General features: G+C 73.7%; 49 protein-coding genes and 1 pseudogene (1 of these 50 running past the window's edge). 19 read left to right on the plus strand and 31 right to left on the minus strand.

The window, feature by feature from the left end; translation table 11 throughout:
• The 11 genes and pseudogenes from ACFFJG_RS08735 to ACFFJG_RS08785 form a co-directional block, all read right to left on the minus strand.
• Positions 1 to 410 (minus strand): annotated as a pseudogene (locus ACFFJG_RS08735) (anthranilate synthase component I family protein); the annotation flags it as partial.
• Positions 403 to 966 (minus strand): anthranilate synthase component II, encoded by a 564-nt coding sequence (locus ACFFJG_RS08740; RefSeq protein WP_378518215.1) that lies wholly within the window; start codon positions 964 to 966, stop codon positions 403 to 405. The pseudogene ACFFJG_RS08735 and the gene ACFFJG_RS08740, both read right to left, overlap by 8 nt.
• 15 nt (positions 967 to 981) lie before the next feature.
• Entirely contained in the window at positions 982 to 2,454 is a 1,473-nt protein-coding gene (locus ACFFJG_RS08745) for a sulfatase-like hydrolase/transferase (protein ID WP_378518216.1), read from the minus strand.
• A 514-nt stretch (positions 2,455 to 2,968) separates the two neighbouring features.
• Positions 2,969 to 4,864 (minus strand): anthranilate synthase family protein, encoded by a 1,896-nt coding sequence (locus ACFFJG_RS08750; RefSeq protein ID WP_378518217.1) that lies wholly within the window; start codon positions 4,862 to 4,864, stop codon positions 2,969 to 2,971.
• A 57-nt stretch (positions 4,865 to 4,921) separates the two neighbouring features.
• Positions 4,922 to 6,001 (minus strand): NAD-dependent epimerase/dehydratase family protein, encoded by a 1,080-nt coding sequence (locus ACFFJG_RS08755; RefSeq protein ID WP_378518218.1) that lies wholly within the window; start codon positions 5,999 to 6,001, stop codon positions 4,922 to 4,924.
• A 10-nt stretch (positions 6,002 to 6,011) separates the two neighbouring features.
• On the minus strand, positions 6,012 to 6,932 hold the full coding sequence (locus ACFFJG_RS08760) for a hypothetical protein (RefSeq protein WP_378518219.1): 921 nt from the start codon (positions 6,930 to 6,932) through the stop codon (positions 6,012 to 6,014).
• The gene (locus tag ACFFJG_RS08765) at positions 6,929 to 9,127 is read right to left on the minus strand and encodes a HelD family protein (protein ID WP_378518220.1); all 2,199 of its coding nucleotides are present in this window, start codon (positions 9,125 to 9,127) and stop codon (positions 6,929 to 6,931) included. The genes ACFFJG_RS08760 and ACFFJG_RS08765 overlap by 4 nt, the downstream gene beginning before the upstream one ends.
• Before the next feature lie 124 nt (positions 9,128 to 9,251).
• Entirely contained in the window at positions 9,252 to 9,677 is a 426-nt protein-coding gene (locus ACFFJG_RS08770; RefSeq protein WP_378518221.1) for a hypothetical protein, read from the minus strand.
• Positions 9,674 to 10,369 (minus strand): SDR family NAD(P)-dependent oxidoreductase, encoded by a 696-nt coding sequence (locus ACFFJG_RS08775; RefSeq protein ID WP_378518222.1) that lies wholly within the window; start codon positions 10,367 to 10,369, stop codon positions 9,674 to 9,676. The genes ACFFJG_RS08770 and ACFFJG_RS08775 overlap by 4 nt, the downstream gene beginning before the upstream one ends.
• 68 nt (positions 10,370 to 10,437) lie before the next feature.
• Positions 10,438 to 11,229, minus strand: a complete 792-nt coding sequence (locus tag ACFFJG_RS08780) for an enoyl-CoA hydratase-related protein (protein ID WP_378518223.1) — start codon at positions 11,227 to 11,229, stop codon at positions 10,438 to 10,440.
• 31 nt (positions 11,230 to 11,260) lie between these two features.
• On the minus strand, positions 11,261 to 11,974 hold the full coding sequence (locus ACFFJG_RS08785) for a class I SAM-dependent methyltransferase (RefSeq protein WP_378518224.1): 714 nt from the start codon (positions 11,972 to 11,974) through the stop codon (positions 11,261 to 11,263).
• A 137-nt stretch (positions 11,975 to 12,111) separates the two neighbouring features.
• Here ACFFJG_RS08785 and ACFFJG_RS08790 point away from each other — a divergent pair, with 137 nt between their 5' ends.
• The 3 genes from ACFFJG_RS08790 (at position 12,112) to ACFFJG_RS08800 (ending at position 17,674) form a co-directional block, all read left to right on the plus strand.
• On the plus strand, positions 12,112 to 14,079 hold the full coding sequence (locus tag ACFFJG_RS08790; RefSeq protein ID WP_378518225.1) for a glycosyltransferase family 4 protein: 1,968 nt from the start codon (positions 12,112 to 12,114) through the stop codon (positions 14,077 to 14,079).
• Complete coding sequence (locus ACFFJG_RS08795; RefSeq protein WP_378518226.1) at positions 14,076 to 14,963, plus strand: NAD-dependent epimerase/dehydratase family protein; 888 nt, start codon at positions 14,076 to 14,078, stop codon at positions 14,961 to 14,963. Before ACFFJG_RS08790 ends, ACFFJG_RS08795 begins: the two co-directional genes overlap by 4 nt.
• Before the next feature lie 92 nt (positions 14,964 to 15,055).
• Complete coding sequence (locus ACFFJG_RS08800) at positions 15,056 to 17,674, plus strand: glycosyltransferase (protein WP_378518227.1); 2,619 nt, start codon at positions 15,056 to 15,058, stop codon at positions 17,672 to 17,674.
• Here ACFFJG_RS08800 and ACFFJG_RS08805 read toward each other — a convergent pair.
• Complete coding sequence (locus ACFFJG_RS08805) at positions 17,656 to 19,749, minus strand: acyltransferase family protein (protein WP_378518228.1); 2,094 nt, start codon at positions 19,747 to 19,749, stop codon at positions 17,656 to 17,658. The genes ACFFJG_RS08800 and ACFFJG_RS08805 overlap by 19 nt on opposite strands.
• A 125-nt stretch (positions 19,750 to 19,874) precedes the next feature.
• Here ACFFJG_RS08805 and ACFFJG_RS08810 point away from each other — a divergent pair, with 125 nt between their 5' ends.
• From ACFFJG_RS08810 to ACFFJG_RS08860, 11 genes are all read left to right on the plus strand, one after another.
• Entirely contained in the window at positions 19,875 to 21,428 is a 1,554-nt protein-coding gene (locus ACFFJG_RS08810; protein WP_378518229.1) for a molybdopterin-dependent oxidoreductase, read from the plus strand.
• 206 nt (positions 21,429 to 21,634) lie between these two features.
• On the plus strand, positions 21,635 to 22,300 hold the full coding sequence (locus ACFFJG_RS08815) for a fasciclin domain-containing protein (RefSeq protein WP_378518230.1): 666 nt from the start codon (positions 21,635 to 21,637) through the stop codon (positions 22,298 to 22,300).
• A gap of 35 nt (positions 22,301 to 22,335) precedes the next feature.
• Positions 22,336 to 22,941, plus strand: coding sequence for an ECF RNA polymerase sigma factor SigK (sigK, locus tag ACFFJG_RS08820; protein WP_378518231.1), 606 nt, complete (start codon positions 22,336 to 22,338; stop codon positions 22,939 to 22,941).
• Positions 22,938 to 23,669, plus strand: coding sequence for an anti-sigma factor (locus tag ACFFJG_RS08825; RefSeq protein WP_378518232.1), 732 nt, complete (start codon positions 22,938 to 22,940; stop codon positions 23,667 to 23,669). Before sigK ends, ACFFJG_RS08825 begins: the two co-directional genes overlap by 4 nt.
• The gene (locus tag ACFFJG_RS08830; protein WP_378518233.1) at positions 23,666 to 25,666 is read left to right on the plus strand and encodes an FAD-dependent oxidoreductase; all 2,001 of its coding nucleotides are present in this window, start codon (positions 23,666 to 23,668) and stop codon (positions 25,664 to 25,666) included. The genes ACFFJG_RS08825 and ACFFJG_RS08830 overlap by 4 nt, the downstream gene beginning before the upstream one ends.
• Complete coding sequence (locus ACFFJG_RS08835) at positions 25,663 to 27,006, plus strand: class I SAM-dependent methyltransferase (RefSeq protein WP_378518234.1); 1,344 nt, start codon at positions 25,663 to 25,665, stop codon at positions 27,004 to 27,006. The genes ACFFJG_RS08830 and ACFFJG_RS08835 overlap by 4 nt, the downstream gene beginning before the upstream one ends.
• Positions 27,007 to 27,011: 5 nt before the next feature.
• Positions 27,012 to 28,334 (plus strand): class I SAM-dependent methyltransferase, encoded by a 1,323-nt coding sequence (locus ACFFJG_RS08840; RefSeq protein WP_378518235.1) that lies wholly within the window; start codon positions 27,012 to 27,014, stop codon positions 28,332 to 28,334.
• Between the two features lies 1 nt (position 28,335).
• The gene (locus ACFFJG_RS08845) at positions 28,336 to 29,112 is read left to right on the plus strand and encodes a DUF1295 domain-containing protein (RefSeq protein ID WP_378518236.1); all 777 of its coding nucleotides are present in this window, start codon (positions 28,336 to 28,338) and stop codon (positions 29,110 to 29,112) included.
• Positions 29,113 to 29,136: 24 nt separating this feature from the next.
• Positions 29,137 to 29,586, plus strand: a complete 450-nt coding sequence (locus tag ACFFJG_RS08850; RefSeq protein WP_378518237.1) for a helix-turn-helix domain-containing protein — start codon at positions 29,137 to 29,139, stop codon at positions 29,584 to 29,586.
• A gap of 10 nt (positions 29,587 to 29,596) precedes the next feature.
• The gene (locus ACFFJG_RS08855; protein ID WP_378518238.1) at positions 29,597 to 30,055 is read left to right on the plus strand and encodes a VOC family protein; all 459 of its coding nucleotides are present in this window, start codon (positions 29,597 to 29,599) and stop codon (positions 30,053 to 30,055) included.
• Complete coding sequence (locus ACFFJG_RS08860) at positions 30,052 to 30,531, plus strand: cupin domain-containing protein (protein WP_378518239.1); 480 nt, start codon at positions 30,052 to 30,054, stop codon at positions 30,529 to 30,531. Before ACFFJG_RS08855 ends, ACFFJG_RS08860 begins: the two co-directional genes overlap by 4 nt.
• Before the next feature lie 4 nt (positions 30,532 to 30,535).
• Here ACFFJG_RS08860 and ACFFJG_RS08865 read toward each other — a convergent pair whose 3' ends face one another.
• From ACFFJG_RS08865 to ACFFJG_RS08935, 15 genes are all read right to left on the minus strand, one after another.
• Positions 30,536 to 31,042: a hypothetical protein gene (locus tag ACFFJG_RS08865; RefSeq protein WP_378518240.1), complete on the minus strand. Its 507-nt coding sequence runs from the start codon at positions 31,040 to 31,042 to the stop codon at positions 30,536 to 30,538.
• 32 nt (positions 31,043 to 31,074) lie between these two features.
• Entirely contained in the window at positions 31,075 to 31,455 is a 381-nt protein-coding gene (locus ACFFJG_RS08870) for an MmcQ/YjbR family DNA-binding protein (RefSeq protein ID WP_378518241.1), read from the minus strand.
• Between the two features lie 139 nt (positions 31,456 to 31,594).
• Entirely contained in the window at positions 31,595 to 32,770 is a 1,176-nt protein-coding gene (locus ACFFJG_RS08875) for a ScyD/ScyE family protein (protein WP_378518242.1), read from the minus strand.
• 82 nt (positions 32,771 to 32,852) lie between these two features.
• Entirely contained in the window at positions 32,853 to 34,016 is a 1,164-nt protein-coding gene (locus ACFFJG_RS08880; protein WP_378518243.1) for an acyl-CoA dehydrogenase family protein, read from the minus strand.
• Positions 34,013 to 35,986, minus strand: a complete 1,974-nt coding sequence (locus ACFFJG_RS08885) for an ATP-binding protein (protein ID WP_378518244.1) — start codon at positions 35,984 to 35,986, stop codon at positions 34,013 to 34,015. The genes ACFFJG_RS08880 and ACFFJG_RS08885 overlap by 4 nt, the downstream gene beginning before the upstream one ends.
• Positions 35,983 to 37,614, minus strand: coding sequence for an acyl-CoA carboxylase subunit beta (locus ACFFJG_RS08890; protein ID WP_378519468.1), 1,632 nt, complete (start codon positions 37,612 to 37,614; stop codon positions 35,983 to 35,985). The genes ACFFJG_RS08885 and ACFFJG_RS08890 overlap by 4 nt, the downstream gene beginning before the upstream one ends.
• A gap of 26 nt (positions 37,615 to 37,640) precedes the next feature.
• Positions 37,641 to 38,111: an SRPBCC family protein gene (locus tag ACFFJG_RS08895; protein ID WP_378518245.1), complete on the minus strand. Its 471-nt coding sequence runs from the start codon at positions 38,109 to 38,111 to the stop codon at positions 37,641 to 37,643.
• A gap of 55 nt (positions 38,112 to 38,166) precedes the next feature.
• A complete protein-coding gene (locus ACFFJG_RS08900) occupies positions 38,167 to 39,303 on the minus strand; it encodes an acyl-CoA dehydrogenase family protein (RefSeq protein WP_378518246.1) in 1,137 nt (378 codons plus the stop codon).
• Positions 39,300 to 41,009 (minus strand): acyclic terpene utilization AtuA family protein, encoded by a 1,710-nt coding sequence (locus ACFFJG_RS08905; protein WP_378518247.1) that lies wholly within the window; start codon positions 41,007 to 41,009, stop codon positions 39,300 to 39,302. The genes ACFFJG_RS08900 and ACFFJG_RS08905 overlap by 4 nt, the downstream gene beginning before the upstream one ends.
• A complete protein-coding gene (locus ACFFJG_RS08910; protein WP_378518248.1) occupies positions 41,006 to 41,785 on the minus strand; it encodes a TIGR03084 family metal-binding protein in 780 nt (259 codons plus the stop codon). Before ACFFJG_RS08910 ends, ACFFJG_RS08905 begins: the two co-directional genes overlap by 4 nt.
• A complete protein-coding gene (locus ACFFJG_RS08915; RefSeq protein ID WP_378518249.1) occupies positions 41,782 to 42,381 on the minus strand; it encodes a TetR/AcrR family transcriptional regulator in 600 nt (199 codons plus the stop codon). Before ACFFJG_RS08915 ends, ACFFJG_RS08910 begins: the two co-directional genes overlap by 4 nt.
• A gap of 417 nt (positions 42,382 to 42,798) precedes the next feature.
• Positions 42,799 to 44,379, minus strand: a complete 1,581-nt coding sequence (locus tag ACFFJG_RS08920) for a hypothetical protein (RefSeq protein WP_378518250.1) — start codon at positions 44,377 to 44,379, stop codon at positions 42,799 to 42,801.
• Positions 44,363 to 45,058, minus strand: coding sequence for an ABC transporter ATP-binding protein (locus ACFFJG_RS08925; RefSeq protein WP_378518251.1), 696 nt, complete (start codon positions 45,056 to 45,058; stop codon positions 44,363 to 44,365). Before ACFFJG_RS08925 ends, ACFFJG_RS08920 begins: the two co-directional genes overlap by 17 nt.
• Positions 45,059 to 45,207: 149 nt before the next feature.
• The gene (locus tag ACFFJG_RS08930) at positions 45,208 to 47,427 is read right to left on the minus strand and encodes a 3-hydroxyacyl-CoA dehydrogenase NAD-binding domain-containing protein (RefSeq protein WP_378518252.1); all 2,220 of its coding nucleotides are present in this window, start codon (positions 47,425 to 47,427) and stop codon (positions 45,208 to 45,210) included.
• Between the two features lie 17 nt (positions 47,428 to 47,444).
• Positions 47,445 to 48,656 carry an acetyl-CoA C-acetyltransferase gene (locus ACFFJG_RS08935; protein ID WP_378518253.1) on the minus strand — a complete coding sequence of 404 codons (1,212 nt, stop codon included), beginning with the start codon at positions 48,654 to 48,656 and terminating at the stop codon, positions 47,445 to 47,447.
• Between the two features lie 108 nt (positions 48,657 to 48,764).
• On the opposite strand from ACFFJG_RS08935, the gene ACFFJG_RS08940 reads away from it, so the two are divergent.
• The 3 genes from ACFFJG_RS08940 to ACFFJG_RS08950 are packed head-to-tail and all read left to right on the plus strand — an operon-like array spanning position 48,765 to position 51,680.
• Complete coding sequence (locus tag ACFFJG_RS08940; protein ID WP_378518254.1) at positions 48,765 to 49,379, plus strand: helix-turn-helix domain-containing protein; 615 nt, start codon at positions 48,765 to 48,767, stop codon at positions 49,377 to 49,379.
• Between the two features lie 19 nt (positions 49,380 to 49,398).
• Positions 49,399 to 50,736: a cation:proton antiporter gene (locus tag ACFFJG_RS08945; protein WP_378518255.1), complete on the plus strand. Its 1,338-nt coding sequence runs from the start codon at positions 49,399 to 49,401 to the stop codon at positions 50,734 to 50,736.
• A 35-nt stretch (positions 50,737 to 50,771) separates the two neighbouring features.
• The gene (locus ACFFJG_RS08950; protein WP_378518256.1) at positions 50,772 to 51,680 is read left to right on the plus strand and encodes an NAD(P)H-binding protein; all 909 of its coding nucleotides are present in this window, start codon (positions 50,772 to 50,774) and stop codon (positions 51,678 to 51,680) included.
• Positions 51,681 to 51,703: 23 nt separating this feature from the next.
• On the opposite strand, the gene ACFFJG_RS08955 is transcribed toward ACFFJG_RS08950, so the two are convergent.
• The 4 genes from ACFFJG_RS08955 to ACFFJG_RS08970 form a co-directional block, all read right to left on the minus strand.
• Positions 51,704 to 52,387 carry a CPBP family intramembrane glutamic endopeptidase gene (locus tag ACFFJG_RS08955; protein ID WP_378518257.1) on the minus strand — a complete coding sequence of 228 codons (684 nt, stop codon included), beginning with the start codon at positions 52,385 to 52,387 and terminating at the stop codon, positions 51,704 to 51,706.
• A gap of 20 nt (positions 52,388 to 52,407) precedes the next feature.
• Positions 52,408 to 53,538 (minus strand): carboxylate-amine ligase, encoded by a 1,131-nt coding sequence (locus ACFFJG_RS08960; protein WP_378518258.1) that lies wholly within the window; start codon positions 53,536 to 53,538, stop codon positions 52,408 to 52,410.
• A gap of 125 nt (positions 53,539 to 53,663) precedes the next feature.
• Positions 53,664 to 55,193 carry a DEAD/DEAH box helicase gene (locus ACFFJG_RS08965; RefSeq protein ID WP_378518259.1) on the minus strand — a complete coding sequence of 510 codons (1,530 nt, stop codon included), beginning with the start codon at positions 55,191 to 55,193 and terminating at the stop codon, positions 53,664 to 53,666.
• Positions 55,194 to 55,507: 314 nt separating this feature from the next.
• Positions 55,508 to 55,921: an ArsI/CadI family heavy metal resistance metalloenzyme gene (locus tag ACFFJG_RS08970; RefSeq protein WP_378518260.1), complete on the minus strand. Its 414-nt coding sequence runs from the start codon at positions 55,919 to 55,921 to the stop codon at positions 55,508 to 55,510.
• Between the two features lie 30 nt (positions 55,922 to 55,951).
• On the opposite strand from ACFFJG_RS08970, the gene ACFFJG_RS08975 reads away from it, so the two are divergent.
• Both ACFFJG_RS08975 and arsB read left to right on the plus strand, forming a co-directional pair.
• A complete protein-coding gene (locus tag ACFFJG_RS08975) occupies positions 55,952 to 56,353 on the plus strand; it encodes a metalloregulator ArsR/SmtB family transcription factor (RefSeq protein WP_378518261.1) in 402 nt (133 codons plus the stop codon).
• Positions 56,350 to 57,324, plus strand: partial view of an ACR3 family arsenite efflux transporter gene (gene arsB, locus ACFFJG_RS08980; protein ID WP_378518262.1) — the 5' portion only. 132 nt of this gene lie beyond the right edge of the window; the window shows 975 of its 1,107 coding nt (coding positions 1-975); the start codon lies at positions 56,350 to 56,352; its stop codon lies off the right edge, out of view. Before ACFFJG_RS08975 ends, arsB begins: the two co-directional genes overlap by 4 nt.

The following is a 57,324-nucleotide window of genomic DNA, read 5'->3' on the forward strand; positions in this document are numbered from 1 at the left end:
TTCCCCCGGCTAGGCGGGGGAACCCGGGACGAGCCCACCCCCGCCACCGGGTGCTCGAAGACCCGCACCCCGCGCGGGCGCATCCAGACGGCGTCGGGCAGGACCGGATCCGGGGTGGCGGGGAGGTCGGCGCGGGAGGCGGCGCCGAGGTAGCCGAACCACTGCTCCCCCGGCGCCAGCACGGACTCCAGCAGCGCGAAGACGTCGTCGCCGACGACCTCGGTCGTGCCGCCGGAGTGCCGGGTGACCTCACGCCGGGCGGCCGACCACGACAGCGAGACGTCGTCGTCGTCGAGCCAGCCGATGATCGAGCGGCGTCCCGACCACGCGCGGGCACCGCCGCCGTCGAGCCAGAAGCAGCGCCGGTGCTCCGCAGCCACGGCGCGGAAGACCTCGACGGGGTCATCCATCGAGGAAGCTCCGCACGATGTCGGCGCCGTGCGACGACAGGATCGACTCGGGGTGGAACTGCACGCCCTCCAGCGGGAGGTCGCGGTGCCGCACGCCCATCACCACCCCGTCCTCGCTCCAGGCGGTGGCGACGAGCGGCTCGGGCAGGTCGACGACCGCGAGCGAGTGGTAGCGCACGGCGGCGAAGCCCTGCGGCAGCCCGGCCAGGACGCCGCGCCCGTCGTGGGTGACCGTAGCGACCTCGCCGTGCGCGGGCCGCACCCGCTCGACCCGGCCGCCGTACGCCGTCACCAGGCCCTGCATGCCCAGGCACACCCCGAGCACGGGGCGGGTGCCGGAGAGCAGCACGTCGCGGCCGACGGCGAAGTCGGTGGGCGACGCCGGGTGGCCGGGCCCCGGGGAGAGCACGACGTGGGTGTGGCGCAGCACGTCGTCGGCGCCCACCTCGTCGTGCTGGACGACGCGCGGAAGGACGCCGGTGACCGCGGCGACGAGGTGCACCAGGTTCCACGTGTAGGAGTCGTGGTGGTCGACCACGATCACGTCCGGGTGCACGCGCCGAGGGTAGTGCTACTGCCTCAGCGCACGGCAGGCGTCGCTGACCGGCTGGGCACCGCGCTCACGACACCCGTCGAACGCCGTCAGCCGCGCCATCAGCGCGTCGACCTGCGGCTTGCTGCGCGGGCTCGCGAACGTGTTGCGACGCTCGAAGGGGTCGCGGCGGTAGTCGTAGAACTCGTAGCCCCACGACGTGTGCCCACGGCGCGGGTCGAGGTCGAAGCGGGCGAGCAGCGCCGTCCGGCTGCGGATCGCGGTGAACGACGGGATCCGGTCGAGCTCGGCGCCGGTGAACGCGGCGTCCGGGTCGTCGCCGGTGAGGGTCTGCTGGGTGTGCTCGAGGAAGGCGTACGACTGGCGCACCAGCCTCGGCTGCGTCAGCGTCGGCACCAGCGACAGGCCGCTGCGGTAGGGCACGGGCGCCAGGCCGGCGAGCTCCTCGAAGGTCGGGGCGAGGTCGATGTTGCTGGTCACCTCGCGCCGCTTGCCGGGCACGACGCCGGGGCCGGTGACGAGCAACGGCACCCGCACGTCGGTGTCGTACGGCGTGCCCTTGCCGCGACCGAGGCCGTCCTGCCCGAGGTGGAAGCCGTTGTCGGAGGTGAGCACGACGTAGGTGTCGGGGCCGACGGTGCGCAGGATCCGCTGCACCATCCGGTCCGCGGACTGCGCCATCCGGGCGCGGTCGCGCAGGTCTCGCTCGGCGACGGACGCGCTCAGCGTGGGCACGGTGTTCCATGCGCGCGCCCGAGACCCGTCGAGCGCCCGGGGCCGGTTGTCGCGGCGGTCGTCGTGGAAACCGGGCAGGTCGTCGACGGTGAGCTTGCTGCACGCGACGCGCCCGCAGCTGCGCTCGCCCGCGCGGTCGCGGAACATCGGCGGGAAGAGCGGGTCGCCGGGGTAGTAGCCCTCGGGCTGCGTGCGGTTGTGCGGCGCGTAGACCGAGACCTCGAGGAAGTACGGCGCGTCGCCGGCCTCGCCCTGCCGCACCAGGTCGAGTGCGCGGTCGCCGATCACCGCGCCGGCGTAGGCGCGGTCCTTCTCGGCGTCGCTCGCGGTCGCCGGCGGCGCCGGGTGGTCGACGACCTGCAGGCGCTGGTCGACGACCTCGGTGCTGGCGTAGTCCCAGCCGTCGTAGGCCGAGCCGAAGACGGCCTCGAACGTCGACCAGCCGGGCACGACGGGCGGCAGCGCGCGGCCGGGCACCCACTCGTACTCGTTGAGGAACTTGCCCACGAACGACGTCGTGTAGCCGGCCTGCTGCAGCCGCACGTTGAAGGCGCGCTCCGGGTTGCCGTGGGTGTCGTAGGCCGGCCAGCCGCCGAGCATCGAGGTGCCCTGGTTGGAGGTGTTCGTGCGCACCCCGGTCTGGTGGGGGTACTGCCCGGTGAAGAAGCTCGAGCGGGACACGCAGCACAGCGAGTCGGTGACGAACGTGTGGGGGTAGCTCGCGCCCGCGCGACGCATCTGCTGCGCCGACCGCATCGTCTGCCAGGTCGGCGGAGAAGTCGTCGAGCATCACCACCACGATGTTGGGGCGACCGGCCCTCGCGGCGGGGGCGAGCTCGGACACGGGCCGGGGCGCGGCCTCGCGGCCCGGACGTCGTACGTCGTCGGTGCTTGTCGTGCCCTGCGCCCCGCACGCCGTCAGCGCGAGCAGGCACGCGCCCGCCCACGCCCTCCTGAAGTGGTGCACCTGTCCCCCGTCCGGTCCCCGTGCCTGACACAGTGACGCGCTGGGGCGTGGATCGGTTGCGTCCACGCCGAGGCCCAATGTCTATCACTTCGGTCGACAAATGGCGTGCAGCCGCCGTCGTGCCGGTCATCTGAGGACGTCCTGGTAGTCCGGGGGGCCGTTCCCCCTACCGGGACGTCCTCAGATGCCGGGGCCGCGACCGCGGGTACCTAGGGACGTTCTGGTGGGCCGGAGGGCCGTTCCACCCACCATTTCGTCCCTAGATACCGGGAGGTGCCGGGAGGGGGGCGGGGAGGACGGGGCTCAGGTGAGGAGGTCGCGGACGGCCGCGTGCAGCAGGTCGTAGCCGTTCTCGGTGAGGATCGACTCGGCGTGGAACTGGATGCCGCGGAAGCCGGGACCGGAGATGGCGTGGATGTCGCCGGTGGCCTCGTCGGCGTCGACCCGGACGCCGTCGGGCAGCTCGAGGCCCGCGGGGACGCGCCCCACGAACGTGTTGTAGAACCCGACCCGCTCGGTGCGCCCGTCGAGGCGCACCGGCGACTGCGTGCCCTGGAACACGACGTCCTTGTAGGCCAGGTCGAGCCCCAGCCGCTGGCACAGCGTCTGGTGGCCCAGGCACACCGCGAGGAACGGCTGGCCGGAGCCCAGCAGGTCGTCGACGGCCCGGCGGAACGCCGCGATCTTGGGGTGCTCGCCCTCCCGGGGGTCGCCCGGGCCCGGCCCGACGATCACCAGGTCGGCGCCGTCGAACGCGCCGGTGGCGTAGTCCTCGTGCCGCACGACGCGCGCGGTCATGCCGAACGAGCCGAGGACGTGGACGAGCATGTTCACGAAGTCGTCCTCGCCGTGGAGGATCACCGCGCTGCGCCCGGACAGGGCGGGGTCGGCGGGCTCGCCGGCCTGGTCGGTGAGCCAGAAGCGGGACAGCCGCTGGTTGCGCGAGCCGAGCGCCAGCACGACGTCCTCGTCGCGGGCGAGCTCGGCGATGCCGGCACCGTCGGTGGCCGCGGCCGGCGCGAGGCCGAAGGCGCTGAGGATGCCACCGGCCTTGGCCCGCGTCTCCGCGACCTCGTAGGCGGCGTCGGAGTCGCGCACGAGGGTGGCGCCCGCGGTCACCTTGAGCTCGCCGGACGTCGAGACGTCGGCGGTGCGGATCAGGATCGGGCTGTCCATGGTCGGGGTGCCGTCGGGCGAGCGGCCGAACAGCGCGAGCGCGGCGCCGTAGTAGCCCCGGCCCTCGGGCTCGTAGTCGGCGATCAGCCGGCAGGCGTTCTCCACCGGTGCGCCGGTGACGGTCGCGGCGAACATGGTGTCGCGCAGGATCTCGCGGTGGTCGCGGTCGGAGCGGCCGGCGAGGAGGTACTCGGTGTGGATCAGGTGCGTCATCGGCTTGAGGAACGGCCCGAGCACCTGCCCGCCCTCCTGGCAGATGTCGCACATCATCTTGAGCTCCTCGTCGACGACCATGAAGAGCTCGAAGACCTCCTTCTCGTCGGCGAGGAACTCGAGCAGGCCGGCCTTCAGCTCGTCCTCGGAGAGCCCGCCCACGCGGAACGTGCCGGAGATCGGGTTCATCCGGACGTCGCCGGAGCGCACCGACACGTGCCGCTCGGGCGAGGCGCCGATGAGGAACCGCTCGCCGGTGAAGAAGCAGAAGGTCCAGTACGCCCCCCGCTCGCGCTCGAGCAGCCGCCGCAGCACGGTCAGCGCCCTCGTCGCGTCCCAGTCGGCGACGACCGCGCGGTAGTGCCGGCCGATGACGAGGTTCGCGCCCTCGCCCTGGCCGATCTCGTCGCGGATGATGGCCTCCACGACCTCGGCGTAGTCCTCGTCGCTCGTCGCGAAGCCGCCGCGCTCGGCGAACTCGACCGGTACGTCGGGGAGCGCGGCCAGCAGGTCGTCGACCAGGACCTCGTGCTCGGCCTCGATGTCGACGACCGTCAGCGGCGTGCCGTCGTCGATCGCGGCGAACCCCCGCTCGGAGACCTGCCGGAACGGCACGGCCACCAGCCGGTCGGCGCTGCGGCCCGGCTCCGGCGCCCCGGTCTCGAGCGGGATGTCGAGCAGGCTGGCGACCTCGCTCGGCGTGCCGCCGACCAGGCCGGCGGTCGGCGACGCCTTGCGCCGGATGACCGCCCACGCGCCGTGCCCCTGGATCTGCTCCAGGAGGTCGGCGACAGGTGCGGTCTCGGTCATGGGGATGACCCTACGACCGCCCGGCGGGCCCCTTGGGGGGTGTCCCAGACCTGCTGCTCAGTCGAGCTGCGTCGCGATCCACTCCTGGAGCGCGGCGACGCCGTCGCGCAGGCTCCAGGCGGGCTGCCAGTCGAACTCGCCGCGCGTCGCCTCCACCGTGCAGGAGGCGTGGCGGACGTCGCCGTCGCGGTACTGGCCGGTGACGTGCGGCTCGGGAGCGGAGTGGTAGCGCGCGACCTCACGGGCCAGGTCGCCGATGGTCGTGCGCACGCCGCTGCCCACGTCGACCGTGCGCAGGTGGCCGGCGGGCGGCTGTGCGATCGCGGCGGCGAGGGCGCTCACCACGTCGTCGACGTAGACGAAGTCGCGGGTGATCTCGCCGTCCTCGTAGAGCGGGATCGACCGGCCCTCGCGGGCCAGGCGGGAGAAGAGCGAGACGATCCCCGTGTAAGGGTTGGACAGCGACTGGCGCGGCCCGTAGACGTTCTGCAGGCGCAGCACCGACAGGCGGGTGTCGTGCGAGCCGGTCCAGGCCGACAGGACCTGCTCCTGGGCGAGCTTGGTCGCGCCGTAGACGTTGATCGGGCTCGGGTGGGTGCCGGCGACCGAGTTCGGCACGTGCACCGCACCCTCGCCGTGGTCCCACCGGCCCGCCTCGAGCTGGGCGTGCGTCCGCAGCCCGGGCTGGAAGGTGGTGCCGTCGGGGCGGGCCCACACACCCTCGCCGTAGACCGCGCGCGAGCTGGTCAGCACGACGTGGGCGGGGACGTGGCCGGCGCGGGTGAGCGCGTCGAGCAGCTGCGTGGTGCCCACCACGTTGACCATGCCGTGGCGGGTGCTCTCCGACAGTGACTGCGCGGTGCCCGTCTCCGCGGCGAGGTGGACCACCGTGTCGGGACGGAGGTCGGCGACCACGGCGTCGAGGTCGTCGGCGCTCGTCACGTCGCCGACCCGCAGGTCGACGTGCTCCGGCAGGTCGGCGGGGGGCCGGGAGCCGGGGTGCACCTGCGGGTGGAGGTTGTCGAGGACCACCCAGCGCTCGGCGGATCCGGCCAGAGACCTGGCCAGCGTCGTGCCAATGAAGCCGGCGCCGCCGGTGACGAGGACGCGACCGGGTGCCTGCGCGGGAGGGGCCATGGTCGCGAGCCTAGGAGACGGGCACCTCGGACGGCGGCACCGGCGTCGCCGGGTCGAGGATGGGCGGCACCTCGGGGTCGGCCGGGTCGGGGTACTTCACCTCGACGCTCACCCAGTCGACGAGCATGCTCGACCGGACGCCGCCCGGCACGGCGTACTCGGGGTCCACGTCCTTGTTGGACAGCCTCAGGTGGAAGGGCAGCGCGTTGCCCGGCACGCGGCGGGCGTCCGGGGTGGAGGCGACCGTGTAGGCCGCGTTGCCCGACCCGTCCTGCGCGTCGTAGACCACCTGCTCGCCGCCGACGGTGAACGCGGCGGAGTACTGCCAGAACGCCTCCCAGGGCAGTGCCCCCGGCACGAACGACTGGGTCACCGGGAACAGCTCGGGCGCGCGACCCGCGGCGGCGCACTCGTCCACGCCGTCGTCGAGGGTCTCGTCGTAGCAGAGGTGCGAGCCGAGCTGGACCCCCGTGGGCTTCAGCGGTCCGTAGCTCTCGACGACGTCGATCTCGCGGGGGTCGGCGGGGTCGGGGTGCTGCACCCACAGGGCGGTGTAGTTGGTGCCGGTGTCGGGCATCAGCAGGCTGGCCGTGACCCGCACCTGGGTGCCGGCCGGCAGCGCCCAGCCCGACGTCGAGCGGATCTGGGCGAGGTGGCCCACGTCAAGCTGGCCCTGCCCGTTCTGGACGGCGAGGTCCCAGCCCGGCATCTGGTGCCACTGTGCGGGCGCCTCGCCGGCGGGCCCGTCGAAGCCGTCGAAGAAGAGCGGCTCCCACCCCCACGTCGGGGCGGGGTCGGACTCGGAGGTGTCGCCGGCGGGCAGGGTGGCGCCCGCGGGCGCGCTCGCGAGCGGCACGGGCAGCAGGACGGCGAGGAGCGCGAGGCCCGCCAGCACGCGGGTGCGGCGGCCCCGGACGACGACCGGCCTCACCCGACGACGGTCAGGAGCTGGGTGGCACGGGTGAGCACGACGTAGAGGGTCGCACGTCCGGTCGCGGACTCGTCCTCGATCTCCTGCGGGGCGACCACGACGATGCCGTCGAACTCGAGGCCCTTGGTGTCGAGGCCGGTGAGGACGACGATGCGGTCCTCGCCGCTGGGCGTCACGCTCGAGTCGACCGCCGCCCGCGCGCCCGCGGCGTCGCCGGCGTGCTCGGGCCAGGAGGCCAGCCACGCGTTGACCTCGGAGCGGCGCGCCACCGGGACGACGATGCCGACGGTGCCCTCGACGCGCCCGGAGATCGTCCTCACGGCCTCGCGCACGGCCGCCTCGAGGTCGTCGACGGGTGCGACGACGAGCGGCTCCTCGCCGGTGCGGCGCACGGCCTCGGGCAGGTCGGCGTCGAGGCCCACGCGACGGGCGTAGGCGGCCGCGAAGGCGTAGATCTCCGCGGAGTTGCGGTAGTTGGTCGACAGGTGGAACTCGTGGAGCTCCTTGCCCTCCAGCGCCTCGGCGCGCGCGGCTGCCGCCTCCGGGGCGTCGGGCCACGACGACTGCGCGGGGTCGCCCACGATCGTCCAGCTCGCGGTGCGGCCGCGGCGGCCGACCATCCGCCACTGCATCGGCGTGAGGTCCTGCGCCTCGTCGATGAGGACGTGGGCGTAGCCGTCGTCCTCGATGCGGTGGCTGGGCGGCGCCCACTGCCGCCCGCCGGGGGCGTACTCGCGCTCGGAGATGGTGGTGAGCTCCTGGAGGTCGACGCCGCCCTCGAGCAGGCCGGTCTCGTCGAGGTCGCGCTCGTCGTCGGTGCGCTGAGGGACGTCGCCGAGGGCGTAGCGCAGCTCGTCGAGCAGCGGGACGTCCTCGATCGACAGGTCGGGCACCCCCGGCCGACCGGGCTGGCCGGCCCACGACTTCGAGAGCAGCAGCTGCTCCTCGCGGCTCACCACGCCCTCGCCGACGCGGGCGAGGAAGTCGGGGTCGCGCAGCCAGCCGAAGACGGTCTGGGCGTCGAGCGGCGGCCACCAGGCCGAGGCGAACTCGACGAAGCCGGCGTGGCCGAGCATGTCGTCGTCGAAGGCCTCGCGGCCGCGCTCCCTGCCGCGCTCGCCGGAGACCTGGCGCCACATCGCGTCGAGCAGGGTCTTGGCCACGCGCGGCAGCTGGCGGTTGCGGCGACCCTGCGACATCAGCTGGCGGCGCAGCCGGCCGAGCAGGCCGGGGTCGAGCACGATCGTCTCGTCGCGCCAGTAGATGCGGAAGCTCGTGGGGGCGCCGGGGGCATGCTGGCGCGCGGTGCGGCGCAGCAGCTCGGCCATCCGGGTGGCGCCCTTGACGTCGGCCACGGCCGGCTCGTCGTGGCGGGTCGCGCGGACCCCGCCGACGACCTCGCCGAGCGAGCGCAGCGCGACGGCGGTCTCGCCCAGGCTGGGCAGCACGCGCTCGATGTAGCGCATGAACACCCCGCTCGGACCGACGACGAGCACGCCGCCGCCCTCGTAGCGACGACGGTCGGAGTAGAGCAGGAACGCCGCGCGGTGCAGCGCCACGACGGTCTTGCCGGTGCCGGGGCCGCCGGAGATCGACACGACGCCCTTGCCGGGTGCGCGGATCGCCTTGTCCTGCTCGGCCTGGATGGTGGCGACGATGGAGTGCATCGAGCGGTCGCGGGCGCGGGAGAGCTGCGCCATCAGCGCGCCCTCGCCGACGATCGGGAGGTCCGTCTCGGCCTGGTCGTCGAGCAGCTCGTCCTCGACGCCGACCACGGTGCGGTGCTGCGAGCGCAGGACGCGACGGCGCACCACGCCCTGCGGCGTGGCGGCCGTGGCCTGGTAGAACACGCCGGCCGCGGGAGCGCGCCAGTCGATGAGCAGCACGTCGCGGTCGGCGTTGCGCACGCCGATGCGGCCGATGTAGCGCGGCTCGCGGTCGATCGAGGGGTCGAGGTCGAGCCGGCCGAAGACCAGGCCCTCGTGGGCGGCGTCGAGCTGCGCGATGCGCTTGGCGGCCTGGAAGACCATCGCGTCGCGCTCGACGAGGCCGCCCTCGTGCTCGAGCCGGCCGCGCTCGTGCCCCTCGGCGGCCAGCGCCTTCGCGCTCGCCGTCGACGCCTCCAGCTGCACGTAGACCTCGTCGACGTACGCCTGCTCCGTCGCGATCTCGCGCGCCTCGAGCTCCTCGCTCACACCTGCTCCTCATCCCCCGAGAACCACCTGCCCGGCTCCCGCGGGCAGACCGAGAAGCGTACCGGGCCGCACCCACGAGCACCGACTCGTCGCCGCACCCGGACACCACCTCCGGACGGGCCCCTCACGCGAGCACCAGCGCCCCCACCACGCAGACCAGCGCACCCAGGGTGCGCACCCGGTCGGCGCGGTCGAGCCGGCGCAGCAGCGCAGGTCGGGCCTCGGCCGGTGCGGTGGCGAGCCGCCCGTGGCTGGGGGCGGCGACGGCGGCGGTGGTGAGGACCGCCAGCGCGCCACCGGCCACCGCGACCCAGGTCCCGGGCTCGGCCGCGTGGGTCGCGGCGGCCCACGCCAGGACCCCCACCAGGGGCGGGTAGATCGCGGCCACGACCGGGGTGATCCGCGCCGAGTGCCGCTCGTGGGCGCGCGACCACGCCGCGTCGCCGACGTCGCGGAGCGCGGGGTAGACCACGACGTCGACGGTGAGCTGGAAGCCGAGGTGCGCCGCGGCGACCAGCAGCAGCCACGGGACCGGGTCGGCCAGGCTCACCCGAAGTCCCCGGCGGCGACGTCGGTCTCGCCCGCTGCCAGCGCGTCGACGACCCGGCGCGCGACGTCGGCGGGCGCCAGACCTTCCGGCAGGCGTGGCGCGGTGCCCGACAGCGGCCGGTCCGCCAGGCCTGTCTCGGTGTGCGGCGGCCGCACGTCCACCACCGTCACCCGCGAGCGGCGCAGCTCGGTGCGGAGCGCGGTCGCGACGGCGCTGAGCGCGGCCTTGCTCGCCGAGTACGCCGCCATGCCGGGCATGGGGCGCTCGGCGACGACCGCCGACAGGTGGAGGACGAAGCCCTGCGACTCCTCGAGCAGCGGCAGCAGGCGGCGCAGCAGGAACAGCGGGCCGACGACGTTGGTGAGGAAGAGCTCCTCGACGACCTCGTCGGGGGTGTCGACGAGCGGTCCGAAGGCGACGACGCCGGCGGCGTTCACCAGCCCGTCGAGGCCGCCGAGGTGCTCGCGCGCGGCGGCCGCGACGGCGTCGACCGCGGTGGCGTCGCCCAGGTCCGCGACCACGGGCACGCCCGTGCCGAGGGCGGCGAGCCGGTCGCCGTCGCGGCCCACCACGACCAGGCGAGCACCGCGCCGCTCCAGCTCGGCGACGACGAGGGCACCGAGGGCCCCCGTCGCTCCGACGACGGCGACGCGCGCGCCGGACAGGTCACGGGGGGTCAGGGCTGGCGCCACGACGGGCTCCTCTCACAGGGTCTCGTCCCCTTCTCGGCCCCGGCCCGGCCCGCGGATGCAGCCGAGGACTACTTCTCGGTCGCCGTCGGCTGTGACGGGCGCGACCTCGGGCGGGAGAGGAACGCCGTCATCGCCTCGCGTGCCTCGTCGCTGGCGAAGAGCCGGGCGCTGGTGGTCGCCATCTCCTCGCCGAGGACGTCGATGCGCGCGACCAGGTCGCCGTTGAGGATCCGCTTCGACTCGCGCAGGCCCTGGGGGGCCCCCGTCGCGAGGCTGGCGCAGATCGCGGCGACCTCGTCGTCGAGCCGGTCGGCCGGCACCGCCTTGGTCACCAGCCCGTACGCCGCCGCCTCGGCACCGGTGAACACCTCGCCGCCGAGCGTGGTCAGCGAGGCGGCGCGCGGGTTCATCCGGTGGTGGACCGTGAGGCTGATGATCGCCGCGGCGAGCCCGAGCTTGACCTCGGTGAGGGCGAACGTCGCGTCGTCGGCGCTGACCGCGATGTCGGCGGCCGCGACGATGCCGATGCCGCCGGCGCGCACCGCCCCGAGGTTCTTGGTGACGACCGGCTTCTCGAGGGTGACGATGAGGCGCTGGAGGTCGACGATGCGCCGCGCGCCCACCTCCATCCCCTCGGTGGTCGCCTCCGACAGGTCGGCGCCGGAGCAGAACACCTTGCCGGAGCTCTCGATCAGCACCGCCCGCACGTCCTCGTCGGCCCCCGCGCGCTCGAGGTGGGCGTGCAGCTCGGTCACCAGCTGCCTGCTCAGCGCGTTGCGGTTGGCCGGGCTGTCGAGGGTGAGGGTCGCGACGGCGTCGGAGACGGCGTAGTGGACCAGCTGTGCGGGGGCGTCGGTCATGCCGCCATCCTGCCGCACCGCCGCGGGCGGATCACTCGCCGCCGGGCACCCGCGCCACCGCGGAGAAGCTGATCGGCATCAGCCACTGCGAGTCGAGCCACGCGGCCTGGTCGACCACGCCGGCCAGCTCGGCGAGGAGGACCCCCGCGGTGCCGCGCGACCCCTCGTGGCCGTCCTCGGGGGAGCCGATGATCCACCTCAGGTGGCGCAGGAGCTCGGCGACCGTCGACACGCTGTCGTTCATCGGCTGCACGTCGACGTCGACGAAGCCGGCGCGGTGCAGGAGGTGGGCCAGGCCGTAGGCGGTGAACCGGTAGTAGTCGTGGGGGAGCTCGTGGAGGTACCAGGTGAGGGGCGCGCTTAGGATCACGGTGCCGCCGGGGCGGATCACGCGGGCGAACTCCTCGAGCACCCGCCACGGCTCGGGCGTGTGCTCGAGGACCTGGGTGCACACGACCGCGTCGAGGGAGTCGTCCTCGAGCGGCAGGTCGTCGGCCGGCGCGACCACGTCGACGGCCACGTCGGGGGTGTGGGTCGTGCCCGACCAGTCGCTGGTGCGGTAGTCGGTGCCGGCGAACAGCTCGCGGTAGGGCGCCTCGCCCGCCCCGACGTCGAGGACGCGCGCCCCGGGAGCGAGCGCGGCCGCGGCCTGCCGCAGGAACGCGACGTGGGGCTCGCGCGCTGCCGGCGCCTCGGCGACGAAGGCCCGCAGCGCCTCGCTCGCCCCGCTCATGTCCACGGCCACGACGTCTCCTCCAGGCACTCGGCGCCGGTGCGGCGCGGGCTCGCAGCAGGGGCCCGGGCACACCCTAGGACGCGGGTCGCAGCCGCACCATGCTGCACAATGCGAGTCGTGCCGCCGACCGATGGAGGATGCTCCCCGTGACCGACGCCCGCCCCTCCGGTGGCAACCTCCGCCGTGGCCTGCGCGGTTCGCTGGACCTGCCCGCCGGCACCATCGACGACCCCGGACGCGTCGACGTGGCGGGCTGGGTGTTCCACGAGCACGGGGAGGTCGTCCTCGTGGTGCTGCGCGCCGACGGCCGGCTCGTCGGCACGGTGGCCCCGGAGGTCGACCGCCCGGACGTCGCGGCGCTGCACGAGACCGCCACGCTGCGCTCCGGGTGGGCCACGACGGTCGCGCTGCCGCCCGTCGGGGGCACCGTCACCCTCAGCGCCCACGCGCTCGTCGCGGCCCCGGCCTCCGACGGCCAGGCGGCCCGCACGGTGCTGCTGCCGTTCGGCGAGAAGGTCGTCGAGGTGCGTGCCGGAGGACGGGTGCGCGGCGAGGTGGTCCTCCCCGACACGGTCGGACCCGGCACGTTCCGGGTGAGCGGCACCGCCGACGTCTCGCCCGCCCTGGCCCGCGTCGAGGTCACCGTCGGCGGGGGCGAGCCCGTCGTCGCGCGCAACAGCCTGCCCAGCGCCCCGGAGCGAGGCGCTCCGGCCGAGAGCGCACTGCGCGGCTTCGCGGCGACGCTCGAGGTCCCCGCGGGTGCGACCGAGGTCGACGTACGCGTGACGGCCGTGGCCATCGACGGCACCCGTGCCGACCTGCCCACGACCCCGGTCCCGGTCGCGCCGCCCGCACCGGCACCGTCCGCCGACCGGACCCGCACCCTCGAGGCGCGGCTCGCGCAGCGCCTGGAGGTGCAGCGCGCCGCCTACGCCCCCGACCCGTCGGGTCGTGTCCTGGTGGCCGCCCACGACCTCGGCATCGGCGGGGCCCAGAACTACCTCGACGCCCTCATGCACGGGCTCCACGACCAGGGCGTCCGGTTCTGCGTGGTGGCCGGGAGTGACGGGCCGCTGCTCGAGCACATCGAGTCGACCTACGACGCGCCCGTGCTCGTCGTCGGGCAGGTGCCCACCGGTGCCGAGCTGCTCGACACGCAGGTCCGGCTGGTGACCGACTTCGCGATCGAGCACGGTGCATCGGCCGTGCTGGCCAACACGCTCGTGACCTTCCCCGCCGTCCTGGCCGCGGCCAGCCTCGGCATCCCGGCGACGTGGGCGATCCACGAGAGCTTCCCGGTGCCGGTCTTCTGGCACGAGTTCCTGGGCCGCCCGGCCGACCCCTCGATCCTCGCCGCGACCCGTCAGGCGCTGGCCGGGTGCGACGAGGTGCTCTTCGAGGCGGAGTCCACGCGCGACCTCTACGCCGGCGAGGTGGCCCCGCACGCGGCCGCGCTCGTCCCCTACGGCCTCGACGTCGAGGCGTTCGACCGCGACCTGGCGGCCACCGGCCGTGCGCAGGCCCGCGCCGAGCTGGGGATCCCCGACGACCAGCGCGTGCTGGTCTGCGTCGGGACGGTCGAGCCGCGCAAGGGCCAGCTCATGCTCGCCCGGGCGTTCTCCCGGCTCCCGCCCAGCCTGCAGGCGCGCTCCTCGCTCCACCTCGTCGGCGCGTCCGACAGCCCCTACTCCGTCGCGCTGCGCGACTACGTGCGCGACGCGGGGCTCCACCAGGTGCACGTCGTCACCGCCGATCCGGACATCGTGCGGTGGTACGCCGCCGCCGACGTGCTCGTCTCCGCCTCCGACGTGGAGTCGATGCCGCGCACCATGCTCGAGGCGATGCTCGCCGGCCGGCCCGTCGCCGCCACGGCGGCGTTCGGCGTCGCCGAGCTCGTCGAGGACCGGGTCAACGGCTGGCTCTGCCCACCGGGCGACCTGCGCGGCCTCGCCGAGGTCCTGACCGCGGCCACCGCTGCCGACGAGGCGACGCTGGCGCGGATGGGAGCGGCCGCCCGGTCCCGGGTGGTCGCCGACCACGCGTCCTCGGGCTACGTCGACCACGTGCTGCGGTGGCTGCACGCGCGGGTCGGCGACGCGGGGGCCCCGGCGTGAGCGACCCCGGCCACCTCGCCGTCATCGGTCTCGGCTTCATCGGCAAGCGGATCGCCCGCACCGCGCACGCCCGCGGCTGGAGCGTGACGGCCCTGTCCCGCCAGGACCTCGACCTGCCCGGGGTCCGGATCGTGGAGGGCGACGCGACCAACCCCCGTGCCGTGGCGCACGCGCTCGAGGGTGCGACCTGGGTGGTCTTCGCGGCCGGCGACACCAAGCCCGCCGAGTCCGACCAGGACCCCCTCACCCACGCGATCAAGAACCTCGCCCCCGTGCTGTCGGCCCTCGAGGCGACGGCGGCGGCAGGCGCCCGGGGCTTCACCTTCCTGTCCTCCGGCGGCACCGTCTACGGCCCCGCCGCACCGGTGCCCACCCCCGAGGACACCCCGCTGTGGCCGATCAGCTCCTACGGCGTGATGAAGGCCGCGGCCGAGCAGTACGTCGCGATGCACGCCCAGCACGACGACTTCGCCGCCGACATCCTGCGGTGCGCCAACGTCTTCGGCCCCGGCGAGCCGACCACCGGCAGCCAGGGCCTGATCGGGATCGCCCGGGCCCGGCTGCGCGCCGGGGAGCCGGTGCTGATGTTCGGCGACGGGAGCGCCCGGCGCGACTACCTCCACGTCGACGACCTCGCCGAGGTGGTGCTCGACCTGGCGACCCGCCCGGACGGGGTGAGGGTGCTCAACGTGGGCAGCGGGTCCACCGTCTCGGTGGCCGAGATCATCGACGGCCTGGCCCGCGCGCTCGGCGTCGAGCCGGTGCTCGAGCGTCGACCCGCCCGCGAGTCCGACAGCCCGGTCGCCGAGCTCGACATCACCCGGCTGCAGCGGCTGCTCGACTTCCGGCCCCGCTCGGTGGCCGACTGGCTGGCGGCGGAGTGAGCGCGGCCGCACGTTAACGTTGACCGGTGATCGAACGGGGAGTCGAACGGGGAGTCGAGAGCGGGTCGGCACCGCCTGACGTGGGGGTCGTCGTGACCGGGCACGGCGAGGGCATCCTCGCCCACCGGACCCTGCGCTCGCTGGGACGCGCGATCGACGAGGCGGCCGCGCACGGCCTCACGGTGGAGGTCGTCGGCGTCCTCGACCGGGCCGACGCCGAGACCGTGGAGACCTTCACCGAGGCCCTCGGGTCGGGGGGCTCCGTCGGGCGCGCGGCCGGCGGCCGCGTCCTGACCCAGGTGCTGGAGGTCGACTGCGGGGACCCCGGCCTGGCCCGCATGCGTGGCGTCGCCGCGTTGCGGGCGCCGTGGGCGTGCGTGCTCGACGGCGACAACCTCGTCAGCGGCGCCTGGCTCGTCGCCGCCCACCGCACCGCGACCACCCACGGCGGCCCGTGCGTGGTCCACGCCGAGACGCTGATGGTGTTCGAGAGCCGCGTGGCGCTGTGGCACCAGCTGGCGAGCGACGACCCTCGCTTCCGGCGGGAGAACTTCTACGACCGCAACCCGTGGGACACCTTCTGCCTGGCCGCACGCGAGGTCTTCGAGGAGATCCCCTACGCCGCGACCGCAAGGGCCAGCGGCTTCGGCCCCGAGGACTGGCACTGGGGCATGGAGACGCTCCACGCCGGCGTGCCCCACCTCGTGGCGCCCCGGACGGCGCTCTTCTACCGCGACAAGGCCACCGGCTCGGTCCAGGGCGACCACGAGACGCACCGGAGCCTGCTGCCCCCCACCCCGCTACTGCTCGACCTCGACATCGCGCGGGCCGCCGTGGCGTCGAAGCCGCGGCGTCGCCCGATGCGCGGGCTCCAGCGGCGCATCGTGCGCCGCTTCCGCGGGCGCGACCAGGTGCCGCCGCTGCCCGCGCCGGTGCCGCCGGAGGCGCGCCCGAAGGGTCCCGGCAGGCGCTTCGTGTGGCCGGACCACTACCGCTACCTCCACCCCTCGCTCGCCCATCTCGGCGACGACGAGGTCCGCGAGCGCGCGGAGGCGCGCCCGCCCCGGGAGCGCCGCGGCTGGCTCACCGAGCCCGACCTCGCCGACCTCGACCCGCAGCACTTCGACGTCCTGCACTACCGCGCCCTCAACCACGACGTCCTCGCGCTCCGCGACGAGGAGGCGCTCGAGCACTACCTGCGCCAGGGTCGCGCCGAGGGTCGTCGCACGCGCCTGCGCCGCCGCGAGCTCAGGGCAGTGGCCGACCTCGACCTCGACGACTACCAGGCCCTCCACGCCGACCTCGCCCACCACGACGACGACCAGCTCCTCAACCACTACCTGATGCACGGGCTCCCCGAGGGCCGTGCCGGCTCACTGACCGCGGAGGAGCGCCAGGCCCTCGAGCCGGTGGTCGTCGAGGACTGGCTGCGCGAGGAGATGCGGGCGGTCCACGAGCTCGAGCCGGGCGTCCCGGTGCCCACCCCGGCCGTCCTCGACGCGCTCACCGTCATCGGCCCCCCGGGCGACGGGTCCCTCACCCGCGGCTCCCGGCTGTGGTGGAACGTGGTCGCCACCCTGGGCGAGGCCTCGCCCGACGTCCTCTTCCTCGGCCCGTGGATCCGGATGGGCGGCGGCGACATCCTGCTGGCGCGCTACGCCAACGCCGTACGGCGGATGCGTCCCGGCGCGCGGATCGCCGTGGTCACGACCCACGGGGCCTCCACCCGGTCCGACTGGTTCGACGAGGGCATCGTCCACGTCGACCTGCCCGCCATGGACGGCTGGGACCGGCTGCGGCAGGACGAGCGGGCGCAGCTGCTCGCCACCCTCGTGGTCCAGCACCGCCCGAGCACCGTCCACGCCTTCAACTCACCCGAGTTCTTCGACGCCGTCGAGCTGTTCCCGGCGGCCCTCTCGGCCAGCACCCAGGTGTTCCTGTCGACCTTCGTGATCGACCGCGACGCCGACGGCGGCATGGCCAACCACCTGTTCCACCGCCCCACCGACTACCTCGGGGTCGTCGACAAGGTCATCGTCGACAACCACGCGCTGGTCGAGCAGTTCCACGAGCTGCTGCGCCTGCCGCGGCACAAGTTCGCCGTCCACCACCAGCCGATCGAGCGCCCCGCCCCGCGCACGCCGCGGACGCGGACGAGCACCGACCCCCTGCGGGTGATGTGGGCGGCGCGCTTCGACAAGCAGAAGCGCCTCGACGTGCTCGCCGACGTGGCGGAGGCCTGCCGGCACGCCGGCCTCGCCGTGGAGTGGCACGTCTACGGCGCCCCGGTGATCGAGTCGGCCGCGGCGTCCGAGGCGCACGTCGCGCGGCTCGAGGCCGTCGGCGCCCAGTTCCACGGCACCTACGCCTCCTTCGCCGACCTGCCGCTCGACGAGACCGACCTGTTCCTCATGACGTCGGAGTCGGAGGGCATCCCGCTCACGCTGCTCGACGTGCTGGCGCACCAGGTGCCGGTGATGGCGCCGATGGTCGGAGGGATCCCGGAGGTCGTCTCGGCCGAGACCGGCTGGCCCATCGCCCGCTTCGATGACGTCGGCGCCTACGTCGAGGCGATCCGCGAGGTGGCGCAGGACCCGGGAGCCGCGCGCGAGCGTGCCGCGGCGGGCTACGCGCTGCTCGAGCGGGAGTTCTCCTGGTCCCACTTCGAGGACCTGCTGGAGTCGATGCCGGGCTACCTGCCGGCGGGCTGAGGCGCCGCCGCGGCACCGGCCCCCGACGTCCCGGCGCCGTCGAGCACCGCGTCCAGCTGCTCACGGAGCGCCGGGGCGAAGGTGCGCGCGAAGTACTGCAGCAGGTGGCTCTGGTCCCCGTAGACGGGCAGGCCGCCGACGACGGCGTGGCAGCGCTCCCGGTCGCAGAGAGCGGGCAGCGGCGACCACGACACGACGCCGTCCATGCCGCGGGCCGCGCGCAGGAGCGGGTCGGGCGTGGCGAAGCGGCGCGGGGCCGAGCAGGGGTCGACGGTCACCGTGGAGGCACCCAGGCACTCGGGGAGGGAGCCGTGGTCGAGGCTCGGGGGGTCACCGAGCACCACGACGGTCTTGCCCGCGTCGACCCACGCGCGCCACTGGGCCCGGAGCTGCCCGACGCCGCCGTCGGCGTCGTCGGTGAGGTACTCGCGCGAGATGGCCGAGACCACCACCACCTCGATCGAGTCGTCGTCGGCGATGTCCTGCCCGACCTGACGGCCCCACGCGCGGCAGCTGTCGGTCATCTCGGGCGTGGCCCAGTACGCACGCCAGTCGCCGGAGACGACCGAGCACGACGACTTGACCTGCATGACGACGTTCCAGTTCTCCTGCTGGGCCACCACGTCGAGCGGCGCGGCCCAGTGGCCGGCGTGGGAGTCGCCGACGAGCACGAGGCGGTGCTCGGCCTGGTCCTCGGGCACCCCGAACTCGCACGGGCTGGGCGCCGGGTCCTCGGGCTCCACCTGGCAGCTCGAGCCCCAGGCGGGGACGTAGGGCGAGTTCTCGATGGTGGCGAGGTCCGCGCCGGCGATCGACAGGACGTGGCTGTCGCGGCACCCGTTGGCGGTCGCGGGGGCCCCGACGCACCGGTCGCCCGACGTGGCGGCGGCCTCCAGCCGCGACTGCACCTCGCGCAGGTTCCCGGCCAGTCCGCGGGGCAGCGCCCAGGCGCCGCCCGCGAGCAGGGCCATGACCAGCGCCGCCGGGACGAGGCTGCGCCACGCGGGTCCGGCAGCGAGCCAGCGGGCCCTGCGCACCGGGTCCTCGATGAAGCGCGTCGACGCCGCCGCGAGGACCAGGCAGGCGGCCAGCAGGAGCAGGCCGAGGACGGGTGTCATCGGCCGGCCGAGGGCGACCGGCACGATGATGATGACCGGCCAGTGCCAGAGGTAGAGGGAGTACGACACGTCGCCGACCCACTCCACCGGCCGGAGCACGCGGTGCCGCGACTCACCCGAGCCCTGGCCGGCCCAGATCACCAGGGCGGCGCCGAGCACCGGGAGCAGGGTCGGCAGTCCCGGCACGGCCGAGGAGTCGTCGAACCACACCATGCACCCCACCATCGCCAGCCATCCGGGCGCGGCGAGGAGCCGCGGGACGCGCGGCAGGGCGAGGGTGCCGAGCAGGGCGCCGGCAGCGAACTCCCACGCGCGACCCCAGGTCTCGAAGTACGCGCTCTCCGGGTGGGCCCCCAGCGCCCAGGTGGCCCAGGCGAGGGAGGCGGCCAGGACGACCCCCATCGCGGCCGGCAGGACCACCCGGCGCGCGGCGGGGCGGGCGCGGCGCGCGACGAGCCACAGCACGAGCAGCAGCACCGGCCAGACGAGGTAGAACTGCTCCTCCACCGAGAGCGACCAGTAGTGGGTGACGGGCGAGGGCGACTGCGACGAGCGGAAGTAGTCCTGCTCGCTGGCCGCCAGCACCCAGTTCTGCACGTAGAGCGCACTGCCCAGCACCTCGCGCGACACCTGCTGCCACGCGGCCTCGGGGAGCCACACCCGGGTCGCCACCAGGGTCACCGCCAGGACGAGCAGCGACGCCGGCAGCAGGCGCCGGGCGCGGCGGGCCCAGAACCGTCCCAGCCGGATCCGGCCGGACTCCCGCATCTCCGAGGCCAGGTGCGAGGTGATGAGGAAGCCGGAGATCACGAAGAACACGTCGACGCCGAGGTAGCCGCCGGTGAGCCGGTGCGGGAAGAGGTGGTTGAGGACGACGCCGCCGACGGCGAGCGCCCGCAGGACCTGGATGTCGGTGCGTCGCCTGGAGGGTCGTGCCTGGTCTGGGGCCGTGCTCACCTGTCCGCCTCTGCGCTCTGCTGTGGTCGGTCGACAGGCTATGTGACGAGATCCCGGGCGACGGAAATCCCGCGGCACCCCTCCCGCCGACCAATCCGGTGGGGCCCGGGCGTCGAACACCGCCCATGCAGACCGACGTGACGACAACCGCGCCTGAGGGCCGGTGGCAGCGCGCGCGCCACGCGGCGTACGGCGTGCTCGCCACGCTCGTGGGGCTCGCAGCGGCGCACCTCGTGGCGGCGCTCACCGTGCCGGCGGCGTCCCCCGTGCTCGCCGTGGGCTCGACGGTCATCGACCTGACGCCCACGCCGCTCAAGGAGTGGGCGATCCGGCAGTTCGGCAGCTCCGACAAGCTGGTGCTGGTCGGCTCGGTCGTCGTGGTCGTGCTGCTGCTGGCCGCGCTGGCCGGAGTCCTCACCGCCCGTCGCCCCACGGCCGGGCTCGTCGTGGTCGTCGCCCTCGCCGGCGTGGCGGGCGTGCTGGCCGTGCTCCGTCCCCAGGCCGGCCCCCTGGACCTCGTACCTGCCCTGGTCGCCGCTGTCGTGGGCGCCGCCTCCCTCTGGTGGCTGCACCGCGTGGACGACCGGGGCTCCGCCGGACCGTGGGCTGGGTCCGGCGGTCCGACCCGGCGCGGGGTCGTGCTGGCGAGCGGCGGCCTCGCGGCCGCGGCCGTGGCCATGGGGGGTGTCGGTCGCTGGGTGTCGTCCTACCGCCTCGGCGGGACGGACGTCGCCCTGCCGACGCCGAACGACCCCGCGCCGGCCCTCCCGAAGGGCCTCGAGGCGACCTACAGCGGGATCAGCCCGCTGCAGACCCCGGTCGCCGACTTCTACCGCGTCGACACGCGCCTGACGCTGCCCACCGTCGACGTCGACAGCTGGACGCTGACCATCGACGGCGACGTCGAGCAGGAGGTCACCTTCACCTTCGACGACCTGACGCAGATGCGCACCATCGAGCGCGACATCACCCTCACCTGCGTGTCCAACGAGGTCGGCGGTCCCTACGTCGGCAGTGCGCGCTGGCTCGGCGTGCCGCTCAAGGACCTGCTCGACCGCGCGGGCATCGACGCCACCAGGGCCGACCAGATCCTCTCGACCGACGTGGACGGGATGACGATCTCCACGCCGCTCGACGTCGCCCTCGACGGCCGCGACGCGATGATCGCCATCGGCATGAACGGCACGTCGCTCTCGCGCACCCACGGCTTCCCGGCGCGGATGGTGGTGCCGGGCCTCTACGGCTTCGTCAGCGCCTGCAAGTGGATCAGCCGGATGACGCTGACCACCTACGACGAGCAGCAGGCGTACTGGACCGAGCGCAAGTGGGCCGTCGACGCCCCGATCAAGCTCTCCAGCCGCATCGACACCCCCAAGCCGCTCTCGGACAGCAAGGCCGGCACGGTCGTCGTCGGCGGCATCGCCTGGGCGCAGCACGTCGGCATCGAGCGCGTCGAGGTACGCGTCGACGGCGAGGCCTGGCGCCCGGCCACCCTCGGCCCGCAGGTCACCGACGACTACTGGCGCCAGTGGTACTTCGAGTGGGACGCCTCCCCCGGCCAGCACTTCCTGGCCTGCCGCGCGGTCAACAAGGACGGCGACGTGCAGTCCGACGTGCGGATGACCCCGTTCCCGGAGGGGTCGAGCGGCCTGCAGGAGATCTCGGTCAACGTCACCTGACCCGCACGCGCCGCGTGCGGCCGCCCTCGTCCGGCGGGCGGGGCGGGGCGNNNGCCCGTCGGCACGCCCCCGGCCTGTCCAAGGATTGTCCAAAGTTTTTCGTCGATCTCCCCATCCGCCTCCGCAGGGGCTCCGAACACCTCATGACAGCGGGCCCACCAGGGCCCACTAGCCCGGTTCCACCCACCGAAAGGGACACCCACCCCATGAACACCAAGCTCCGCACCCGCTCGATGGGCCTCGCCGCCCTCGCCCTGACCGCCTCGATGGGTCTCGCCGCCTGTGGCAGCGAGGACGACTCGACCAGCGCCAGCGACACCACGTCCTCCAGCTCCTCGCCGAGCGAGTCGATGTCGGAGTCGGAGTCCCCGATGGACTCCGAGTCCGCCGAGCCCGCCTCCGACGCTCCCTTCGGCCCCGGCTGCGCCGGCGTTCCCACCTCGGGTGAGGGCTCCGTCGAGGGCATGGCCGACGACCCGGTCGCCACCGCCGCGTCGAACAACCCGCTCCTCAAGACGCTGGTTGCCGCGGTGACCCAGGCCGGCCTCGTCGACACCCTCAACTCGGCCGAGAACCTCACCGTGTTCGCCCCGACCGACGACGCGTTCGCCGCGATCCCGAAGAAGCAGCTGAACGCGCTCCTCAAGGACAAGGCCGCGCTGACCCAGGTCCTGACCCACCACGTGATCGGCGAGCGCCTCAGCCCCGACATGCTGGCCGGCGAGCACGAGACCCTGGCCAAGGACATGCTGACCGTCGACGGCTCGGGTGAGGACTTCACCATCGGCGACGCCAGCGTCGTGTGCGGCAACGTCCAGACCGCCAACGCCACGGTCTACGTCGTCGACCAGGTCCTGATGCCGCAGATGTGATCGTCGACCGACGAGCACTGCGCAAGGATGACCGCGTGAACCACGTTGAGCCCGTTCCGGACGGGGCGCCCCAGGGCGTCCCGTCCGGGGGCGACCCCGGCCGGCTGGCGGACCTGCTCCGCCGCGCGGCCCTGGGTGACGAAGCTGCCTTCGCCGCCTTCTACGACGCCACCTCGGCCCGCGCGTACGGCCTGGCCCTGCGCGTCGTGCGCAACCCCGCGCACGCCGAGGAGGTCACCCAGGAGGCCTACCTCGACGCCTGGCGCTCCAGCACCCGCTACGACGCCGAGCGCGGCAGCGCCGCCGGCTGGCTGATGACGATCGTGCACCGCAAGGCCGTCGACCGGGTCCGCTCGGTCGAGGCGGCCACCGCCCGCGACGAGACCTGGAACCGCGAGACGGCCCCCACCGAGCACGACCAGACCTCGGAGGCGGCCCACGCCTCGCTCGACGCGGCCCGCGTGCGGAACGCGGTCGCCACGCTCACCGACGTGCAGCGCCGCGCCGTGGAGCTCACCTACTTCGGCGGCTACACCCACACGGAGGTCGCCGCCCTGCTCGACGTGCCGCTCGGCACGGCGAAGACACGTATCCGCGACGGACTGATCCGCCTGCGCGACCTGATGGGAGTCAGCTCATGAGCGACCTGCACAAGCTCACGGGCGCCTACGCGGTGGATGCCCTCGACGACCTCGAGCGCGCACGGTTCGAGCAGCACCTCGCCGCGTGCGAGGACTGCCGGGCCGAGGTCGCGGAGCTGCGCGAGACCGCGGCACTGCTGGCCGACGCCTCGGCCGTCGCACCGCCGGAGTCGTTGCGCTCCTCGGTCCTGGCCGGCATCTCCCAGGTGCGTCCGCTCCCGCCCGAGGTGCCCTCCGCGAGCGTCACGTCGCTCGACGAGACCCGCGGGCGGCGGCGAGGCTGGATGCCCTTTCTGGTCGCGGCGGCCCTCGCCCTCGTCGTCGGGATCGGCGCGGCGGTGACCCAGCCGTGGGCCGGTGACGACCGCGGGAACCTGACCGCGGCCGAGCAGGTCCTCCAGGCCGACGACGCCCGCGAGGTGGCCCACGACCTGGGCGAGGCTGGGCGGGCGACCGTGACGTGGTCGAAGTCGCAGGAGCGTGCCGTCATCACGACCGAGGACATGGTCGCCGCACCCGACGGCAAGGCCTACGAGCTCTGGTTCGTCGGCGAGGACGGCGGGTTCACCTCCGCCGGCCTGATGGCCGATGCTCCCGACCAGACGGTCGTGCTGACCGGCACGGCGAAGGACGCCGCGGCGGTGGGCATCACCGTCGAGCCCGACGGCGGCTCCGACCAGCCCACCACCGAGCCGATTGCGGTCTTCGACCTGACGAAGGCGGCATGAGCGCGGCCGCCCCCCGACGACGCGTCGCCGTCGTCGGGTCCGGCGTCGCGGGCCTGACGGCGGCGTGGGTCGCCTCACGCACCGCGCACGTCACCCTCTACGAGGGCGACGACCGGCTCGGCGGGCACGCCGACACCCACCGGGTGCCGACCCCCGACGGCGAGCTCGCCATCGACACCGGCTTCATCGTCCACAACCGACGCACGTACCCCACCCTGCTGCGGCTCTTCGCCGAGCTCGGCGTGGCGACCCAGCCGTCGGAGATGTCGCTGTCGGTCAACGACGCGACCACCGGCGTGCAGTGGGCCGGCGCCCTGGGACCGCGGGGCCTCTTCGCCCGCCCGTCCTCGCTGACCTCGCGCGAGCACTGGCGGATGCTGCTGGAGATCCCGCGCTTCCACCGCCGCGCCCGCGCCGTGCTGGCGGCCGCCGACGCGGCGCCCGACGACCAGACCCTGCGCGACTTCCTCGCCGAGGGCGGCTTCTCCGAGGGCTTCCTGCGCCACTTCATGGAGCCGGTCGTGGCGGCCGTGTGGTCCTGCGACCCGGCCACGTCCCTCGACTACCCCGCCCGCTACCTCTTCGCCTTCCTCGAGCACCACGGGATGCTGAGCGTCTTCGGCTCGCCCGAGTGGCGCACCGTCACCGGCGGCTCGGGCACCTACGTCGCCCGCCTCGCCGAGGGCCTGCAGGAGATCCTGCTGGAGACCAAGGTGACGTCGGTGCGCGAGCTCGACGACCGCGTCGAGGTCACCGACGGCAGCGGCACCACCCGTGCCTACGACGCCGTCGTGGTGGCGACCCATCCCTCGCACGCGCTCGCGATGCTGGAGCAGCCGACCGACCTCCAGCGCGAGCTGCTGACGGCGATGCCCTACAGCTCCAACCCGGCGCTGCTCCACACCGACACCTCGCTGCTGCCCGGTGCGACCGGGGCGCGGGCGTCGTGGAACTTCCTCCGCCCGCCCGGCGAGACCGGCGCGGTCACCGTCACCTACGACCTCACCCGGCTGCAGCGCCTGCCCACCGACACCCACTACCTCGTCACCCTCGGCGGCGAGGACCTGGTGGACCCCGCCACGGTGATCGACCGGATGGAGTACGAGCACCCCCTCTACACGCCCGCGTCGGTCGCCGCCCAGCGCCGGCTGCCCGAGATCGACACCGACCGCGTCGCCTTCGCCGGCGCGTACCACGGCTGGGGGTTCCACGAGGACGGCGCGCGCTCCGGCCTGGCCGCCGCGACCCGCCTCGGCCTGCCCTGGACCCGGCCGACGCACGTGCTGCCCGAGCCGGGACGCTTCGAGACCACGATCCGCCACACCCGTCGCACGCCGTTCCGCCGCAGCTTCGAGCACTCCTCGACGACGTGGCTGGTCGACCTCGACGACCTGCCCGACCACGGCCGGCTGGCCAGGTTCGAGGCCCGTGACCACCTCGGCGACCCCGCGCGCAGCCTGCGCGCCAACGTGGAGGCGTTCCTCGCCGACCACGGCGTCCGGCTCGGCGACGGCGAGCGCCCCGGCACCATCGTCATGGCCGCGCAGCCGCGCTCCCTGGGCTACTGCTTCAACCCGATCAGCGTGTTCTGGTGCTTCGACGACGCCGGCGCCCAGGCCGCGGTCGTCATCGAGGTGCACAACACCTACGGCGACCGCCACGCCTACCTCGTCCACCCCGACGAGCAGGGGCGCGCCACGACCGGGAAGGCGATGTACGTCTCGCCCTTCCACGCAGTCGACGGCACCTACGAGATCGCCGTCCCCGTCCCGACCGACCGGCTCCACGTCGCGGTCACGCTCCGGGGCCACGACGACGGCCGGGCGGCGCCGTTCAGCGCCAGCCTCACCGGCACCCGCGGCGACGTCCCGGTCCGCCGCACCGTCGGCGCCGCGCTGCGCGGCAGCGCGCTGATCCGCGCCCACGGCACCTGGCTCTGGGCCCGGCGCCTCCCCCTCCGTCCCCGTCCGTCCCACCGCCAGGAAGGCGTGCGATGACCATCGAGAAGAGCCGCCCCGCCACCGCCCAGGGCATGCCGCCCCTCGAGCCGATCACCGCCGGCCCCCGCACGGCCGTCTCGGCAGCCGTCGCCAGGCGGCTGTTCCGTGCCGCCGTCTCGCGGCTCGCCGTGACGGTCGTCGAGGAGCCCACCGGCGACCGGCTCGGGCAGGGCGGGCCGCTCATGCGGCTCCACCGCCCCGACGAGTTCTACGCCCGCCTCGGCCGCGACGGCCTCATCGGCTTCGGCGAGGCCTACCTCACGGGTGCGTGGGACGCCGACGACCTGGCCGGCTTCCTCACCGTCCCCGCCGCCCGGATGGCGACGCTGGTCCCCCGCCCCCTGCAGCGGGCGCGCGCCCTCGTGACGCCGCGGCTGCCGAGCCACCAGCGCAGCACCGAGGCCAACAGCCAGGCCAACATCTCGCACCACTACGACCTGTCCAACGACCTGTTCCGGCTCTTCCTCGACGAGACGCTGAGCTACTCCTCCGCGCTCTTCGACACCTCCGTGCAGTCGGTCCCGGCCGGTCCGGGATCGGTCGCCGAGCACCTGCTCGCCACGACGCCGGAGCCGGTCGACCACGACGACCCGCGCCGCCACGGCCCCGACCTGGCCGAGGCGCAGGGCCGCAAGATCGAGCGGATGCTCGACCAGGCCGGCGTCACCGAGGGCACCCGCGTCCTCGAGATCGGCACCGGCTGGGGCGAGCTCGCGATCCGCGCAGCCCGGCGCGGCGCGACCGTGCACACGATCACGCTGTCGGTCGAGCAGCTCGAGCTCGCGGAGGAGCGGATCGCCGCCGCCGGGTACGCCGACCGCGTGCAGGTCGAGCTGATGGACTACCGCGCCCTCACCACGACCGGCCGCACCTACGACGCCGTGCTGTCGGTGGAGATGATCGAGGCGGTGGGCCACGAGTTCTGGGCGACGTACTTCCGCACCATCGACGCCGTGCTCGCCCCGGGTGGCCGGGTCTCGATCCAGGCCATCACGATGCCGCACGACCGGATGCTCGCCACCCGCGACACCCACACCTGGATCACCAAGTACATCTTCCCCGGCGGCTTCCTGCCGAGCGTCGAAGTCGTCGACCAGATCACCCGGCAGCAGACCTCCCTCCGGCTCGTCGACCAGCTCGAGATGGGCAGCCACTACGCGGAGACGCTGCGTCGGTGGGACCGGCGCTTCCTCGCCCAGCGCCCGGCCGTGCTGGCCCTCGGGTTCGACGAGCTGTTCATGCGGGTCTGGCACTTCTACCTCGCCTACTCCCAGGCCGGCTTCGCCAGCGGCTACATCAACGTCTCCCAGCTCACCTTCACCCGAGAGGACCGGTGACGGGCGTGACCCAGACCGACCCCCGCCCCGTCACCGACACGGCCGCAGGCTCCGGTGTCGCCCAGCGGCTCGCCGAGGCCGTGCGCCCCTTCATCGGCGGTGACCTGCCGGTGCGCCTGCGCGCCTGGGACGGCTCGGAGGCCGGCCCGGCCGACGGCCCGCTCGTCGTGCTCCGCTCGCCCGACGCCCTTCGCCGTCTGCTCTGGCACCCGGGCGAGCTCGGTGCCGCCCAGGCCTACGTCACCGGCGAGCTCGACGTGCCCGAGCAGGACGGCTGGGACCTCTCCTCCGCGCTGACCCACGCGTTCGCGGTCGGTCGCGAGCGGGGCCTGTCCGGCGTACGTCTCTCGCCCCGCGCGATGGTCGACGCCGTGCGGACCGCCGCCGGCCTGGGCGCCCTCGGCCGCCCGCCCGCCGCGCCTGCCTCGCAGGCGCGGGTGAAGGGCCGCCTGCACAGCCTGGCGCGCGACCGGTCCTCGATCAGCCACCACTACGACCTCTCCAACGAGTTCTACTCCCTCGTCCTCGAGCCGCAGATGGCCTACTCCTGCGGCTACCACGCGAGTCCCGACGTGCCGCTCGAGGAGGCGCAGCGCGCCAAGCTCGACCTCGTGTGCACCAAGCTCGGGCTCGAGCCCGGCATGCGCATGCTCGACGTGGGTTGCGGCTGGGGCTCGCTGTCGCTGCACGCCGCCGAGCACTTCGGCGCACAGGTCGTCGGCGTGACGATCTCGGCGGAGCAGAAGAAGTTCATCGACGCCCGGATCGCCGAGCGCGGCCTCGCCGACCGCGTCGAGATCCGGCTCCAGGACTACCGCGAGGTCCCCGAGCGCGACCACTTCGACGCGGTCGGCTCGCTCGAGATGGGCGAGCACGTCGGCGCGCTCAACTACGACACCTACGTCGAGGTGCTGCGGCGGGCGGTCAAGCCCGGAGGCCGGGTGCTGGTGCAGCAGATGTCGCGCCAGGGCGCCGGCGGCGGCAAGCACCCCGGCGGCGGGCCGTTCATCGAGTCGTTCATCGCCCCCGACATGACCATGCGGCCCGTCGGCGAGACGGTCGCCCTCATCGAGGCCGGTGGTCTCGAGGTGCGCGACGTGCACGCCCTGCGTGAGCACTACGTGCTGACCGTCCACGGCTGGCTGGAGCGCTTCGAGGCCCACATCGACGCGATCCGCGCGCTCGTCGGCGAGGAGGTCGTGCGGGTGTGGCGGCTCTACCTCGTCGGCGGTGCGCTGGCGTTCCGCGACGGCCGGATGGGCGTCGACCAGATCCTCGCCGTGCGCCCCGGCGCGCCGCACACGCTCCCCGCGACCAGGGCGTGGTGAGGTGCTGACGGAGGCACTCGTCGCGCTCCTCGCCGCCGCCGTCGTCATGGGGTCGACGGCGGCGGTGAGCAAGCGGCGCGACCGCGTCGCCGACGTCGACGTGGCGTGGGGCCTGTCGTTCGTCGCGATCGCGATCGTGCTCGCCCTCGTCTGGCCCGACGTCCACTCGTGGCTGCTCGCGCTGCTCGTCGTGGTCTGGGGCGGCCGGCTGGCCACCCACATCGCTCGTCGTTCGCGCGGGCACGGCGAGGACCCGCGCTACGAGAAGATGCTCGGCGGGCCCGGCTGGCACGCGGGTGCGGGCAAGGTGCTGCTCCGCGTCTTCGGCACCCAGGCGCTCGTGTCGTGGATCATCTCCTTCCCGCTCGTCGTGGGCGCGGCCCACGACGTGCGGTGGTGGCCTGTGGTCTGGGTCGGCGTCGTGGTGTGGGCGACCGGGCTCTTCTTCGAGGTCGCCGGCGACGCCCAGCTCGAGGCCTACAAGGCGAAGCCGCGCGAGTCCCGGCCGAAGATCCTCGACACCGGCCTCTGGGCCTGGACCCGCCACCCGAACTACTTCGGCGACGCCTGCGTGTGGTGGGGCCTCTGGGTCGCCGGTGCACTGTCGCTGGGCTGGGTCCCGGGGCTCGCGACGATCTTCGCCCCCGCCGCCATGACGTTCTTCATCCGCAACGTCACCGGCGCGAGGCTGCTGGAGAAGACGATGTCACAGCGCGAGGGCTGGGCAGAGTACGCCGAGCGGGTGCCGCTGTTCTTCCCCCGCCCGCCGCGGCGCTGACCCCTCCGCGCTAGCGTCGCCGGGGTGGAGCTGAGCGAGCGCGAGGACACGCACCGGAGGATGCTGCGCGCCCGCGACGAGATGGACCGGCTCTTCGCCGAGCCCCTCGACGTCCCCCACCTCGCGGCGGTCGCCCACCTGTCGCCGTCGCAGTTCGGGCGCGTGTTCAAGGACGTCTACGGCGAGACCCCGCACCGCTACCTGCAGCGTCGCCGCGTCGAGCGAGCCATGACCCTGCTGCGCCAGACGGACCGGCCGGTCACCGACGTCGCCTGGGACGTGGGCTTCGCCAGCCTCGGCACGTTCAGCCGGACCTTCCGCACGATCGTCGGCTGCTCCCCCTCGGAGTTCCGGGCCCAGCACGCACCGGTGGCGGTGCCGTCGTGCTTCATCGCCGCCTGGACGCGCCCGCGCGCGAGTGCCGCGGACAGGACAGCGGTTTCGGAGAAGCGCACCGGCCCCGACGCTGGCTAGCGTCCTTCCCATGACCCACATCACCAGCCTCCACATCCGCAGCGTGCCCGTCCTCGACCAGGACGAGGCGCTCGACTTCTACACCCGCCACCTCGGCTTCGAGGTCCGCGACGACATCGACCTCGGCTTCATGCGCTGGCTCACCATCGGCGTCCCCGGCCAGGACACCTCGCTGCTCCTCGAGCTCGTCGGCGGTCCGCAGCACGACGAGGCCACCGCGGCGCAGGTCCGCGAGCTGGTCACCAAGGGCGCGCTCGGCGGCCTCTTCCTGACGAGCTCCGACGTGCACGCGACCTACGCCGCGCTGGTCGAGGCCGGCGTCGAGGTGACCCAGGAGCCGGTCGAGCAGCCCTACGGCACCGACTTCGGCATCCGCGACCCGTTCGGCAACCACATCCGGGTCAGCCAGCCCAACACCGCCACCCCGGCCGAGGTGCAGGACGCCTACGACGCCTCGGGCGCGCGGTGAGCTACCCGCCGGCGCTCTACCACGGCGAGTCCGGCGAGGTCTCCGCGCACGTGGTGCGCGGAGACCGGGAGCCCGACGTGGTCTACCCCAACGGCAACCGGGTGTTCTACCTCGCGCGCGACGTGGAGACGTCGGGGACGTTCGGGCTCTACCGCTGGGAGTTCGCCGGCCCGGAGAGCGGACCGGCGCCGCACTTCCACAGGACCATCACCGAGTCGTTCCACGTCCTGGCCGGCACCGTCACGATCTTCGACGGGAAGGACTGGGTGAGGTGCCACGCCGGCGACTTCGCCCACGTGCCGGCCGGCGGCATCCACGGCTTCCGCAACCAGGACGGACCCGCGCAGATGCTGCTGCACTTCGCTCCGGGCGCGCCGCGGGAGGCCTACTTCGAGGGCCTCGCCGCCGGGATCGCGGACTTCGACGAGGACCAGCGCGACCGGTTCATGCGCGAGCACGACAACCACTGGGTGTGAGTCCTCAGCGCAGGGGACGGACGACGTACCGGACCAGCGCGGTGCCGCCCCACCGGGGAGCGGCCCCGACAAAGCTCATGTCGACGGTGACCCGGAGCCCGCGCCCGCGCGCGCGGACGACGTACTCCTCGTGCAGCTCCGGGTCCGTCTCGGGGCCGGTCTGCACCTCCACGGTGCGGCTCCGCGACGTCACGCTGTGGAAGCCCCTGGCCCGGAACCGGTCCACCAGGTGCTGCTGCACGGGGCCGAGTTCGTCGGTGTCGAGGGCCAGGTCGAGCAGCTGCCGGCAGCTCGCGCGCAGGTAGCCGCGGACCGTGTAGTCGTCCTGCGGCAGCGGCACCGCCCGCGGGAAGTCCGCGGGGTCGGTGCTGACCGCCGGGCACCGGGCGGACCGGCCCGCGGTGTCCTCGCGCGGGGAGGCCGTGGCGGCCCCGGCGCTGCCGGCGCTCCCGACGAGGGCCACGATCATGACGGCCAGCGCGACGGCGCGGGCGACCCTTGGCTGCGACATGGACGAAGTGAAGCGCACCGGGGACGGCCTGGCTACCCGGGCCGGACCACCTGCTCGGCGAGGCGGGCCGGGGCCTGGAGGCAGTAGGAGTCGGTGAGCAGCTCGGCGAGCTCCTCCCAGTCGATGCCGGCCTCCTCGTCGAGCACCATGCCGATCACGTTGCCGCCCCAGCCGGAGCGGAAGTAGGGGTGGCCCAGGTGCTCGAACGCCGCCACCTCGTCGGGCTCGCCGCGGAAGGTGATCCGGAAGACCTGGTCCTCGCCGCCGAACACGTGGGCGACCGTCGCGCCCCCGACGCGCCACCGCGTGCCGGTCCAGGCCTGCTCCTGCACGCACCGCGGCAGCGCCCCGAGCACGGCGTCGAGGCGCAGCACCCACTCCTCGGGCACGAGCGGTCGGTCGGCGAGGGCCACCTGGCTGATCCTGCCAGCGCGGTCCGACACCGAGCCACGTGATCTGAGGACGCCCCGCCCCTCCCCGGACGGCATCTGAGGACGTGACAGGAGCGATCCGGGCCCTGACAGTCCCACCACGTCCTCAGATGATCTGGGGTCAGCGGAGCGGGACCCGCACCACCTGACCGCCGTCGGGGCACACGCTGCACGTCGAGACGTAGGCGTGGCGCCAGCTGAACGCCACGCCGTAGGGCGCGACGAGGTCGTCGGCGACGACGGTGTGCGAGCCACCGGGGTCGACCCGCAGCAGCGACCCGGACGGCGGAGCGCCCTCCGGGACCGCGAGCAGGCCGTCGTCGGCGAGCTGGACGGCGTAGAGGCTGCCGCCGTGCCAGCCGAGGTCGGTCACGTTGGTCAGCCCGGTGGCGTAGACCGTCGGCTCCTCGCCGCGGACCAGGCGCCAGATGTTCGAGCCGCCGGCCGGGAACGGGAAGCCGGTGAGCTGGCTGACGTAGAGCGCGCCGTCGGGGCCGCGGACCGCGGACGTCGGGACGGCGTCCATCGGGATGTCGCCCGGGGGCAGGAACGGCGGGGGCGGGACCAGCCGGGTCGGGAAGACCCCGAGCGTGGCGATCCGCCCGCTGTCGTTGACCCGGACGACGTCGTTGCCGCCGGCGTCGGCGACCACCCAGCCCCCGCGGGTGCGGAACAGCCCGACCGGGTTGGTGTCGACCTGCGCGCCGTCGGGGTTGGCCCGGCCCTCGTAGGCCGAGACGTCGGCCAGCACGCGGGGCGCCCAGGCGTGGTTGCCCCGGAGGCTGCCGCCGAGCAGCGTCCCGAGCAGCGGGGCGTACGACGGCGCGCCCGGCGCGGTGCGTGCGGCCGGGTCGGCGCCGAGCCCCATCAGGACGGCGTAGTGGCCGTCGCGGACGAGCACGTCGCTCGGGCCGGTCGCCGAGCTGCCGTCGGGCGCGGCGGCCGAGGGCAGCCCCTCGAGGATCCGACGCTGGCCGGAACGGCTGACCTTGGTGACGGCACCGGTCTGGCCGAAGCAGATGTCACCGCCCTCCGGGCCCGGCTGGCAGGCCTCCGTGCCGCCGGTGCCGGCCTCGGCGACGTAGAGGTCGCCGTCGTCGAAGGAGAGCTGGCGCGGGTTGTCGAGGCCCGTCGCGACGACCACAGGTCCCGTCGGCGGTGGCGGGTGGTGACCGCCCCGGCCGTCGGCCGAGGCCGTACCCGGAGCGATCGTGAGGGCGCCCGTGAGCGCGAGGGTGAGCAGTGATCCGCCGGCGGCGAGGCGTCGTCCGCGGACCCGGGGCAGGGTGAGTTCCATGGCGAGTCCGAGTGGGTCGGGAATGGGTCCCGTCCACACTTCGCCGCCCTCCCCGGCGGGTCAATCCCACAACTCGGGGATGTCAGTACGACTTGGGCAGCCCCAGTGAGTGCATCGCGACGAAGTTGAGGATCATCTCCCGGCTCACCGGCGCGATCCGCCCCGCCCGCGCGGCCACCAGCAGCCCGGCCATGCCGTACTCCTGCGTGATGCCGTTGCCGCCGTGGGTCTGCACGGCCGCGTCGACCGCGTGCACTGCGGCCTCGGCGGCGGCGTACTTGGCCATGTTGGCCGCCTCGCCCGCCGCCAGGTCGTCGCCGGCGTCGACCAGCGCGGACGCCTTCTGGGTCATCAGCCGGGCCAGCTCGGTCTCGATGTGCGCCGTCGCGAGCGGGTGCGCGACCGCCTGGTGGGCGCCGATGGGCTCCTTGAAGACCGTGCGCTCCCGGGCGTACGCCGACGCCTTATCGAGCGCGTGACGGGCCAGTCCGGTCGAGAAGGAGGCGGCCATGATCCGCTCGGGGTTGAGACCGGCGAACAGCTGCACCAGCCCGCCGTCCTCGTCGCCGACCAGCGCGTCTCCAGGCAGCCGGACGTCGTCGATGAACACCTGGAACTGCTTCTCCGGGCTGACGATCTCCATCGGGATCGCGGTGAACTCGAACCCCGGAGCGTCCGTCGGCACCACGAACAGGCAGGGCTTCAGCTTGCCGGTGCGGGCGTCCTCGGCACGCGCGACGACGAGCACGTTGGCCGCCTCGTCGACGCCGGAGATGTAGACCTTGCGGCCGTTGAGCACCCACCCGTCGCCGTCACGACGCGCGGTGGTGGTGATGTTGTGGGAGTTGGTGCCGGCGTCGGGCTCGGTGATCGCGAACGCCATGGTCGCGGTGCCGTCGCAGATGCCGGGCAGCCACTGCTGCTTCTGCGGCTCCGTGCCGTAGCGGGCGATGACCGTGCCGCAGATGGCCGGGCTGACGACCATCATCAGCAGCGGGCAGCCCTGCGCGGCGAGCTCCTCGCAGACCGCGGCCACGTCGCCGATCCCGCCGCCCCCGCCGCCGTACTCCTCGGGGACGTTGATGCCGAGGTAGCCCGCCTTGGCGATCTCCATCCAGAGCTCGGTGGTCTTCTCGCCCGAGCGCGCGCGCTCGACGAACCACTCGCGGCCGTAGCCCTTGGCGAGCCTGGCGACCTGGCGCCGCAGCTCCTGGCGCTCCTCGGGCTCCGTGAACGCGTTGCTCATGCCTGCTCCTCCTCGTGCGTGGCCACCACGGCCAGGACCTCCCCGGACGCGACCTGCACCCCGGGCTCGACGTCGATCCGCGTCACCGTGCCGTCGTGCGGCGCGGTCACGGTGTGCTGCATCTTCATGGCCTCCAGGACCAGGACGGGGTCGCCGGCCGACACCGTCGCGCCGGGCTCCACCCGCACCGCGACCACCGTCCCGGGCATGGGCGCGAGCAGCGAGCCGCTCGCCACCACGTCGGCGGGGTCGGTGAAGCGGGGCACCTCGCGCAGACCGACGGACCCACCGGGCCCGTCGACCCACACCTCACGCGGGCCGCCCGGCCGCTCGGCCCAGATGTGCCCGCGCGTCTCCGACGCGACGCCGTCGACCTCCAGGCGCGCGTGGGTGGGAGACACCTCCAGGACGGTCATCCCGTCGACGGCGAAGCCGTCACGCGTGCCCCACCACTCGACCGGCTCGTGACCCTCTAACGTCGTCCTCTGCGGCTGGCTGGGGACGTTGCGCCAGGCGGCCGGGACACCCTGCTGGACCGTACGCCGCGCGGCGTCGTCGGCGGCCAGCATGAGCGCCGCCGCGACGACCGCTGAGCGCGCGCTCGACGGTGAGTCGCTGGGAGACTCAGCGGGAATCGGACGCGACTCCAGCCACGTCGTCGTCACCCGGTCGGCGACGAAGTCGGGGTCGGTGAGGACCGACACGAGCTGGTCGCGGTTGGTCGTCACGCCGTGGATCCGCGCCGTGCGGAGCGCTCGCACGAGCTGGCGGATCGCCTGCTCGCGGTTCGGCGCCCAGGACACGACCTTGACGAGCATGGCGTCGTAGAAGGTGGAGACCTCGTCGCCGCTCGCGAAGCCGCTGTCGACGCGGATCCCCCGCTCGCCCCCGCGGCCGAACGCGACGTCGTGGTCGAGCTCGAAGGTGACGAGCCGGCCGCTCTGGGGGACGTACAGGCCGTCCTCGGCGTAGAGGCGCACCTCGATCGCGTGCCGCTGCGGCTCGCCCCCGTTGGACGAGAACCCGACCGTCGCACCGCGGTCGGCGGCCTCGGCGACGGCGAGCTGCAGCTCGACGAGGTCGACGTCCCAGACCAGCTCGGTGACGGGGTGCTCGACCTGGAGCCGGGTGTTCATCTCCAGGAAGAAGAAGCGCTCGGTGTCGGGGTCGTAGAGGAACTCCACGGTCCCGGCGCCGCGGTAGGAGATCGCCTCCGCGGCGCGGCGGGCGGCGTCGTGGAGCGCGCCGACGACGTCGCCGGGGACGACGCCGGCAGGCGCCTCCTCGACGACCTTCTGGTGGCGGCGCTGCACCGAGCAGTCCCGCTCGCCGAGGACGAGCACCTGGCCGTGGCCGTTGCCGACGACCTGCACCTCGACGTGGCGCCCGCGCTCGACGTAGGGCTCGACGAAGACCGTGCCGTCGCCGAAGGCCGACTCGGCCTCGGCGCGCGCGGCCCCGACCTCAGCGGCCAGGTCCTCGAGGCGGCGTACGACGCGCATGCCCCGGCCGCCACCTCCCGCCGACGCCTTGACCAGCAGCGGCAGGTCGGCCTCGGTGGGCTGCCCGGGCGCCTCCAGGGTCGGCACGCCGGCCGCGCGCATCAAGCGCTTGGCCTCGACCTTCGACCCCATCGCCTCGATCGACGCGGGCGTGGGCCCGACCCAGGTCAGCCCGGCCGCCTCGACGGCGCGCGCGAAATCGGCGTTCTCGGACAGGAAGCCGTAGCCCGGGTGCACCGCGTCGGCCCCGGTCCGGAGCGCCGCCTCGACGACCAGGTCGATGCGGAGGTAGGTGTCGGCGGGCGCGTTGCCCGGCAGGCGTACGGCGTGGTCGGCCTCGGCCACGAAGGGCAGGCCCGCGTCGGCGTCGGAGTGGACCGCCACCGTCTCGATGCCGAGGCGGCGGCAGGTGGTGAAGACGCGGCGGGCGATCTCGCCGCGGTTGGCTACCAGCAGTCGGGAGATCATGGTCGGAACACCCCGAATCCGTCGGCGCCCTTGATCGGAGCGTTCTCGATGACGCTGAGGCAGATCGCGAGCACCGTGCGGGTGTCGCGGGGGTCGATGACGCCGTCGTCGTAGAGCATCCCGGACAGCGCGTACGGCAGCGACTGCTCCTCCACCATCTGCTCGACCATCGCACGCATGCCGGCGTCGCCCTCCTCGTCGTACGCCTGGCCCTTGGCCTCGGCGGCCGCGCGGGCGACGATCGAGAGCACGCCCGCGAGCTGCGCGGGGCCCATCACCGCCGACTTCGCCGACGGCCAGGTGAAGAGGAAGCGGGGGTCGAACGCGCGGCCGTTCATGCCGTAGTTGCCGGCGCCGTAGGACGCTCCCATGATGACGCTGAGGTGCGGCACGGTGCTGTTGGAGACGGCGTTGATCATCATCGCGCCGTGCTTGATGATGCCGCCCTGCTCGTAGTCCTTGCCGACCATGTAGCCGGTGGTGTTGTGCAGGAACAGCAGGGGCGTGTCGGACTGGTTGGCCAGCTGGATGAACTGGGTCGCCTTCTGCGCCTCCTCGCTGAACAGCACCCCCTGCGCGTTGGCCAGGATGCCGATCGGGCGCCCGTGGAGCTGCGCCCAGCCGGTGACCAGCGAGGTGCCGTAGAGCGGCTTGAACTCGTCGAACGGCCGGCCGTTGTGCTCGCTCGTGCCGTCGACCACGCGCACGATGACCTCGCGCGGGTCGAACGGCTCCTTGAGGTCGGTGGGGACCAGGTCGAGCAGGCCCTCCGGGTCCTCGTCGGGCTCGGCGAACGCGGTCTCGACGACGGACTGGGACACCCTCGTTGACGCTAGACGCACGCTATGGCGTGCGTCAGGCGGAGATGTCTCCGCTCGACCCCCGCCATGGACGGGCTTGCGGCGGTTCAACCGCGCGACGATCCGGCGGCCCAGCCGGATCGCGTCGTGCTCGTCCTCGGCGAGGTAGTCGGCGAGGCCGGAGACGCGGGCGTGCATCTCGGCGCCGCCGAGCGACTCGTCGTCGGACTCCTCGCCGGTCGCCATCTTGACCAGGGGCGGGCCGCCGAGGAACACCTTGGCGCCGCCGCGCACGAAGACGGTGTAGTCGCTCATGCCGGGGACGTACGCCCCGCCGGCGGTGCTGTTGCCGAAGACCAGCGCGATCGTCGGCTGGCGCCGGGCCGAGGCGCGGGTCAGGTCGCGGAACAGCTTCCCGCCGGGGATGAAGATCTCCCTCTGCGTCGGCAGGTCGGCGCCGCCGGACTCGACGAGCGAGATCGTCGGGAGGTGGTTCTCCTCGGCGATCTGCGAGGCCCGGAAGATCTTCTTGACCGTCCACGGGTTGCTCGCGCCGCCCTTGACGGTCGGGTCGTTGGCCGAGATCAGGCACTCCACGCCCTCGACGACGCCGATGCCGGTGACGACGGACGCGCCGACGGTGAAGTCGGACCCCCAGCCGGCCAGCGGCGAGAGCTCGAGGAACGCCGACCCCGGGTCGAGGAGCAGCTCGATCCGCTCGCGGGCGGTCAGCTTGCCGCGGGCGTGGTGCCGCTCGACGTACTTCTCGCCGCCACCGGCGACCGCGACGGCGTGCTGGGCGTCGAGGTCGGCGAGCTTCTCGAGCATCGCCGTCCGGTTCGTCGAGGTGGCGCTCACTTCTCGACCACCGCCTTCATCCGCTCCAGGGTGGTCCGCATCCCGCGCCGGTTGGTGCGCCCGCGCAGGAAGCCGAGGAGGGTCCAGTAGACGCGCGTCGGCAGCGACGGCTCGAGCCGGAAGTACTCCGTGACGAGGGTGCCGCCGTCCTTCGCCTCCAGCCGGTAGCCCCAGTTGTTGACCGTGATCGAGTCGGAGCCGACGGAGAACTCGAAGACTTCCTCGGGCACGCACCTGGTGACCTTGCAGCCCGACCAGTACGTCGGCCCGACGCCGTTGCGCTTCACGTGACCCTTGAAGTACGCGCCGGCCTCCGGGCCGCTCGACCCGCGGGTCCAGCGTGCCTCGAACGTCTCGGGGCTGAACTCCCCGATGCGGGTCACGTCGCTCACCAGGTCCCAGACCTTCGCGGGGGTCGCGTCCATCCAGACGGACACCTCGTCGCCGAGGGACGGCAGCTTGATCATCGGTTTCTCCAGCTTCTCTCGGTGGTCGAGGTGCGAGCGCAGCGAGCCTCGAGACTCACGTCGCGTACCCCAGGAGCTTGGCGGTCAGGTCGCGGAGCACCTCGTCGGCGCCGCCCCCGATCGGCAGGAGCCGGGCGTCGCGGTAGTGCCGCTCGACCTCGCTCCCGTGCATGTATCCGGAGCCGCCGAAGAGCTGGACGGCCCGATCGCAGACGAAGGCGGCGCAGTCGACCGCCGTCTGCTTGGCCAGGCACGCCTCGGCGACGACGAACTCGCCCGCCACGTGCCGTGCCGCGACCGACCTCGCGTAGGTGCGTGCGACCTCGACCTGGCGGCGCATCTCCACCAGCACGTGCTGGACCGACTGGTTGCTCGCGAGAGGTCGCCCGAACGTCGTGCGGTTTCTCGCGTACGCCGCGGCGAGCGCCAGCGCGCGGTCGGCGATGCCGTAGCCGTGCACCGCCAGCGCGATGCGCTCGACGACGAACTGCTTGGCGATCTGCGCGAAGCCGCTGCCCTCCGCGCCGACGAGGTTGGCCGCCGGCACCCGGACGCCGTCGAAGGAGAGCTCCGCGGTGTCGGAGCAGTGCCAACCCATCTTGCGCAGCGTGCGGGTCACGGTGAAGCCGGGCGTGCCCTTCTCCACCACGAGCAGCGAGATGCCGGCGTGCCCGGGGCCGCCGGTGCGGACCGCGGCGGTGACGAAGTCGGCCCGGACGCCGGAGGTGATGAACGTCTTGGCGCCGTCGACGACGTAGTGGTCGCCGTCGCGCACCGCGCGGGTGGTGAGCCGCGCGACGTCGGACCCGCCGCCGGGCTCGGTGATCGCCAGGGACCCGATCGTCTCCCCCGCCAGCGTCGGCCGGACGAAGCGCTCGACGAGGTCGGGCTCGCGGGTGGCGGAGATGTGGGGCAGCGCGATGCCGGCGGTGAACAGCGCCGCCATCAGACCGCTCGAGGCGCCCGCGGCGAACATCGCCTCCTGCAGCGCCACCGAGTCGAGCAGGTCGCCGCCGCTCCCGCCGACCTCCTCGGGGAAGCCGACTCCGAGGAGGCCGAGGTCACCGGCGGTGCGGTGCAGCGCCCGCGGCACCTCCCCGGCGTCCTCCCAGTCCTGCAGGTGCGGGACGACCTCGCGCTCGGTGAAGCGCCGCGCGGTCTCGGCGAGCGCCTCGCGCTCGGTGGTGGTCACAGCAGGCTCCTCTCGATCGAGACCGTCCGGGAGCGCAGCCATTCGCCGAGGCCCTTGGCCTGCGGGTCGAAGCGGGTCGAGGCGGCGACGCCGTCGCCGAGCAGGCCGTGCACGACGAGGTTGACCGCACCGAGGTGCGGCAGCAGCCACACGTCGACGTCGAGCCCGGCCGCCTCCGGCAGGAGGGTGCCGATGCCGCGTGGCGAGACCATCTTGAACAGCCACTGCACACGTGCGTCGTAGAGCTCGCGGTCCGCGCCGTCGTGGGCCACCCAGAGCCCGACGTTGGCGTCGCCGCCCTTGTCGCCGGAGCGGGCATGGACGAAGGTGCCGAGCGGCAGCCGGCGGGTGAGCACGTCGGGGCGGCTCGGGTACGGCGAGGGGCGTGCGCCCGGCGCCTCGGTGACCGGCGTCGTCGCCGGCGGGTCGGCGACCACCTCGCGCCGGCCGTCGGCGTGCACGACGGTGTGGGTCACCTCGGCGCGGTCGACGTACGCCGCGCGGTAGACGCCGAACGGCGTACCGGCCGCGGGCGGCGCGGTCATCGTGAAGCCGGGGTAGGACGCGAGCGCGAGCTCGACCACGGCGGCCGTGAAGGCGCGACCGACGGGGTCGGGCGCGGGGTCCTTGACCGTGCAGCGCAGCAGGGTGGAGGCGGCCTCCTCGGTCGCCGCGTCGGCGGGCGGCGGCGTCACCTCCGACCAGACGACCTCGGCGGCGCTCAGCCGCGGCGTGAGCTGCTCGCGCACCCAGGCGGCCTTCGCCTCGACGTCGAGGCCGGTCAGCACGAGCTCGACGCTGTTGCGCCAGCCCCCGAGCTCGTTGACGCACACCTTGAGCTGCTCGGGCGGCGCCTCGCCGACCACACCGCTGATCGCGACCCGGTCCTCGCCCTGCTGCTCGAGCCGCACGGAGTCGAGGTGCACGGTGACGTCGGGGCCGAGGTAGCGGGTGGACTGGATCTCGTAGACCAGCTGGGCAGTGACGGTGTCGACCGTGACGGCGCCTCCCGTGCCGGCGTGCTTGGTGATGACGCTGGAGCCGTCGGCGGCGACCTCGGCGACCGGGAAGCCGAGCGGCAGGTGGCGGCGCGGCAGGTCGAGGAAGCCGCTGAAGTTGCCGCCCGTCGCCTGCGCTCCGCACTCGATGACGTGGCCGGCGACGACCGCGCCCGCGAGCGCGTCGTACGCCGTCGGGTCCCACCCGTGGTGCGCCATCGCCGGCCCGACGACGAGCGAGGCGTCGGTGACGCGCCCGGTGACGACCACGTCGGCGCCTTCGCGCAGGGCAGCGGCGATGCCGGAACCGCCGAGGTACGCGTTGGCGGTGAGGGCGCCGGGGAAGGAGAGGTGGCGCACGTCGTCGCCCTCGACGTGGGCGACCTGAGGGTCGAGGCCGAGGCCGCGGGCGACCTCGCGGACCTTGTCGGCGAGCCCGGCGGCGTTGAGCCCGCCGGCGTTGGCGACGACTGTCACGCCCTTCTCCAGCGCGAGCCCGAGGCAGTCCTCGAGCTGGCGGACGAACGTGCGGGCGTAGCCCAGGCCCGGGTCCTTCATCTGGTCGCGGCCCAGGATGAGCATGGTGAGCTCGGCGAGGTAGTCGCCGGTGAGGACGTCGAGCTCCCCGCCCTCGAGCATCTCGCGCATCGCGGAGAGCCTGTCGCCGTAGAAGCCCGAGCAGTTGCCGATCCTGATGGCTGCGGTCATCGCGGCGCCCGTCCCTCACCGGGCTGGCCGGCGAAGGCCTGGGCGATGTCGAGCCAGCGGTCGACGTCGGGGCCGGCGGCGACGAGGTCCGTGTCGGCGCGGTGCACGCGCTGGGTGACGAGGCGGCAGAAGTCGCCGGCGCTGCCGGTCAGCGTCTGCGCGGCGTCGTCGGGCCCCCACGTCCACTGCTCGCCCGACGGCGAGACGAGGTCGATCCGGAACTCCTCGGCGGGGGCGCCGAGGCCGTGCACGGCGTACGCGAAGTCGCGGGTGCGCACCCCGAGGTGGGCGACGTGGCGGATGCGGTCGGTGTCCTCCACCTCCACGCCCAGCCCCTCGTGGACGTCGAGGCTGTGGGCCCAGGTCTCCATCAGCCGCGCGGTCGCCATCGACGTCGCGGACATCGGCGGGCCGAACCAGGGCATCTTCTGCCCGTGGGGGTACGCCGCGAGCGCGGCGTGCAGCGCCTGCCGGCTGCGGCGCCAGCGGCCGGGGAGGTCGGCGTCGGTGGCGACCTCGAGCGCCTGCTGGTCGACGTAGCCCTCCGGGTCGGCGAGGGCGCCCAGCACGACCGCGTCCCAGGCCTGCTTGTCGGTGGCCGCCTTCAGGGCGACCTCGTCGGTCCAGGCGAGGTGGGCGACCTGGGTCGCGACGTCCCAGCCGGCTGCGGGGGTGGGCGTGCGCCACCCCGCCTCGTCGAGGCCCGCGACGAGCGCGTCGAGGCGCTCGCCCTCGGCGGCGAGGTCGGCCAGCACCTGGGTCAGCACGTCGGTCATGTCGTGAGCTCCTTGTCGAGCACGTCGGCCCACGCGTCGAGGATCCGGGCGCGGCGGGCGGTGTCGTCGGTGATCGTCTGCGCCAGGCCCAGCCCGCGGACCAGGTCGAGGGTGGCCTGCACGAGCTCGCGCACGCCGGGGCGCGACTCGTCGGCGCCGAGCGCGGCGACGGTGAGCCGGTGCGTCTCGCGGCCCACGCGCTGCTCCAGCGGCGCGACGGCGGCGAGCAGGGCCTCGTCGGTGCGGGCCGCGACCCACAGCTCGAGAGCCGCGGCGAAGACCGGCGAGGTGAAGTGGTCGCCCAGCATCCGCAGCACCGCCCGGCGGTCGCGCCGGCCCTGCGGCAGCGCCGCGACCGCCTCGGCCAGCTCGGCGCCGCGCAGCTCGGTGAGGTGCTCGACGGCGGCCACGACGAGGTCGTTCTTGGTCGGGAAGTGGTGCAGCTGTGCACCCCGGCTGACGCCTGCGCGCTCGGAGACGAGCGTCGTCGACGTCCCCGCGAACCCCCGCTCCACCAGCAGCTCCACTGTCGCCTCCAGCAGCCGCGCCCGCATCGCGCGGGTCCGGTCGGCCTGCGGCACGCGGGTGGAGGTCACGGCCCCAGCCTGCCGTCGTACAAACAAACAGTCAAGCCTGACTTTTTATATGCCGGTTCCGGTAGTCCAGTGACGGAACGTCGCGCGGCCCGGGTAGTCCAGTGGCAAAGCGCTGCGTCCCGCCCGGTGTGACAGCGTTTTGCCACTGGACTACCCCGGCACCCTGAGCTGGGTTAGTCCAGTGGCACAACGTCGTGCCGCGGCCGCTTCGGCAGCGTTTTGCCACTGGACTACCCCGGCACCCTGAGCTGGGTTAGTCCACCGGGATCTGGCCGGACGACCGCCCCAGCCGCGACCGGAAGCCGGTGGACTACCCCGACACCCACCCGCCCCGGCTGTCGAAGGACGTTCTGGTGCGCATATCGCCTGGCGGGATCCCCGGTCAGCCGGGGATCGCTGACGCAGGCGTGACGACGATCAGACGGCGGCGACCGTCAGCACGATCTGGGCGCGGACGTCGTCGGCCAGCCAGCGCCGGCGGGCGCGGAGGAGGCGGAAGGTCGACCAGGCGAGGAACGGCACGGCGAAGGCGAGCGGCAGCCACCACCACGGCAGCGCGGCGAGGGCGGTGAAGAGCATCGCGGTCAGGGTCGTGACCAGCGAGAGCTTGCCGGCGTACCCCGCCATCGCGCCGTGCGGCGCCGGGGTGGCGCGCGGCGAGGACAGGTCGACGGCGTAGGGCGAGCGCACCGACCAGCTCATCGCGATCGCCAGCACCTGAACCAGCACCACCAGCCAGCAGGTCGCGACCGAGAGGCCGGTGACCAGCGGCGGCACGCCGTTGCGCAGGAGCGCCAGGACGAGGGTGATCCCGGAGACCCCGGCGAGGCACTCGGCGACGACGAGGGCGCGTACGTCGAACACACGGGCCGCCGGGACCGGCAGCGTCTCGCGCCAGACCATGCCCTTGCCGTCGAGGCACCAGGCGTTGACCCCGAAGAGCAGGGCCGCGCCGCTGGCGGTCAGGCCGGGCAGCAGCATCACGGAGCTCCACTGCAGTCCGGCGACCAGGGCGACGAGGCCCGGCCCGATGCCGAGGACCAGGAGCCCGCGGCGCATCCCGACCGAGCGCCACACCGACCCGCGGTCGAGGCGGCGCAGCAGCGCGGTCTCGGGCGAGACCCAGCGCGGCTCGGGCGCGGGGCGCGCCTCGTGGACGCCCGACTGCACCCGCAGCTCCTCGCGCGGGGGCAGGGCCAGCGCCCAGGCAGCGGGGGCGGCGCCGACCACGACACCGGCGGCGGCCACCGCGAGCAGCACCAGCACGGCGAGCGGCCACGCGGAGGTCTGCATGACGTCGGCGAGCAGGGTGGTGGGCAGCGCGGTGACGACCGGCAGCAGCCAGCCGGCCAGCTGGAGGCCGCCCAGCAGGAGGCCGAGCCCGATGCTCGTGGTGCGCACGACGAGGACGCCGTGCGGGGTGCGGCGTACGCCCTCCACCGCCCAGCCGATCGCCTGGCCGAGCGCGGTGGCGGCGAGCACCCACGCCAGGACCACGACCTGCGCGCCGAGCAGGTGCGCGGGTGGCGTGACCAGGGCGGTGACGGCGAGCAGGCCCCACATCTGCACGAGCCAGGCGAGGTTGACCGGCGCCAGCACGAGCGCGCCGAGGTGCTCGGTGACCGGGCTGATGGGGTGGATCGCGGCCTCGCTGCGCGACAGCAGCTCGCGCCCGCCCCCGCTGCCGACGGCGGCGGTGACGGCGAGGGCCAGGAAGCCGACGAACGCCGGCCCGAGGTTGCCCGACAGCGTCGAGACCAGCTGGTCCATGGCGTCGGCGAGCTGGCCGTCCGCGCCACGCGCCTCGGCCCGTTCGGAGGCGTCGGCGATCGCGGCGGGCAGGGTGGCGAAGGCGAGGGTCAGCAGCACGACGACGAGCGCGCCGAGGAGCGCGGCGGTGCGACGGCGTACGGTCCGGGCGCGGAAGGCGACCAGGTGACGGGTGTCGCCCGCGGCCCGCACCCAGCCCCCGCTGCGCGCCTCAGTCGAGGAGGGCACGGTAGGCCTCGCCGGTGAGGTCGGCGGCCTGCATCGCGGCGACCCGGTTGCCGCCGCGCAGCACGATCGCCTCGCCGCAGGCCTCGAGGGCGAGCTCGCGCAGGTGGGTGGAGAGCAGCACGCAGGCGCCGCGGGCGCGGGCGTCCGCGACGACCTCGAGCGTGGCGTCCACCCCGATCGGGTCGACGCCGTCGAAGGGCTCGTCGAGCAGCAGCACGGCCGGCTCGTGCAGCGCGGCGAGCACCACGCTCAGGCGGCGGCTCATGCCGTGGCTGAAGCCGCCGACGACGCGGTGGGCGACGTCGCCGAGCTCGAAGCGCTCGAGCAGGTCGCGGCCCCGCTGCTCCCACGCGCCCATCCGCCGCAGCCGTGCGGAGAGCTGCAGGTGCTCCCACGGGGTCGCCCGCGGGACCAGCCCGCCGACGTCGGGGCAGTAGCCCACGACCCGCTTCACGCTGAGCGCGTCGGTCGCGGCGTCGTGGCCGACCACGGTCACCGATCCCGCGGTGGGCGGGACCACGCCCGCCAGGACCTTCATGGTGGTCGACTTGCCGGCGCCGTTGCGCCCCAGCAGCGCGGTCGCGCGACCGCTCTCCGCGGTCAGCTCGACCCCGGAGACCGCCTCGACGTCACCGAAGCGGACGTGCAGGTCGTGCACGACGACGGCAGGAGTGCTCACCCCCCGATTCTCGCCGAGCGGGCGCGTCTGCACAGCGGAATCGTGTCGAGTGGGCGCATCTGCACGCCGGCAGCACGCCGAGCTGACGCATCTGCACCTGCTTCGTGTGCAGATGCGTCAGCTCGGGACCTTCTCGCTGCGCAGATGCGTCAGCTCGGGAAGGACTCCCCTCGCCCGGCCATCCCGCGGAGGTACGGCGTGGGGCGGAAGCGCTCGCCGTAGGCGTCGGCGAGCTCGTCGGCCCGGGCGAGGAAGGCGGCCAGGCCGGTGGGGCCGGTGCCGCGACCGGTGTCGTCGAGCGCCTGCCAGCCGGTCATGAACTGCGCGGCGCCGCCGGTCAGCGCCGGGAACCCGATGCCCATGATGGAGCCGATGTTGGCCGCGGCCGCCGAGGTGATGACGCCCTCCTCGAAGCACTTCGCGGTCTCGAGCGCCTCGATGAACAGCATCCGGTCGCGCATGTCGCGGATCGGCACCTGCTGCTCCGCGACCGGGAAGTGCTCGGCCAGCCCGGGCCAGAGCGTCGTACGACGACCGGACTCGTCGTAGTCGTAGAAACCCGCGCCCGCGAGCCGCGACGGGCGGCCGAGGCCGATCATCGTGGTGATCACGTCGCCGGCCGGGTCGGGCCCGAGGTCGACGCCCTCGCGCGCGGCCGCGTCGGCGGTGGCCTTGCGGATCTTGGCCATCAGCTCCATGTTGAGCTCGTCGCTGATCTGCAGCGGCCCGACGGGGAAGCCGGCCGAGGTGGCGGCCCGCTCCAGCGACACGGGGTGCACGCCCTCGGCGAGCATCGTGAGGCCCTCGTTGATCTGGGTGCCGATGACGCGCGAGGTGTAGAAGCCGCGCGAGTCGTTGACCACGATCGGCGTCTTGCGGATCTGCTGGACGACGTCGTACGCCTTGGCGAGCGCCGCGTCGGACGTCTCGGCGCCGCGGATGATCTCGACGAGCGGCATCTTGTCGACGGGGCTGAAGAAGTGCAGGCCGATGAAGTCGGCCGGGCGGTCCACGCCCGTCGCCTGCTCGGTGATCGGCAGCGTCGAGGTGTTGGAGCACAGCAGCGCGTCGGGCTCGACGTGGGCCGCGACCTCGGCGAAGACCTTGGCCTTGAGCGAGGGGTCCTCGAAGACGGCCTCGATCACCAGGTCGCAGCCCGCGAGGTCCTCGGCGTCGGCGGTCGGGGTGATCCGGCCGAGCAGCTCGTCGGCCTTCTCCTGGGTGATCTTGCCGCGCTCGACGCCCTTGGCGTTGAGCTTGTCGGTGTAGGCCCTGCCCCGCTCTGCGGCCTCGAGCGTGACGTCCTTGAGCACGACCTGCATGCCGGCGCGGGCGCAGGAGTAGGCGATGCCGGCGCCCATCATCCCGGCGCCCAGCACGGCGACCTTCGTGGCCTGCCAGCGCTCGATGCCCTGCGGGCGCAGGGAGCCGGAGTTGATCGCCTGGAGGTCGAAGAAGAAGGCCTGGATCATGTTCTTGGCCTGCTGGTTGACCACGAGGTCGGTGAAGTAGCGCGTCTCGATCCGCGAGGCGGTGTCGAAGTCGACCTGCGCGCCCTCGACGGCCGCGCTCATGATCGCGCGCGGCGCGGGGTAGACCGCGCCCTTGGTCTGCTTGCGCAGCAGCGCCGGGAACGCCGGCAGGAACTGCGCCAGCGCGGGCGTCCTGGGCGTGCCACCGGGCATCTTGTAGCCGGCGCGGTCCCACGGGTTCTTCGCCGAGTCCTCGTCCTGGTGGGCCAGGATCCACGCCTTCGCCGCCGGCACGAGCTCCTCGCGGGTGCCGACCAGCTCGTCGACGAGCCCCTTGGCCAGCGCCCCCTGCGGGTCGAACTGCGTGCCGGGCATCAGCACGTCCATCAGCGCCGACTGCAGGCCCAGCATCCGTACGACGCGGGTGACGCCGCCGCCGCCGGGCAGCAGGCCGAGCGTCGACTCGGGCAGCCCGATCTTGACCGAGCGGTCGTCCACCGCGATGCGGTGGTTGGCGGCGAGCGCGATCTCCAGGCCCCCGCCGAGCGCGGCGCCGTTGATGGCGGCCACGACCGGGCGCGGGTAGGTCTCGAGCGCGCGGAGGCTGGCCTTGACCGCCTCGCTCATCGCGAAGATCTCCGGGGCGTCGTCGGGGGTCGCGGTGACCATCGACTTGAGGTTGCCGCCGGCGAAGAAGGTCTTCTTCGCGCTCGCCAGCACGACGCCGGTGACGTCGTCGACCTCGTCCTGCAGGCGCTGCACGGCTGCCTGCATCGACGACTGGTAGAGCTCGTTCATCGTGTTGGCGCTGGCGGTGGGGTCGTCCAGCGTGAGGGTGACGATGCCGTCGGCGTCGCGGTCGTAGCGGACGGCGGTCTCGGTGGTGGTGGTGCTCATGGGGTGGTGGGTGCCTTTCAGACGAGCTCGACGATGGTGGCGATGCCCATGCCGCCGCCGACGCAGAGCGTGGCGAGGCCCCGCTTCTGGTCGCGCCGGGCGAGCTCGTCGACGAGCGTGCCGAGGATCATCGCGCCGGTGGCGCCGAGCGGGTGGCCCATCGCGATGGCGCCGCCGTTGACGTTGGTGACGTCGTGGCCGATGCCCATGTCGCGCATGAAGCGCATCGCCACGGCCGCGAAGGCCTCGTTGATCTCCCACAGGTCGATGTCGTCGACCTCGAGACCGGCGCGGGCCAGCGCCTTGCGGGCGGCGGGCGCGGGCCCGGTGAGCATGATGGTCGGGTCGGCGCCCGAGACGGCGGTCGAGATGATCCGCGCGCGCGGCGTGAGGCCGAGCGACGTACCGATCTCCGCGGTGCCGATCGCCATCACGGCGGCGCCGTCGACGATGCCCGAGGAGTTGCCGGCGTGGTGGACGTGGTCGATGGCCGGCACCCAGTGGTACTTCTCCAGCGCCACGTCGTCGAAGCCGGCGTCGCGACCGATCTGGGCGAACGACGGCTTGAGGCCGGCCAGGCCCTCGACGGACGTGTCGGGACGCACGGTCTCGTCGCGGTCGAGGACGGTGACCCCGTTGAGGTCCCTCACCGGCACGACGGCGTCGTCGAAGTAGCCGTTGGCCCACGCCTTCGCGGCGCGGTGGTGCGACTCGGCGGCGTACGCGTCGACGTCGGCGCGGCCCCAGCCCTCGATCGTGGCGATGAGGTCGGCGCCGATGCCCTGCGGCACGAAGCCGGTCTGGAGCGCGGTGGCCGGGTCCATCGCCCAGGCGCCGCCGTCGCTGCCCATCGGGACGCGGCTCATCGACTCGACGCCCCCGGCGATCACCAGGTCCTCGAAGCCCGAGCGCACCCGCTGGGCGGCCTGGTTGACGGCCTCGAGGCCGCTGGCGCAGAAGCGGTTGAGCTGCACGCCGGCGACGGTCTCGGGGTAGCCGGCCTTGAGGGCGGCGGTCTTGGCGATGTCGCCGCCCTGGTCGCCGATGGGGGTCACGACGCCGAGCACGACGTCGTCGACGCGGGCCGGGTCGAGCGTGGGGTTGCGGGTCTTGAGCTCGTCGAGGAGTCCGACGACCAGGTCGACCGGCTTCACCTCGTGGAGCGAGCCGGTGGCCTTGCCCCGGCCGCGAGGCGTGCGGATGTGGTCGTAGACGAATGCTTCTGCCATGTCGGCGATTGTGACACCATCGCTGTCACAGTCCAACAGGTGTGGCCCGCGTCACCCGCACGGGTGCGCCCGTGTGCGCTCGCGGGCACGGGGCGAGAGGATGGGCGCGTGGCGATCGAGAGTGGGCTCGACGAGCGGACGGGCGCGACCGACGGGCTGATGAGCCTCGACGAGCTGACCGCCCGCACGGGCGTCAGCGCCCGCAACGTCCGCTTCTACGCCTCCCGGGGCCTGGTGCCGCCGCCGGTGCGGCGCGGCCGGTCCGGGTTCTACGGCCCCGACCACGTCGCCCGCCTCGAGCTCGTCCGCGAGCTCCAGGGGCACGGCTTCACGCTCGCGGCGATCGAGAAGTACGTCGAGCAGATCCCCGACACCGCCACCCCCTCCGACATCGCGCGGCACCTCTCGCTGCTCGCGCCGGTCACCGCCGACCGTGACGTCGACGTCCATGGCGACCTCTCGGGCATGGGCATCTCCCCCGAGGCCGCCGCGGCGGTCGCGGAGGTCTACGCCGCCCACGGTCGCCAGGTCGCCGAGGAGCTGTCGGAGATCGTGCGCACCAAGGTGTGGCCGCAGTTCCGCGAGGCCGGCTACACCGCCGAGCAGCTGCGCGAGTTCATCCACCGCCTCAAGCCGTTGACGATCGCCGGGCTGGTGACGGCCTACGAGCAGGCCATCGACGAGAGCCAGGCGGCCTACGACAGGCGCGTCCCCACGCGATGACGTCCCTGACGGATCCCGCATGACGACGGGCGTCGTGTACCTGCTGCTCGGCCTCGCGCTGCTGCTCGCGATCGTCCTGCCGCAGGTCACCAGCCGGGTGGCGATCTCCCCGCCGATGGTGCTGGTCGGTGTCGGCATGCTGATCGGCCTGCTGCCGGTCTCCGACACCGTCAGCCTCGATCCTCAAGACCACCGCACCCTCGTCACGCACGTCACCGAGTTCACCGTGCTGGTCTCGCTGATGGGGGTCGGGCTGGCCATCGACCGGCACTTCCACGTCGCCTCCTGGTCGTCGTGGAGGAAGTGGTCGCCGGTGTGGAGGCTGCTGGCGATCACGATGCCGCTCACCATCGGCGCGGTGACGCTGCTCGGCTGGTGGGCCGCAGGCCTCACCCCGGCGGTCGCGCTGCTGCTCGGCGCCGTCCTCGCCCCCACCGACCCGGTGCTCGCCTCCGACGTCCAGGTCGGCGAGCCGCTCACCGAGGACCTCGAGCCGGACGACGGCGACGAGGAGGAGCGGCCGGAGGAGGACGACGACATCCGGTTCTCGCTCACCGCCGAGGCCGGGATGAACGACGGCCTGGCGTTCCCGTTCGTCCACCTCGCGCTGCTGCTGCTCGCCGGCGGTTTCACGCTCGCCGACGCCGGCGAGTGGATTGGCTGGTACGTCGTCGGCAAGATCGCGCTGGCCGTGCTGGTCGGCGGGGCCGCCGGCCGGCTGCTCGGCCGGCAGGCGTTCCGCGCGCGCAGCGACGTGCTCCGACTCGCCGACCAGGGCGAGCCGCTGCTCGCGCTGGCGGCGCTGATGGCGGCGTACGGCGGCGCGGAGCTCGTCGGTGGCTACGGCTTCCTCGCGGTCTTCGTGTGCGCCACGACCCTGCGCGCCTCCGAGCGCGGCCACTCCTACCAGCGCGCCATGCACGCCGTCGTCGACCGCCTCGAGCGGTTGATGACGCTGCTGGTGCTGCTCCTGCTCGGGATGGCGATGACCCACGGGCTGCTCGAGCACCTCGACTGGCGCAGCATCGGTCTCACCCTCGCGCTCGTCCTGGTCGTCCGTCCGGTCGCGGGATGGCTCTCGCTCAGCGTCGCCGCCCGTGACGAGGACCTCGACGGCGGGCTCGACCGGGGCGAGCGGCTCGCCGTCGCGTTCTTCGGCGTCCGGGGCGTCGGCTCGCTCTACTACCTCGCGTACGCCACCTCCCACGAGCACGTCCCCGGTGAGGACTGGCTCTGGTCGACCGTCGCCTTCGCGGTGGTGGTGTCGGTGCTGCTGCACGGCGTCACCGCGACGCCGGCGATGGCCCGCCTCGACGCCCGACGCCGCGAGTCCGGGTCAGCACCGTCAGGAGGATGAGGCGGGGCCGACCGCCCCACTGACAGAGTGGGGCCATGGCAACCGTCCTCGTCACTGGCGCCACCGGCTTCATCGGCCGGCGCCTCGTCCCCGCCCTCCTCGACGCCGGCCACGAGGTGCGCGCGATGACGCGCCGCCCGGAGTCGTACGACGGACCGGGCCAGGCCGTCGGCGCCGACGTGATGGACGCCGACTCGCTGACGTCCGCGCTCGAGGGCGCCGACGTGGCGGTCTACCTGGTGCACTCCCTCGACGACCCCGACTTCGAGCGCAAGGACGCCCAGGCGGCCCGCAACTTCAGCCGCGCTGCCGCCGACGCCGGGCTGCGGCAGATCATCTACATGGGCGGCCTCGGTGACGACGACCACGAGCTGTCGGCGCACCTGCGCTCGCGCCGCGAGGTCGAAGGACTGCTCGGCACCGACGGCGTGCCGGTCACCGTGCTGCGCGCCGCGATCGTGGTCGGCCACGGCGGCATCTCGTGGGAGCTCACCCGCCAGCTGGTGAAGAACCTGCCCGCGATGGTGGTGCCCAAGTGGGTCGGCACCCGCACCCAGCCGATCGCCATCGACGACGTCGTGCGCTACCTCTCCGGCGTCGTCGACCAGGAGCCGGCGCTGGGCAAGGTCTTCGAGATCGGCGGACCGGAGACGCTGACCTACCGCGAGATGCTGCAGGGGGTGGCGCTGGCGATGAACGGCCGCAAGCTGCCCATCGTCGTCCTGCCGCTGCTGACGCCGGGCCTGTCGTCGCGCTGGCTCGCGCTGGTCACCGACGTCGACGTGACCACCGGTCGCAACCTCATCGACTCGATGTCGACCGAGGTCGTCGTGCGCGACACGTCCATCCGCGACGTGGTGCCGGGCGAGCCGCTCACCTATCAGGAGGCGGTCCGCCGGGCGCTGGCCGAGCGGGCGCAGGAGCAGGCCTCCGACCAGGCCTAGGCCGGGCCGAGGCCAGGCCGGGCCTAGAAGAGCAGCGGCAGCAGGAACAGCATCGACAGCGACCACGTGACGTGCGTCAGGATCGGCGCGAGGATGCCTCCGCTGGCGCGCCGCTCCAGGCCGCACACCGCGCCGAGCACGATCGCGGCGAAGCCGAGCATGACGTTGCCGGTCGCGAGCGTCGCCACGACGTAGGCCAGCGTCGTCCACGCCACCGGGTGGCGCGGGATGGCGGCGTACATCGCGCCCCGGAAGAACAGCTCCTCGGCGATGCCGTTGACCAGGGTGATCGCGGCGAGGACGGTCAGCGACCCCTCGTCGGCGTAGGCCAGGACCGAGCTGACGTAGTCGGCGAGCGGGTCGATCTCACGCACCACGAGCGAGCCGAGGACGAACACCCCGACCAGCAGCAGGCCGAGCAGCACCGGCGCGAGGATCGGGCGGACGAACGCCTCGCCCTCCGCGATCCGGCCGAGGTGGAGCCGGCCGGAGAGGAACGCGCCCGCCGCCCACACGCCGGCGAGCACGACCGCGGCGACGTAGAAGGTGGTGCCGCCGGGCTCGAGGCGCAGCGACCATCCCAGGACGGCCGCGCCCACCAGGACCACGACGGCCGCGACCAGCTGGCGCCGGCGGAACGCGGTGTCGGAGTCGCGCTGGTCGCGCGGGACCACGTCCCACAGCGAGCGCCGGATCCAGGTGCGCATGAGCACCACTCTAGGAACCATCACTCCCCCGCCGTGATCCGGCTCAGGCGTACGACGGCGCGTGCGAGGCCCTCGTCGTCGTCGGGCTCGACCGCCTCCAGCAGCTCGCGCTGGCGGCGGGCGCCGGTGCCGTCGGCGAGCAGCCGCTCGATCCCGGCAGACACGTGGTCGTGGTCGCCGGCGTCGCGGAGGGCGTCACCCACGTGGTCGAGCAGGGAACCCAGCACGTCGGCCGCGGGCCGGCTGGTGCCGGTCGGCGGGTGGACCAGCTCCCCGGTCAGGCCGTAGCGGCCCGCCTTCCAGCTGGCCAGCCGGATGATCTCGGCGGGCACGTCGGGCGCCTCGACGCCCTCGGACCAGTCGCGCGCGGCGGTCTCGACGAGGGCCCGTGCGAGCGAGGCGACCACGACGGTGTCGCGCACGTCGAGGCACACGTCGGCCGTGCGCACCTCCACCGTCGGGTGCGCGGCGGAGAGCCGGGCGTCGGAGTAGACCATCGCCTCGTCGATGGGCACGCCCGTGGCCAGCATCGCCTCGACGTGGCGGTGGTACGCCTCGGGCGAGCCGAGCAGCGGCAGCGGGCCCGCGCTCGGCCAGCGCATCTGCATCGGCCAGCGGTAGCTCTCGTAGGCCGTGTCCACCGACTGCGCCCACGGCGAGTTGGCGCTGATCGCGAGCAGCAGCGGCACCCACGACCGGATCCGGTCGAGGACCGCCACGCCCTCCTCGTCGTCGGCGACGTCGACGTGGACGTGGCAGCCGCAGACCAGCTGCTCGGCCAGCATCAGGCCGTAGCGCTGGGCCATCGCGTCGTAGCGCTCGCTGCGCTCGACGCGGGTCGTGCCGCGCAGGGGCGAGGTGCCGGTGGCCACGACGCGGGCGCCGACCTCGAGGGCTGCGGAGCGGGCGCGCTCGCGCCACGCGCGCAGGGAGGCGTCGAGCTCGGCCAGGGTCGCGGCGGGCGGGGTGTCGGTCTCGACCTGCGTCTTGTGCAGCTCGTGGCCGATGGAGCCGCCGCGGTCGTCGCTGGGTGCCGGGTCACGCGCGTCGCGCGCCGTCGCCACGCGGATCACCTCGGCGGCGACGTTGTGAGGACGCCCGCTGCCGGCGTCGACGAGCAGCAGCTCCTCCTCCACCCCCATGCTCCGCATGCACCGATCCAAGCATCCGGCCGGTCGGCCCACCCCATCCCTGGGGGCGCCGCGACCTCAGCCGAGCGCGCGCGCGACAGTGCCCGGACCACGGTCAGGACCGTGGCCCGGGCACCGGGCTGGGGTCAGCGACCCCGGCTGAACGAGGCGGCGCTGTGGCCGCCGGCGCGGGCGGGCTGGCCGCCCTGGCTGCTGGAGCCGCCCTGGCCGCCGCCACCGCTGCGGCGACGACGGTTGCCACCGCCCTGGCCGCCGGCCGAGGACCCGCCCTGGCCGCCGCCGGAGCGACGACGCTGGCCGCCGTTGGAGCCGCCACCGGTGGAGCCGCCCGAGCCGGGGGTCTCCGTGGTGTAGCTGGTCGGGTTGCCGCGACGCGACTGGCCGTTGGTCTGGCCGGTCTTGCGGGCCCGCTTGCGCTGGGCGTTGGCGCCGGTCGACCGACCGCCACTGCCGCCGTTGCTGCTCGGGACCTCGATGACCAGGCCGCCCGGCAGCGAGCGCTCGCCGGGGGCGAGCTGGGCCAGCACGGGGTGGCCGGGGCCGTTGACCCTGGTGGTGGTCGGCTTGATGCCGGCCTGCCGGGTCAGGTCGCGCACGTCACGCTGCTGCTCGTCGGTCATCAGCGTGATGACGGTGCCCTCGTTGCCGGCACGGGCGGTGCGGCCCGAGCGGTGGAGGTACGCCTTGTGCTCGACCGGCGGGTCGGCGTGGACGACCAGCGCCACGTCGTCGACGTGGATGCCGCGGGCGGCGATGTCGGTCGCGACGAGCGTGGTGGCGGTCCCGGAGTGGAAGGCCTCCATGTTCCGCGTCCGCGCGTTCTGCGACAGGTTGCCGTGCAGGTCGACGGTGGGCACGCCCGACTTGTTGAGCTGGCGGGCCAGCGCCTTGGCGCCGTGCTTGGTGCGGGTGAACACGACGGTGCGGCCCGGGGCGCTGGTCAGGTCGACCAGCACCGGCACGCGCTGCTCGCGCGAGAGGTGCAGCACGTGGTGGTGCATCGTGGCGACCGGCGACTGCGCGGAGTCGGCCTCGTGCGTGGCGGGGTTGGTGAGGAAGCGCTTGACCAGGACGTCGATCGCCTTGTCCAGCGTCGCCGAGAAGAGCATCCGCTGACCCGACTGCGGGGTCTTGTCCATGATGCGGCGCACGCCCGGCAGGAAGCCCAGGTCGGCCATGTGGTCGGCCTCGTCGAGGATGGTGACCTCGATGGCCGACAGGTCGGCGAAGCCCTGCTGCATGAGGTCCTCGAGGCGGCCCGGGCAGGCGATGACGATGTCGACGCCCTTCTTGAGCGCGGTGACCTGGGGGCCCTGGCCGACGCCGCCGAAGACGGTGCGGGTGGTGAGCCCGGTCGCCTTGGCCAGCGGGGCGAGCGAGGCCTCGATCTGACCGACGAGCTCGCGCGTCGGGGCCAGGATCAGGGCGCGCGGCTTGCGCGGCATGGCCGGCAGCTTGCTCGCGTCGAGGCGGGCGACCAGCGGCAGGAGGAAGCCGTACGTCTTGCCGGAGCCGGTGCGGCCACGGCCGAGGACGTCGCGGCCGGCGAGGCTGTCGGGCAGCGTCGCGGCCTGGATGGGGGTGGGGGTGGTGATGCCCTGCTGCTCCAGGACCTGGACCAGTGCGGAGGGCACGCCGAGCTCGGCGAAGTTCATGTGAGTTGCTTTCGGTTGGCGTCTCGCCACCGTGAGCCGCTGCGTCGTTCCCGACGGGAAGTGCGGCGTACGTGCCTCAGAGTGAGGGAGGGTCCGCCGCGAGCGTGCCGGGCGGTCCTGCGCCCGGGGCAAGACCGGCCGGGCGTCTGAGGTGTCAACGCTAGCGGGCTCCTGCCTGTTCCGGTGAATCCTGCCCGGTGTGATCCGCGCCCGGTGCGGGGTAGTCCAGTGGCAGGACGTCGACCAGCGGCCCGGATGACGACGTTTTCCCACTGGACTACCCCCCGAGGACTGCGTGCCCGTACGGCGAGGGCTCAGGCGCAGCAGGCCGCCTCCAGGGACGGTGCCGGCTCCTCGACGGGTGCGTCGTCGGTGATCGTGTAGACCTCCCACCGCTCACCGTCGGGGGCGCCCCGGACCCAGAACTTCTCCTGCCGGGCGTAGCAGCAGGTGGTGTCACGCTCCTCGGTCGTCGCGAGGCCGGCGGCCGCCAGCCGGGTCAGCTCGGTGTCGACCGTGTCGACGTCCTCGACCTCGATGCCGAGGTGGTTGATGCCGCCTCCGCGGCCGGGGTTCTCCAGCAGGACGAGCTTGAGCGGCGGGTCGGCGACCGCGAAGTTGGCGTAGCCGGGGCGCTGCTTGTGGGGCGGGGTGCCGAGGAGCGTGGCGTAGAAGGCGATGGACGCCTCGAGGTCGTCGACGTCGAGGGCGAGCTGCAGGCGGGACATGTCGTGCTCCGTTCATATCGATGGATGTCGATGTCCGAGGTTGCCCAACGTATCGACATCTGTCAATATCGACCTGTGTCGAAGTCTGCGCTGACCCTCACCCCCGTCGAGACCGCCGCCTGCTGCTCGCCCCTCCTGCGCGAGCCGCTGTCGGCAGAGCGGGCCGAGGGCGTCGCCCCGCTCCTCAAGGCGCTCGCCGACCCGGTCCGTCTCCGGCTCGTGTCGATCGTGGCCGCCAGCGAGGGCGGCGAGGCGTGCGTGTGCGACCTCAACGACGCCTTCGACCTCTCCCAGCCGACGATCAGCCACCACCTCAAGGTGCTCCACGAGGCCGGCCTGCTCGACCGTTCGAAGCGGGGCGTGTGGGTCTACTACGCCGTGCGCCGCGAGGTCCTCGCGGACCTCGCCTCGCTGATCGGCGGCACCGCGTGAGCGCGCCCGACGGCGCGGCCACCGCTCGGCTGTCCACCCTCGACCGGCTGCTGCCCGCCTGGATCGGCATGGCGATGGTGGGCGGGCTGCTGCTCGGACGCCTGGTGCCCGGGCTCGGCGACGCGCTCTCGGCCGTCGAGGTCGACGGGGTCTCGCTGCCGATCGCCCTCGGCCTGCTGGTGATGATGTACCCCGTCCTGGCCAAGGTGCGCTACGACCGCCTCGACTCCGTCACGTCCGACCGACGGATGCTCCTGGCCTCCCTCGCCCTCAACTGGCTGGTCGGTCCGGCGCTGATGTTCGCGCTCGCCTGGCTGATGCTCCCCGACCTCCCGGACTACCGCACGGGCCTGATCGTCGTCGGCCTCGCGCGGTGCATCGCGATGGTGATCATCTGGAACGACCTCGCGTGCGGCGACCGGGAGGCCGCGGCGGTGCTGGTCGCGCTCAACTCCCTCTTCCAGGTGGTCGCCTTCGCCGGTCTCGGCTGGTTCTACCTCGGGGTGCTGCCCGGCTGGCTCGGGCTGGACACCGCTGCCCTCGACGTCTCGGCGTGGCAGGTCGCGAGGTCCGTGCTCGTCTTCCTGGGCGTCCCGCTGCTGCTCGGCTGGGTGTCGCGGACCTCGGGCGAGCGCCTGCGCGGCCGCGAGTGGTACGAGACCGCGTTCCTCCCCCGGGTCGGTCCGTGGGCGCTCCTCGGGCTGCTGTTCACCATCGTCGTGCTCTTCGCCCTCCAGGGCGACCAGGTCACCAGCCGCCCGCTCGACGTGGCCCGCATCGCGCTGCCGCTGCTGGCGTACTTCGCGCTGATGTGGGGCGGCGGGTACGCCGTCGGCCGCGCGCTCGGCATGACCTACGAGCGCACCACCACGCTGGCGTTCACCGCGGCCGGCAACAACTTCGAGCTCGCCATCGCGGTGGCCATTGCCACCTTCGGCGTCACGTCCGGGCAGGCCCTGGCCGGCGTGGTC

It is taken from the genome of Nocardioides zeicaulis (genome assembly GCF_042432345.1).
GTDB classification, from domain to species: Bacteria; Actinomycetota; Actinomycetes; order Propionibacteriales; family Nocardioidaceae; genus Nocardioides; species Nocardioides zeicaulis.

What these genes read in the sequence shown, in the direction of transcription:
- ACFFJG_RS08825 (WP_378518232.1), top strand. Translation starts at nt 22,938, where the DNA reads ATGAGCGACCTGCACAAGCTCACGGGCGCCTACGCGGTGGATGCCCTC.
- ACFFJG_RS08780 (WP_378518223.1), bottom strand. Translation starts at nt 11,229, where the DNA reads ATGACCGACGCCCCCGCACAGCTGGTCCACTACGCCGTCTCCGACGCC.
- ACFFJG_RS08930 (WP_378518252.1), bottom strand. Translation starts at nt 47,427, where the DNA reads ATGAGCACCACCACCACCGAGACCGCCGTCCGCTACGACCGCGACGCC.
- ACFFJG_RS08835 (WP_378518234.1), top strand. Translation starts at nt 25,663, where the DNA reads ATGACCATCGAGAAGAGCCGCCCCGCCACCGCCCAGGGCATGCCGCCC.
- ACFFJG_RS08755 (WP_378518218.1), bottom strand. Translation starts at nt 6,001, where the DNA reads ATGGCCCCTCCCGCGCAGGCACCCGGTCGCGTCCTCGTCACCGGCGGC.
- ACFFJG_RS08935 (WP_378518253.1), bottom strand. Translation starts at nt 48,656, where the DNA reads ATGGCAGAAGCATTCGTCTACGACCACATCCGCACGCCTCGCGGCCGG.
- ACFFJG_RS08895 (WP_378518245.1), bottom strand. Translation starts at nt 38,111, where the DNA reads ATGATCAAGCTGCCGTCCCTCGGCGACGAGGTGTCCGTCTGGATGGAC.
- ACFFJG_RS08975 (WP_378518261.1), top strand. Translation starts at nt 55,952, where the DNA reads ATGTCCGAGGTTGCCCAACGTATCGACATCTGTCAATATCGACCTGTG.
- ACFFJG_RS08815 (WP_378518230.1), top strand. Translation starts at nt 21,635, where the DNA reads ATGAACACCAAGCTCCGCACCCGCTCGATGGGCCTCGCCGCCCTCGCC.
- ACFFJG_RS08960 (WP_378518258.1), bottom strand. Translation starts at nt 53,538, where the DNA reads ATGCGGAGCATGGGGGTGGAGGAGGAGCTGCTGCTCGTCGACGCCGGC.
- ACFFJG_RS08750 (WP_378518217.1), bottom strand. Translation starts at nt 4,864, where the DNA reads ATGACCGAGACCGCACCTGTCGCCGACCTCCTGGAGCAGATCCAGGGG.
- ACFFJG_RS08865 (WP_378518240.1), bottom strand. Translation starts at nt 31,042, where the DNA reads ATGTCGCAGCCAAGGGTCGCCCGCGCCGTCGCGCTGGCCGTCATGATC.
- ACFFJG_RS08965 (WP_378518259.1), bottom strand. Translation starts at nt 55,193, where the DNA reads ATGAACTTCGCCGAGCTCGGCGTGCCCTCCGCACTGGTCCAGGTCCTG.
- ACFFJG_RS08950 (WP_378518256.1), top strand. Translation starts at nt 50,772, where the DNA reads ATGGCAACCGTCCTCGTCACTGGCGCCACCGGCTTCATCGGCCGGCGC.
- ACFFJG_RS08745 (WP_378518216.1), bottom strand. Translation starts at nt 2,454, where the DNA reads ATGCGGTCGGCGCAGCAGATGCGTCGCGCGGGCGCGAGCTACCCCCAC.
- ACFFJG_RS08890 (WP_378519468.1), bottom strand. Translation starts at nt 37,614, where the DNA reads ATGCTCGAGAAGCTCGCCGACCTCGACGCCCAGCACGCCGTCGCGGTC.
- ACFFJG_RS08855 (WP_378518238.1), top strand. Translation starts at nt 29,597, where the DNA reads ATGACCCACATCACCAGCCTCCACATCCGCAGCGTGCCCGTCCTCGAC.
- ACFFJG_RS08830 (WP_378518233.1), top strand. Translation starts at nt 23,666, where the DNA reads ATGAGCGCGGCCGCCCCCCGACGACGCGTCGCCGTCGTCGGGTCCGGC.
- ACFFJG_RS08875 (WP_378518242.1), bottom strand. Translation starts at nt 32,770, where the DNA reads ATGGAACTCACCCTGCCCCGGGTCCGCGGACGACGCCTCGCCGCCGGC.
- ACFFJG_RS08955 (WP_378518257.1), bottom strand. Translation starts at nt 52,387, where the DNA reads ATGCGCACCTGGATCCGGCGCTCGCTGTGGGACGTGGTCCCGCGCGAC.
- ACFFJG_RS08945 (WP_378518255.1), top strand. Translation starts at nt 49,399, where the DNA reads ATGACGACGGGCGTCGTGTACCTGCTGCTCGGCCTCGCGCTGCTGCTC.
- ACFFJG_RS08885 (WP_378518244.1), bottom strand. Translation starts at nt 35,986, where the DNA reads ATGATCTCCCGACTGCTGGTAGCCAACCGCGGCGAGATCGCCCGCCGC.
- ACFFJG_RS08910 (WP_378518248.1), bottom strand. Translation starts at nt 41,785, where the DNA reads ATGACCGACGTGCTGACCCAGGTGCTGGCCGACCTCGCCGCCGAGGGC.
- ACFFJG_RS08970 (WP_378518260.1), bottom strand. Translation starts at nt 55,921, where the DNA reads ATGTCCCGCCTGCAGCTCGCCCTCGACGTCGACGACCTCGAGGCGTCC.
- ACFFJG_RS08880 (WP_378518243.1), bottom strand. Translation starts at nt 34,016, where the DNA reads ATGAGCAACGCGTTCACGGAGCCCGAGGAGCGCCAGGAGCTGCGGCGC.
- ACFFJG_RS08905 (WP_378518247.1), bottom strand. Translation starts at nt 41,009, where the DNA reads ATGACCGCAGCCATCAGGATCGGCAACTGCTCGGGCTTCTACGGCGAC.
- ACFFJG_RS08810 (WP_378518229.1), top strand. Translation starts at nt 19,875, where the DNA reads ATGCAGACCGACGTGACGACAACCGCGCCTGAGGGCCGGTGGCAGCGC.